Here is a 57,671-nt window from a genome sequence, read left to right as displayed (position 1 = left end):
TCCCGGTGCTCGACCTCGAATCCAACCCCGACACCGAGGCCATCCTCGCCAAGGCCTGCGCGCAGGCACTCGCCGACGACGGCTCCGACGCCCTCGTCCTGGGCTGTGCCGGCATGGCCGATCTGGCGGCGCGGATGTCCTCGCAGATCGGTGCGCCCGTCGTCGACGGGGTCGCCGCGGGGGTCGGCATGCTCTCGGCGATGGCGGCGATGGGGCTGCGGACCGGTACCGCGTCCGGAGAATTCGCCTCGCCACCACCCAAGCGCTACACCGGGGTGCTGCACCACTGGGGTGTTCCGGGGTGAGACATCCCGCAGCGGGCATGCCGGGCGGCGGCCACCGGTGGGCGGCGCACCGATGACCGGTGCACGGGTGGGACGCCGGACACGGTTCGCCGACCCGATAGGGTGTGCGCCATGGATGTCTGCCCCGACGACGAGTTGACGCGTGCCGCGTTGCGCGCGGCAACCGGCGACCGGGCGGCGCTGACGGCATTCATCCGCGCCACGCAGAAGGACGTCTGGCGGTTCATCGCGCACCTCGGGCACGCGAGCACCGCCGACGACCTCACCCAGGAGACCTATCTGCGGGCGATGAAGAGCATCTCCCGCTTCCGGGCCGAGGCCAGCGCCAAGACGTGGCTGTTGTCGATCGCGCGACGGGTCTGCGCCGACGAGGTCCGGCACGACCGGTCGCGCCCGCGGGTCAGTCCAGGCGTCGACTGGGTCTCGGCCGCCGAGGCCCGCACCTCCCGTCCCCGCTGGGAGGACATGGTGGAGGTGAACCTCCTCCTCGAGGATCTGCCCGCCGAACGTCGTGAAGCGCTCGTCCTCACCCAGATCCTCGGCCTGTCCTATCAAGAAGCCGCCGAGGTCACCGGCACCCCGATCGGCACCATCCGCTCCCGCGTCGCCCGGGCTCGCGAATACCTGATCGCCGCGTCGACACCGCACCGTCGATCGGTCTGAGTCCTGACGGCGCACCCTCACCTCGCCATGTGACGCAGACCACTCGACTCGTCGGGAACCAGACGGCGTACGTCACCGACCTATCCTGAGGACGAGTGTGCGTGAGGCTCCGACGGTCCCGAGAGGGCGAGGTGACCCGGGACGCCGGAGGCGAGAGATCGAGGATGATGTGACCACCCTGCACGACGTGAATCCCCACCACGATGCGAACTCCGGTGCCGCTGCGAACCCCGGTGCCACTGGGGCCGACGACCCGGCGATCGACCAGCGGCGTCAGCTCGACGTCACCGGCATGACCTGCGGGGCATGCGCGGCTCGCGTGGAGCGCAAACTCAACAAGGTCGACGGCGTGAAGGCGTCGGTCAACTACGCGACGCGGGTGGCGACCATCGAGGCGCCGGCACAGGTGAGCACCGAGGACCTCTGCGCCGTCGTCGACAAGGCCGGCTACGGCGCGACCCCCCGCCCGCAGGTGCCCACCACGATTCCCGACACCGACGCCGCCGACGCGAAACGCCTGTTCCGGCGACTGGCCGTCGCGGTGGTGCTGTTCGTGCCGCTCGCCGACCTGTCCATCGTGTTCGCAGTGGTGCCCTCGACGCGGTTCACCGGCTGGCAGTGGCTGCTCATCGCGATGGCCGCACCGATCGTCACCTGGTGTGCCTGGCCCTTCTACCGGATCGCGGCGAAGAATCTGCGCACCGGGGCGGCGACCATGGAAACGCTGGTCACCCTCGGCGTGCTGGCCGCGACCGGCTGGTCGTTGTACTCCATGTTCACCACCGACCCCAACGCCACCACCCACGGTGTGTGGGATGCCATCTGGAGCAGCGACTCGATCTACCTCGAGGTCGCCACCGGTGTGACCGTCCTCGTCCTGGCCGGCCGGTACTTCGAGGCGCGCGCCCGCTCACGAGCCGGTGGCGCACTGCGGGCGCTCGCGGCGATCGGCGCGAAGGACGTCGCGGTACTCCTGTCCGACGGCCGCGAGATGCGCATCCCCGCCGAAGAACTCTCCGAAGAGCAACGCTTCGTCGTGCGGCCCGGCGAGACCGTCGGCACCGACGGCCTGGTGATCGAGGGCAGCGCGGCCATCGACATGAGCGCGATGACCGGCGAATCCCGGCCGGTCGAGGTCACCCCCGGCGAGGCCGTCATCGGCGGCACCACCGTCCTCAACGGTCGGCTCATCGTCGAGGCCGCCGCAGTGGGCGCCGACACCGCCTTCGCCGGGATGATGCGGCTGGTCGAGGAGGCCCAGTCCGGCAAGGCCCGGGCCCAACGCCTCGCCGACCGGATCGCCGGGGTGTTCGTCCCAATCGTCGTGGCCCTGTCCCTGGTGACCCTGGCCGTCTGGCTCGGTCTCGGTCAGCCCGCCGACCGCGCGGTGTCGGCGGCCCTGGCCGTGCTGATCATCGCCTGCCCGTGCGCACTGGGATTGGCCACACCGATCGCGGTGATGGTGGCCACCGGACGCGGTGCGCAGCTCGGCATCTTCCTCAAAGGCCACCAGACCCTCGACACCTCACGTCTGATCGACACCGTCGTCTTCGACAAGACCGGCACCGTCACCGAGGGCACACTGTCGGTCGAATCGATCCATCCTGCACCGGGATTCGACGCCGAGGAGGTCCTCGCACGAGCCGCGGCGGTCGAGGCGGCCTCCGAACACGCCGTCGGCGCCGCGATCGCCGCCGCGGTGACCGAAGAACACCGCGCCGAGGTCACCGACTTCACCACCGAACCCGGACGTGGCGTCAGCGGCATCGTCGACGGCCACCGGATCCGCGTCGGCTCGCCCCGATGGGCCTCGCATGCGCTGGTGGTGCCCGCCGAGCTGGCCCGCGCCCGACGCGACGCCGAAGCACAGGGCAAGACCGTGGTCTACGTCGTCGTCGACGATGTGCCCGCCGCGGCCATCGCTGTCGGCGACACCATCAAGACGTCGGCGGCCACCGCGATCGCCGCGCTCAAGGCCGCCGGCCTGCGCACGATCCTGCTGACCGGTGACAACGAGGGCGCCGCCCGTGCCGTCGCCGAGGCGGTGGGCGTCGACGACGTCATCGCCGAGGTACTGCCCGATGAGAAGGTCGAGACCCTGCGCGCGCTGCAGGACGAGGGGCATTCGGTCGCGATGGTCGGCGACGGCATCAACGACGGCCCGGCACTCGCGACCGCCGACCTCGGGCTCGCGATCGGCCGCGGCACCGACGTCGCCATCGGCGCCGCCGACGTCATCCTGGTCCGTGACGACCTCCGGGCCGTACCGGCCGCGCTCAGCCTCGCCGGGGCCACCCAACGCACCATCCGCACCAACCTGGTGTGGGCGTTCGGCTACAACGTCGCCGCGATCCCCATCGCGGCGCTCGGCGTCCTCAACCCGCTGATCGCCGGTGCCGCGATGGCGCTGTCGTCGCTGTTCGTCGTCACCAACAGCCTGCGGCTGCAACACTTCGGCGAATCCCGACGCTGAGCGGCTTCAGCTCCCACGGACGCTGACGGGCGGGCACCCGCTGTTCTTCCGTCAGCGTTTCGTTCTTCCCCGGGAAATTTCCCGCGGAAGAACGGATTTCTTCGGGAAGAACACGGCGCGCCGATGGGGACCAGCCCACGTCACCGCCGGGCGCGCACCGTCAACCCGACGGTCACCAGCATCGCGGCGACGAACAAGCAGATCGTCACCACCGACCCATGGGTCACCACCATCGACACGGCCAGCGCACCGGACGCGAAGGCCGCACCACCGGCCATCAACCACCATGTGCGCGAAGAACTCTCGCTCCCCCGCGCCGGCGGCGCAGCGGTGTCTGCGCGCGCCGCGATCATCATCTCGACGAGATCGGGGCCCTCGTCACCACGCACCACCCGCAGCGGCTCACCGATCTCGGGAATCGTGAAACGCTGCAACGCCTGATACCACTGCGCGCAGTCGGCGCATCCGGCCACGTGTTCGTCCACACGCGCCGACGGAACGGTCTCCCGTTCTCCGTCGACACGCGCCGACAGCGCCTCCCGCGCGACCTCGCACCGCATGAATCCATTGTCCCGTCACGGTCAAGTCAGGCTCCGGCCCGGCACACTCACCGGCTCCGCCTCAGCCACATCACCGGCTCCGCCTCAGCGACGTCACCGGCTCCGCCTCAGCCACATCACCGGCTCCGCCTCAGCGACATCACCGGCTCCGCCTCAGCGACGTGTCCGGGCCAGCTCCTCGAGCATCTTGTTGTAATCGTCGAGCTCGGAGTCCTCGTAGGTTTCGGCATGCCGATCGGCCCGGCGTGCCTCCCGTCGATCCGACTTGGCCCACTGCGTCACGATCGCGATGACGACGAGCACCACCGGGACCTCGCTGGCGCCCCACGCGATCGCCCCGCCGAGCCACTGGTCGTGCAGCAGATCGGTGACCCAGGGCAGACCGAGCTGACTGTAGAACTCGCCACCGGTCACCGACGACATCGTCATCAGCGCGATACCGAAGAACGCGTGAAAAGGCATGACCGCGAACAGCAATCCGATGCGCGCCAGGTACGGGATGCGCCGGGGTCCGGGGTCGATACCGATGATCACCCAGTAGAAGAGGTAGCCGACGATGATGAAGTGGATCGTCAGCAGCACGTGACCCCAGTGGTAGCGGACAAACGTGCCGAAGATGGCGGTGAAGTACACCACGTACAGCGACAACACGAACAACAGCAACGCGACCGCCGGATTCGACAGCACCCTGGTCACCTTGGAGTGCAGCACCCAGAGCAGCCATTCGCGCGGCCCGGGTGGGCGCGAACCGGCCGTCGGCAGAGCGCGCAGGGCCAGGGTCGCCGGCGCACCGAGCACCAGCAGCACCGGCGCGAACATGTTGAGCGCCATGTGTTCTGCCATGTGCACGCTGAACATCGCCGAACCGTAGGCACGCACCCCCGACCCGGTCACGACGACGAGGACCAGACAGCCCAGCATCCACGAGAGGGTGCGACCCCACGGCCACTCGTCACCCCGGCGACGCAGCCGCAACACCCCGATCCCGTACAGCACGGCCGCGGCAATGGCCGCGGTGCCGACGAGGAAGTCGAATCGCCAGAAGGTGGCCAGCCGCCACGCGGTCGGCGGTCCCGGCAACTCGTAGCCGAGGAACACATCCCACGCGGTGAACGGGTGCGCGAGCAGTCCGGGCGCCACCCGGGTGTCCATGATCGCCCAGCACACGTACACCGCCGCCATCACCGCGACGGCCGCCATCTCGATCCGCCACAGCCGTGTCGCGCCCGGCGCCGACCGCAGCGCGACGACGCTCGACGCGGTGGCCGCGATCAACCCCACCACCATCACCACCGAGGTCACCCCGAAGGTCGTGGTGAACAGGTAGCGCACCGGCACCAGGAACGCGATCAGGATCACCCCGGAGATCAGCGCCAGCACATCGGCGACGCCGACGATCCAGGTGTGCCGGCGTTCGAGGATCACGCGGTCGGCCTCGGGCGTCACGGTCGGGGCGGCCACGTACGCGACGCGGTATCCGATGGAGACGGCCATGGCCAGCACCAGGACGATCACCAGGCTGGTGCCGTAATCGTGGTTGGGTCCCTGCGCACCGTTGCCGGCCATCGGCAACGCGGCGACGGCGATTCCGGTGGGGATCAGCAGAACCGCGTGCGCAATCCAGGACAGGAAGAATCGGACGGCGATCGCAACGACGGTGGCGAAGATCGCGACCACCAGCCAGGCCACCGCCTCCTCGCTGATGCCGATCGCCTCGAACAGGGTTCCCGACGACACGAGCTTGCCGAGCGGGAGACCGTACCCGTCGGATGCGGCGACGCCGACCATCAGCCAGGCCACCACCGCCCACACCGGCGTTGCGCGCGAGACGAAAAGGTGCGCGCGATAGACGGTGGCGTCGATGATGCCGTCGGAATCCGGTCGCGACCCGGCGACCACGAACGCCAATGCTCCCAAACACAGCGCGGCAAGGGTGGCGCCGACGAAGTATCCGGCCACATCGAGTACCGCGGTGGTCAGACCCGGGTACGGGTCGCCGCGCTCGATGTGGCGGGTCGGACCCGACACCAGCGCGTAGAGGACCACGACCAGCAATCCGGCGGCGAGTACCGCGCCCACCCAGCGCACCGCGGCGACGTTCGATCGTCGTGCCGTCCCCACAGACACAGCACCGGCGGCCGCCGGATTGTCGGTGGGAACAGCGGTCCCGCCGGGCGGGGTTCCGACAGGCGCCGTGTCGACGGTCGCGGCAGCGTCGGTCGAGGTCGGCGGCACGCCGGGATCGGCGTGGGCATCGTCAGGGGCGGTCACAACAAGGTCTCCTAGCAACGCCGCTGCGAGACGGCATCGTCGTCAGTCTACGACGCGGCGTAGGCGAACCGACCACGCCGCCGAGGCCCGCATCGGCGTCACGTGACGAGAACCACCCGGGACCAACGTCCCACCGGCCCCTACCGCTCAGATGCTCCTCAGATTCCTGCCAGTACCCTGAACACCGGCATGGCGGTCCTCCGGTCCTGCGCAGACCGACCGGAGCCCGACACCGACGCCGGAGAACCCGTGGACCAGGGAGACAAAAAGTGGCAGACAAACGCCGGAAGCCGATCGTCGATCCGCGAGCCGCCGAACGGCGCCGTTCGCTCTTCATGAAGATCGGGGCGGGTGTTGCGATCGTCGTCATCGCCGTCATCGTCGCCGTCGCGGTGATCCTCACCAACAAGTCCTCCACGGGTGACGCGACCGCGCCGTCGGTCGCGACCAACAGCTCGTTCCGCGTCACCGCCGCACCCAAGGGCACCACCCCGCCGGTGACCGTGCAGATCTACGAGGACTTCCAGTGCCCGGTCTGCAAGCAGTTCGAGCAGGTCTACAGCGACGCGCTGACGCAGGTGCGCAGCAATCCCAAGGTCGCCATCGATTATCAGCCGGTGGCCATCCTGGACCGTATGTCGAGTACCAATTACTCCACCCGCGCGGCCAATGCGTCGGCGTGTGTGGCCGAGGCGACCAAGGGCGCCGACAACTTCGCCATCTGGCTCAAGTTCCACAACATCCTGTACGCGAATCAGCCCGAGGAGAACGGGTCCGGTCTGACCGACGATCAGCTCGCTGATTTCGCCAACCAGGCGGGCGCACCCAACGTCAAGGAGTGCATCTCCGACGGCCAGTTCAAGAACTGGGTCGGTCAGGAGACCACGGCCTCCCAGGTCCAAGGAACACCGACGGTGAAGATCAACGGTCAGGATTTCAACATCCAGCTGGGGCCCGATGCCTTCCTCGCCCAGATCAATCAGGCCGCCGGCACCGCACAGTAAATCCACCCCGAGACGAAGCGACCAGCAATGAGCAGCACCACCTCTCCTTCCGGCACCACCCCGGACCCTGAGGCACCGGCGGTCGAACCGCCCGACGACGAGCTGATCGCCGCCGACGTGATCACCGACGACGTGATCACCGATGACCGGCCGTGGTGGCTTCAGCGCCCCGACGTGTCCACCGCGACCGGCATCGTGATCCTGATTCTCGGTGTCCTCGGATTCATCTCGGCGGCGACGCTGACGATCGAGCGCATCGAACTGCTCATCAACCCGGAGTACGTGCCGAGTTGCAGCATCAATCCGGTGCTGTCCTGTGGCTCGGTGATGGTGACCGAGCAGGCTCGTGTCTTCGGGTTTCCCAATCCGCTGATCGGTATCGCCGCCTTCTCGGTGATCATCGTGACCGGCGTGCTCACCATCGCCCGCGTCTGGCTGCCGCGGTGGTATTGGGCGGGTCAAACACTCGGGCTCGCCCTGGGTTTCGTCTTCGTCAACTGGCTCGCCTTCCAGAGCATCTACCGGATCAACGCGTTGTGCCCTTACTGCATGGTGGTGTGGACGCTGACGCCGATCCTGCTGATCCTCAGCGCCGGAAGACTTTTCGGTGACTCACCACGCGCCCGCGACCTTCGCGGCTGGCTGTGGGTCCTGTTGCCGCTGTGGTACGCGATCATCATCGTCGCGATCGGTGTGCACTTCTGGGATTACTGGTCGACGCTGATCTGACTTCCCACTTCCCCCGTGCTCGGCGAGGTCGGGTTCCACTGCCGGAACGCGCACCCCCGCGCGGTGACCTCACCATGCGGGGCCCATCGCAAGGGCACCAACAGACCGGGCGATCACCAGACCGCAAACCCGACGGTGGTGACCTGCGCGTCGGAATCGCTGAACTGCACGGTCAGCGTCAACGTCCACGCACCGGCGACGGGAACCGACGCCGCAACGCTGCGCCAGCGAGCCGCCCCGGGCGAGCCGGTGTCCGTTGTGTCCGATTGGGCCGGAACGAATCTCAGCGCCAACGACGGAATCCCCGCCGACTCCGAGGACAACGTGGCGCGCAGCGACCGGGCCGGGATCGGCGTCCCGTGACCGTCGTCGAGGGCCACGTCCACCACGGTGGGGCCGCGGCGCGTGGTCGACACCGACACCTGCGCCGCGCCGTCGTCGAGAGGGGCCGCCACCTGCATCGGCGGACCGTAGGTCGTGCGCGCGGGCGGTTCGGTGACCAAGACGGAGGTGACGACGAGGACGGCTATGCCGCATGCCATCTCGATCGGCACCGAACGTCGAAGACGGCTGAGGCCGAGACGACGACGCGCATATGCCGCCAGGCCGAGCATCGCCAGTACGAGAGCCGACTTGACGAGCAGCACGACACCGTAGGTGGTGTCCCACAGCGCTTGCACCGGCCAGATCTGCCGCCACGCCTGGAATTCCCCGGAGAGCACCAGGACGACCACCATGGTGAACGCCCACCTCGACCAGCGGTGCAACACGGCAGGTGTCAGCAGCTCAGGTGCCGACGGTTCAGGTGCCGGCGGTTCGGATGCCACTGATTTGGATTTCACTGTGGCCGGAAAGCGGGAGCGGTTGCCGGACAACAGGATCAGCACCATCGAGAGCAGTCCGCCGAGCCAGAGCGTCATCGCCACCACGTGCAGGATGGTGACCGGCACGGCCAGCCATGCCAGATCCCCCACCGACGCATGGCCGTCGGCGGCGATGGTGACGGCGATACCCAGCCCGCAGGCCCCGATCAGCGCTGCGCCCCACGCATGTGAGACTCGCCGGCGCGCGGCCGCGAACAGCACCGGTCCGAGCACCACGACCAGGGCCGCTCTGATGAGCACCACCCTCGTATCGCCACCGTCGAGACCGGAGGAGAGCGCCGAGCCCGAGAATGCCCGGCTCACACCGACATCTGCCTTTTCGGCGGCCCGGACGAGAACCGTGCCCGCACAGGCCAGCACCGCCAGAACCCAACTCGGCGCCACCGTCCATCGGAATCGTTTGAGCGCCAACGTTCTCGGATACAGCATCAGCGACACCACCGCGAGACCCACGCTGCCCACCAGGCCCGCGTAGAGCAGCGCCTGCGATGCGCGATCGAGTGCCGTGACCGAGGCGGCGACCGGCGGTGCCGCCGGGGCGGGCGCCCCGGGGTCGGCCCGCACGCCGAACACGATGGACCCGGTGACCACATGGGTGTCGGCGGAGATGACTCGCCAGGTGGCCGAATAACTTCCGGCAGGCAGATCGGGGCGCACCGGGATGACCAGGGCGTTGCCGGCCGAGATCAGATGTGGTGAGCCGGTGTCGACGCGATCGCCCTGTGCCGAGATGACACGCGCGGGATCGGCTCCCACACTGATGTTCTCGTCGAAGGTCAACACCACCTGTGACGGCGAGATGGCGACTCGCGAGTCGTCGGCGGGCACGCTGGAGACCAGGGTGGCATGTGCGCCGGCCAGGCCGGGAGTGGCCATCACCAACGCACACACCACCCCGGTGAACACCAGGAGCGCTCTGCGCCACCTCAATTCGATGAACGCCCCTTGCGAATCAGCGCGAGGTTGGCCACCCCGACCAGCAGGGCGATGATCGCGATGACCAATCCGGCTATGCCCGGCCATGACGGTGACGAAGTCGAGTCATTCGACATCGACTGATCGCTCGTGTGTCCACCGGATGCGGCGGCGAGGGAGAGCACGGGCGCCGGATGCTCGGGCTCGGCCTGACCGGAGACCGTTTTCTCGTTCCAGTTCACGACGGTGCCGTCACTGTAGGTCTGCTGGGCGGGCAACGAGAGCGTCGCCTTGTCGGGTAGCGGTCCCGCCGACACGCTGAACGTGTCGAAGCTCCCCGGCGCGATGGCGGCCTGCGGGGTCTGCGCCTTCCAGATCACCTGGGAGACATACTGGGTGATCTCGTTGCCGTCGTCGTCCTTCTGCGGCGTGGGCAGGCTCTTCTTGACCACCTGCACCGTCCATCCCGGCTTGGGTTGCGTCGACACCGAGATGATCGGGGTGTCGTCCGGGAAGGTCACCGCCAGTTCGGTGGTCGACGCGGTGTCGGATTCGGTGGGCACCCGGAAGGTCAAGACGCCGTATCCGCCCTCGGTGGCGTCGATTCCCGACACCTTCACGTGCGCCGACGCAGTCCCGGAGAGTCCGATCATCAGCGCCACCGCAGTTCCCGCCACGGCGAGCACCAACGCCGCTCGTCTTCTCACCATCGATATCCTCGTTCTCTCGTAGTTTCACTATTCCGGTGGCGAATGCACCGGGGTCTCACATCAGGACGGCGAATGCCACGCCCATCCCGGTTGCCATCAGCACCTCACCCCACGGGCGCGCGGGTCCACGGATCAACGCGTAAAACCACCACAGTGCGGCGGCGAAATAGGCTGCCGCACAAAGCGCGGCGAGCACCGCGACGCCGGTCGGCTGCGCCCAGCCCGCGGTACCCGGCACGCCCATACCGCTCATCGAGCCCATACCGGGCATCGAACCCTGGGCCGAGTTCGCCTCCGCCGAGCCGGAACTCACCGTCGCCGGCACCGACATCAGCACCGACATCACCACCATCGACGCCATCATGGCCGCGTCATAGGACCCCACCAGCAGGTGACGTCGCGTCGCATCGGCGTCGACGACCACGCGATTGGCAAAGAACAGGGCGCCACCGCTGAACACGAGTACCGACACGATCGGTGCCGCCTGCGCGCTCCACGGCCAGACCATGGCGATCATCGCGACGGCCATCAGGACGTGCAGAATTCCGGCAAATCGGGTCAGTGGGGTCGGCGAGTGCCACGCACGCATGAGGTAGATCACCGCGCACAGCGTGAACACGCCGGTGATCGCCACGGTAGCGGCCAGTTCGCCACCCGCCTCTCGTCCGTCAGATGTAGTCGAGCCGCAAGAGTGGTCGGATGCCGGTGCACAAAGGTTCCCGGGATCGACGAAGTTCTTTCCCGGAATGTGTTCGGGTGCGCAGAGTGTGTTCGGGGCGCAGGGCGTGGTCGGTGCGGTCAGTACCCCGCCGCGAGCGCCGCACCGATCCGGCGCGCGGTCATCATGATCGTGGCGTGCGGTCCGCTGCGGCCCGGACTCGGCAGGATCGAGCCGTCCACCACCCGTAGGCCCCGGACGCCGACCACCCCACCCAGCCAGTCGGTGCGGACGCCCATCGGCAGGCTGCCGAAGGCGTGCTGCGAACTGCGGATCACCGGATCGACCGAGATCGAATCGGGTACCACCACGTCGTCGAACTCGGCGGACGCCAACATGTCCACCACGTCCGACGCCGTGGCCCACAACGGGGCCACCACCGACTCGTCGAGGTCGTCGAACCGTACGCGTACCGAGCCTCCCGACGCCGACGTGAGCCGCGCCGGGCCCGCCTGGAGCATCCCGCAGACCCCCACGGCCTGCGAGCCGCCGGCCGACCCGGTCACATACCGCTCGAAATCATCGGAGTAGCAACGGATCTCGATACCATCGTCGGTGTGCACCACGGTCGGCAGTAGCGGCCGCAGGTCGTCGGGCGAACGCCTACGGTATCCGACGAGCACCTCACGGTGTTCGCCGGCGACGAGTACGCCGGAGGGCCCGATCACCTCCGGGATCGAGCGCAGCAGGATTCCTGCGGTACCGAGTGTTCCGGCGCACAGGATCACCTCGTCGCAGGCGATGTCGGTGCCCCCCGACCCCGTGTCCCCCGAACCCGTGACCCGCAGGCCTGTTGCCCGGCGTCCCGCCATCAGGATCTCATGTACCCGAATGCCGGTTCTCACAAAGAGATTCGGACGTGCGAGAGCCGGGCGGAGAAATGCCTCCGCGGAGGTCGTGCGCAGTCGGTGGGCGCTGTTGCCCAGCACTGCGTTGTTGTCCAGCAGTTCGTTGTTGCCCAGCACTCGGTTGAGACCGATGATGGGCCACCGGTCGGTGACGTCGCGGACCGGTACGCGCGTCGACCAGAATCGCTCGAAGGCGCGGGCGGCCGGCCCGAGATCGTCCTCGCCGAACGGGTGCACCGACATCGGGCCGTCGGTCTCGTCGAGTTCGCGGTAGGCCCTTTCGACGTCGTCGACGCCCCAGCCGGTGGGCCACCCGGCGAAATCGTCGCGATGCCACCGCAAGAAGTATCCACCGTTGATCGCCGAGGACCCGCCGAGCCCGCGCCCGCGGACCACGGTCTGGCCGGGCGGCGCGTCGTGGACGGTCACGAACCCCGACGACGCGCTGATCGGCAGTGTTCGGAGATCGCGAACCGCGGCGTCGGGCCAGCCGCTCCCCTGCTCGAGCAGGAGTACCGATCGGGTGCCGTCGCGGCTCAATGTGTCGGCCAGCACCGACCCGGCGCTGCCGGCGCCGACGATGACGACGTCTGCGCGTCGGGGAAGCTCACCCGCCACCGACGTCTCGTCCACCGGCGTCCCCATCACCTTGGTTCGGCGGTCAGCGCGTGACGACGGGCCGAAGCGCGCCGAGATCGCGTTGACGCACAACACCTTCCCACAGTCCCGCGCCGTAGGCGAGGTCGTCGAGACGACGGCAGATCAGATAGGCGACGGGGCCGATCGCGGGCCCGCGCGTGGTGTCGGCAAGGACGGCGCGCACCCATTCGATGAGGCCCTCGGCGATGGCCACCTCGATGACGAGTATCCGAAATCGCTTGGAGATCAACGCCAACAGGACTGCGACCGGCCAATAATGTCGACAGATCGCACCGGCCGCCTGCAATAGCCCGTATCCGGCCGCGCGGCCGGTCATCTGCGCGGCGGCCACCGGCGCGTCCGGCAGGTCGCCGAGTCGCGCCCGCAATCGATGGGCCACGCGGGCCAGCACGAGAAAAGCGAGAACGAGTCCGAACTTGGTTCGTGACAACAAGGCCGCCACCGCCAGCGCCATCGACGCCGTCATCACCATCGGCGCAGCGAGCGTGCCGTGCCGTTGAGCCAGGAAAGCCGCCCCGGTGCCGTAGTAGCGGCGACGGGACAACACCTGCCGCAGGTTGGTGCGGTGGTCGTGGGCCACCCGGGCCACCGGGTCGTAGCGCATCCGCCAGCCCGCCTCGTGCAGTCGCCAGCACAGGTCGACGTCCTCGGCCACCCGGAGATTCTCGTCGAATCCGCAAAAAGCACTGCGCCGCACGATCATTGCCGCACTGGGCACATATGGTACGGGCGTACCGGGGACAACGGCGGCCTCGGTGGGCCCCATGTCGAGTGAGGAGTGACCGTTCTCGTAGCGTTCGGCCATCGACTGGCGTTCACCGCGTCGGGCCGACAAGCCGACGATCCGGGGAGCGGCCAGCGCCACCAACGGATCGGAAAAGTGCGCCAGCAGCATCACCAGCCAGTCCGGCTCGGGAACGACGTCGGAGTCGAGGAAGGCCACGAAGTCCGTCGTGGCAGCCGCGGCGCCGGCGTTGCGGGCTGCGGCCGGGCCGCGGTTGGACTCGAATCGGATGACCTGCACCAGCGGCCCCTGCGCGACGAGGGGCACGGCCGAGCCGTCGTCGACCACGATGACCCGGGTACCGGCCACCGCGTCGAGGAGGCGGTCGACACCGGATTGGTTGTCGCGCACCGGGATCACCACGGTGACGTCGTCGGGCTTGGGCCCCGACATGGGCCGCGGATGAGCAATGCCCGTCTCGAGCAGCGTCCGCGAGAGCGTGCGCGTCGCGGTGTTGCACACCTCGATGCGTCCGTCGGCGGAGGTGAGACCGAGCGCGGTGTCGCTGAGCCGGAGCATGCGCGTCGGCGACCCACCGACGAGGTAGCGCAGGTCGCCGCGCCGCGCGCACCGCAGATCGATCTGGATCTGGAAGCCGTCCGGCAATCCGGAATCGCTCGGGGCAGGCATCTTCTGCGCGACCCATTCGGTCGTCGTCACCGCAGTCTCCCCCCGTCGTCGACGGCCCACTCGCCGAGCGCCCGCGTCAGATCGTCGACGACACGCGTGAGGAGCTGCGCACCGTGCTCGGCGGTCGCCGTTCGCGGGTCGCCCAGTATCCCGTTCTCGCTGACCGCGGCGACACCGCCGGTACGCATCGGCCCCATCAGCACGCCGATCGGCTCACGGTTACCCGCCTCGATCCGGTCGGTCAGCACCAGCTCCGGCGAAAGATGAAGCAGCACTGAGGTTTCGGTGTGCCCGGCGTGAGCGTCGGCATCGGCGAACACGCATGGATACCAGGCCACCTCGCGCGCCTCATAGCGCAGTCTGGCGACCGCCGCGGCCAGCGTGGGCACGTTGCCGCCATGACCGTTGACGAAGACGATCCGCCGCGCCCAGCGACAGGCACTGCGTCCGAATTCGACGAGGAGGTCGGTCAGCGCCTGCTGTCCCAGCGAGATCGTCCCGGCGAAACCCTCGTGCTCACCGCTGGCTCCGTAGGCGATCTCCGGGGCGACCGTGACCGGCGCGTCGGCGGGCAACTCCGAGCAGGCGGCGGTGGCCACCGCAACGGCGATGCGCGTGTCGGTGTCGAGCGGAAGATGCGGACCGTGCTGTTCGACGGAACCGATCGGAACGAGAAGGGTCAGTTCGGCGGGCGTCACCTGCGGCCATGCGTATTGCCCCAGCCTCGCCGTTCGCACCATTCGGCCAAGTCTAATGTGCGCGGCGCCTCGGGGTAACCGGTCGTCACCAATTACAGGACCAAGATCCCCTGTTCGGACCCGCTTGGACGAGCGCTCGATCGGTTGTGGAATCCTGGACCGCAGTATGTGTCGCAGAACACGGTCGGCACCAGTCGGCACAACAAGGTCGACGCCATTCGAGGGAGGACGTCCATGACATCAGATTCGACACCCACCAGCGGTAAGAACGGACCGCTGAATCGATTGCGCGTGATCGAGTTCGCGGGTATCGGCCCGGGCCCGCACGCAGCGATGATGCTCGCCGACCTCGGCGCCGATGTCATCCGGGTGCAGCGTCCCGGCACACTTCCGGCCGAGGGCCGAAATGCCGACGCGCTGCTGCGCGGGCGTCGCGTCGTCGAGGCCAATCTCAAGGACCCGGCCGACCGCGACACCATCCTCGGGTTGATCGCGAAGGCCGACGTGATTCTCGAGGGATTCCGCCCCGGCGTGATGGAACGACTCGGCTTCGGGCCCGATGATCTCGCCGAGGTCAACCCCGGCCTGGTTTACGGCCGCATGACCGGCTGGGGCCAGGACGGTCCGCGCGCAGAACTCGCCGGCCACGACATCAACTACATCTCGCTGACCGGCCTGTTGCACGCGATCGGCCGTCGCGGTGAGCGTCCGGTACCCCCGCTCAACCTCGCCGGCGACTTCGGTGGCGGCTCGATGTTCCTCGTCATGGGCGTCCTCTCGGCACTCTTCGAGCGCCAGTTCTCCGGTCGCGGCCAGGTGGTCGACGCCGCCATGGTCGACGGGGCTTCGGTTCTGGGACAGATGATGTGGGCCTTCCGCGGTACCGGCCTGTGGTCGGACGAGCGCGGGGTGAACATGCTCGACACCGGCGCTCCGTACTACGAGGTGTACGAGACCTCCGACGGCAAGTACATGGCCGTCGGCGCGATCGAGCCGCAGTTCTACGCCGAACTCCTCAAGGGACTCGGACTCGCCGATGCCGATCTGCCGGACCAGAACGACGTCGCGAAATGGCCGGAGCTCAAGAAGATCTTCACCGAGACCTTCGCCTCGCGCACCCGCGACGAGTGGGCCAAGGTCTTCGACGGCACCGACGCCTGCACCTCACCGGTACTGAGCTTCGCCGAGGCTCCCACCGACCCGCACATGTCGGCCCGCGCCAACCTCCTCGAGATCGACGGCGTCATGCAGGCACAAGTGGCACCACGCTTCTCGCGCACCTCGCCGGAGACGCCGAGCGGGCCGGCCCGCCAGGCCACCGATCCATCCACCGTCTGGACCGACTGAACGGATCGCACCTCCTCCGTCCGACCGCGGGGCGCCGACGACGTCGTCGGCGCCCCGCGTCGTCGCGACAGCGCCCTCCGCATCGCTCACAGCGCTCTCCAGTTCGCCGACAGCGCCTTCGGTTGTGCCGACGGCGCTCTCCGACTCGCCGACGGCGCCCGTCTCAATGTCGACAGCGCTTTCTCCCGGTCGTCCAACCACGTCGAAATAGAACGTGTTACAGTTTTTCCTCATGGGACAGTTCGACGGCAAGGTCGTCTACATCACCGGCATCGCCCGTGGCCAGGGGCGTAATCACGCACTCCGCTTCGCCCGCGAGGGTGCGTCGATCATCGGACTCGACATCGCCGGCGAGGTCGCCGACCACATCACCTACCCGGCGTCGACGCCGGACGATCTTGCCGAGACGATTCGCCTCGTCGAAGAGGCCGGCGGCAAAATCCTTGCCCGTCAGGGGGATACGCGAGATCTGGCATTCCAGGAGGAGCTTGTCGCCGACGGCGTGCGGCAATTCGGCCGCCTCGATCACGTCATCGCCAACGCGGGCATCCTCTCATGGGGACTCACCTGGGAACTCTCCGAACACGAATTCACCGACGTCCTGGACGTCAACGTGGTCGGCACATGGAAGACGTTGCGCGCCACCATTCCCCCGCTTCTGGAGACCGACGCCGAGAACCGCTCGATCGTCATCATCTCCTCGGTCGCCGGGCTCAAGGCGATGCCCGTCCAGGCGGCGTACTCGGCGTCGAAGTACGCACTCACCGGACTGGCCCAGACGACCGCCAAAGAGCTGGCACCGCGCCGGGTCCGCGTCAACTCGATCCACCCCTACGCCGTCAACACACCGATGGGCATCGCCGACACCTCGGCGATGAAGATCTTCGAGATGGGCGAGTACACACGGTATTTCATCTCGATGATGGATCACTTCCCGGTCGCCTCGCTCGACGACATCTCCGACGCGGTGCTCTATCTGACCTCACCGCAGGCGCGCGCGGTCACCGGTTCGCAGTTCCAGATCGACATGGGAAACTCCAAGGTCTGAGCGCCGTCGGCGCGATGCAGGGCGCCGTCGGCGAACAACAGAGCGCCGCCGGCGGGAACCGGCGGCGCTCTGTCTTTCGTAGCCCTGTTTCTGCGGCGTTCTTCCGACTCGGATTCGCTCAGATGCTGCCGAAGGAGCGATCGAAGTCCTCACCGATGATCAGGTCATCGCGCGAGAGTTCGTGAACGCTCTTGTGGCCCAAGCCCATCACCACACCGTCGAGGCCCATGCGGAGCAGGTCGAGGACGTTCTCGACGCCCGCCTGACCGTTGGCCGCCAGGCCCCACAGGTAGGCGCGACCGATCATCACCGCGCGCGCCCCGAGTGCGAGTGCCTTGGCGACGTCGCTGCCGCGGCGGATGCCGCCGTCGAGCAGGACCTCGATCTGATCGCCGACCGCCTCGGCGATGCCCGGCAGGAGACGGATGGTGGCGGGGGTGCCGTCGAGGTTGTTGCCACCGTGGTTGGACACCGACAGCGCGGTCGCGCCGATGTCGACGGCTCGCTTCGCGTCGTCGAGGCGGGTGACGCCCTTGACCATGAACGGTCCGCCCCACTGTTCGCGCAGCCACTGCAAGTCGTCCCAGGTGGGCGGGGCGGTGCTCATCCACTCGCCGTAGGCACCGAAGAAGGTCGGTCCGGGCTGTCCCTTGCCCTTGGAGACGTTGGGCGCGGTCAGGTCGGGAATGATGATCTTGCCGTCGCGAATCCAGTCCATCGCGTAGCGCGGCTTGACCGCGATCTCCGGCGCCAAGCGCAGGAGAGCCTTGAAGTCGACCTTCTCCGGGATCTCCGGGCTGCCCCAGTCGCGACCGATGTTGAACACCCAGTCGGTCGTGACGATCAGACCCTTCGCACCGGCTTCCTTGGCGCGCATGGCACGCGCCAGGATCTCGTCGCGACTACCGAGCCAGTAGATCTGGAAGAAGATCTTGTCGTTGACCGCGGTGACCTCTTCGATCGGATGAGACGCGAAGCTGGACAGGCCCATTGCGGTACCGCGAGCTGCCGCGGCACGCGCCACCGCGACCTCGCCGTCGGGGTCGACGGCCTGTACGCCGGTGGGGCTGATCATCACCGGGAACGACAGGTCCTGGCCCATCACAGTGGTGGAGAGTTCGCGATCGGGCTGCGCGCCGATCACGTGCGGGGCGAACCCGATCTCGGAGTACGCGTCGACGTTGTCGCGCACCGTCACGCCGGCTTGGGTGCCGGCGATCAGCGAGGAGTACACCGATTTCGGCAGTCGCTTCTTGGCGCGGCGCTGCGCTTCGTGAACGGTTTCGAACCAGGGATTGCGGGCCCAGGGATTGGTGACCATTGTGTGTTCCTACCTATTTTCTTTACTTGTTCGTCGCAGCATCGAATCACCCGGGCGCCCGGCCCGGGTGCTCGACGATCCGCCACGCGGGGGTACTACAGGGCGAATCCCGCCAACGGGTTCTCATCACAGTTCTTCGACGGCGGGCCACCGATCGGGGTGATCTCCCCGTCGGGTTGCCGGGTCATCAGTGTCAACGGGGTACCGCGTGAATGGTCTTTGTTCGCAGTCGGTTTGGCGCGCTCACCAGCCAGCAGCTCCTCGCCGTATCCCTGCACGCACTCGGGGTCGGGTCCGGCCAGCGGCAGTCCGGTGAAGAACTTGGCCGCCATGCAGCCGCCGCGGCAGGCGTCGAAATGGGCACAGCGCGTGCAGGCTCCGGCGTTCTGTGGCTCACGGAGCTCGGTGAAGAGGTCCGATTTCTGCCAGATCTGTTGGAAGCCACCGTCGGTGGTGATGTTGCCTGCGAGGAAGTTCTCGTGGATCGCGAACGGGCAGGCGTAGACGTCACCGACCGGATCGATGAGGCACACCACGCGACCCGCGCCGCACAGATTCAGCCCGGGCAGGCCGGACCCACCGGTCCCGCCGAACGCCGACAGGTGGAAGAACGAGTCGCCGGTGAGGACGTTCTCGCCGTGGGCGACGAGCCAGTCGTAGAGTTCGCGCTGCTGTTCGGGCAGCGGGTGCAGGTCGTCCCAGACGTCGGCGCCGCGGCCCGACGGGCGCAGCCGGGTGATGCGCAGGGTGGCGTTGTAGCGGTCGGCGAGCGCCTTGAACTCGTCGAGCTGCGCCACGTTCTGCCGTGTCATCACCACCGAGATCTTCGCGTCGGCGAATCCCGCCTCGTGGAGGTTCTCCAGCGCGCGCACGGCCATGTCGAACGAGCCGGGGCCACGCACGGCGTCGTTGACCTCCGCGGTCGCACCGTCCAGCGAGATCTGCACATCGACGTAATCCGACGCGGCCAGCCGCGCGGCGACCTTCTTGTCGATGCGTAAACCGTTGGTGGAGAACTTGACTCCCACCTGGTGGCTGGTGGCGTAGTCGACGAGTTCCCAGAAGTCCGGGCGCACCGTCGGCTCCCCGCCACCGATGTTGACGTAGAAGACCTGCATGCGCTGCAGTTCGTCGATGATCGCCTTGCACTGTTCGGTCGACAGCTCACGCGGGTCGCGCTTACCCGAGGACGACAGGCAGTGCACACATGCCAGGTTGCAGGCGTAGGTCAGCTCCCACGTCAGGCAGATCGGGGCGTCGAGCCCTTTCTCGAACTGATCGACCAGACGCCCGACCTTGGGGGGCGCACTGGGCTGCAGCGTCGGCATGGCGGCGAGTTCGGTTGCGGTGGGCGGCAACTCGAGTGTGGTCATCTTCGGGTCTCCTTGGGCTCGAGGAGCGGTGGTGGACGGTGGAGGAATGCGTCCGTCAGCGGCGGACGATCATCCCGGAGTCGGCCAGGGCGGTCAGCGCCTGCACATACAGCGCACGCTCGGCGGCTCCGATCCCGGCAGCAGCCAGGGCGGTCTCGGCGTCGTCATGCTCGGCGAGGGAGCGCACGATCCCGACGACGGTCAGGTTCTTGAGGAATGAGAGCTTGCGGGTACCGAAGTGATACAGCAACGCCCCGAAGGGTTCCGGGCGTAGTGCGACCTTGGGGTTGAGCTCCCAGGCGGCGTCGAGATCGAATGCGGACAGGGTGGCGGGGGTGTCGCGCCGGTCACCGGCGACCGCGGAGTCGCGGTCGCCGGCAACCGGAGCAGATGTCGGGGTGGACATCAGTAAACCCCGCACATCCCGTCGATCGAGACCTCTTCGACGAGGGACTCACCCACGAGCTCGGTCTCGACGTCGGCGGGAACCGACACGTCCTGAGCTGCCTTGGCTGTGTGATCGGCCATGATCCAGACCTCCTAATATTCGGGTAGTGATGTGGATCACCGATCACTATAATGGCACCGGGTGCAGAATTGCACCCCCCAGCCGAAAATTGACCAAACGGACAGGTACCGACCTGGTGAGAGAGGTCTGATGACGACCGAGAACGCGACGGCGCCGGGCCGGCGTCCGCGCACCAGCCGCGCACAGATCAGCGCGACCGCCATCGACCTGTTCACCACCGTCGGCTTCGAGGAAACCAGCGTCGACGACATCGCCGAGGCCGTCGGCATCGCGCGGCGCACACTGTTCCGGTACTTCCCGTCGAAGAACGCGATCCCGTGGGGCGAGTTCGACGTCCACCTCGACGACCTGCGCGCACTGCTCGCCGAGATCCCCGACGACCTCCCCATCGCCGAGGCCGTCACCCGGGCGCTGATCGCCTTCAACGAGGTGCCCGCGGAGTTCCTCGACGGCCACCGCCGACGCATGCAGCTACTCCTGGGAGTGCCGAGCCTGCAAGCACATTCGATGTTGATGTACGCCGACTGGCGCCACGTCATCGCCGAGTTCTGCGCCCACCGGCTCGGCCTGGACGAGGGCGATCACCTCCCGCAGACGATCGGCTGGCTGTGCCTGGGCACCGCCCTGGCCGCCTACGAACAATGGCTCGCCCATCCCGACGCCGACCTCGACGCGCTCATCCGGGCGGGGTGCGCGACGCTGGCCGCTGGGCTGCAGGGGTTGTGAGTGCTCATCGCACGCGATAGATCCCGCCACCGACTCGGCGGCGCTCGTGTGGTCCTCGATGCCGAGGTTCGCGATCGACGGGTTCGCCGAGCCAGCCCCGCGACTCGATCGCTGTCGGCGAGAAACCGGGCGCCGTCGAGGAAATACCGGCGACACCGCCGCCACAGACCGCCCTCTACCCTGGAACCGATCGCCTTGCCGGTGTCGACAGCCCGACATCTAGGCTAGGCTCAAAGTAGAACGTGTTCTAGTTTTCGCACCTTCGACTCTTACACCTTCGACGACGCCAGGAGACCTGAGCCATGACCGGATCGGACACGACCGAACTGACGCCCCACGGCTCGCGCAGCGTGATCCTCACCGTGGCCGAGGTCATCGACGAGACCCACGACGCACGGTCGATCGTCTTCGAACTCCCCGACACGGCCAAAGAGGCGTTCACCCAGTACAAGTCGGGCCAGTTCCTCACCCTGCGCATCCCGAGTGATCAGACCGGGTCGGTGGCCCGCTGTTACTCGCTGGCCTCCTCCCCCGCCCGCGACGAATTGCCCAAGGTGACGGTCAAGCGCACCGTCGACGGCTACGGGTCGAACTGGGTGTGCGACAACCTCTCCGCGGGCTCGCAGATCGAGGTGCTGCCGCCGTCGGGGGTGTTCACCCCGCGGTCGGTCGACGAACCGCTCCTGCTGATCGCCGCGGGCAGCGGGGTGACCCCGGTGATGTCGATCCTCAAGACCGCGCTGGCGTCGGGGAGCGGCACCATCGTGTTCTTCTACGCCAACCGCAGCGCCGAGGACGTCATCTTCGCCGACGAACTGCGCGAGCTGCAGACCGCACACGCCGACCGGCTGGTCCTGATCCACTGGCTCGAGACGCTGCAGGGCCTGCCCCGCGCTCAGTCCCTGGCGACGATCTTCGGCGCCTTCCGCGGCCACGCCGCCTACATGTGCGGCCCCGGCCCCTTCATGGACGCCGTGCACCAGGCGCTGCACACCGCGGGCTTCGCCCACCACGACGTGCACGCCGAGGTCTACAACTCACTCTCCGGTGATCCCTTCGCCGACGTCGTCCTCGACGAGGTGAGCGCCGAGGAGCAGGCCGACGCCGCCACGGTGGAGGTCGAACTCGACGGCGAAACCCACGAACTGACCTGGCCCCGCAAACGCACCCTGATCGACATCATGCTCGAGGCCGGACTCGATGCGCCGTACTCGTGCCAGGAGGGTGAATGCGGTTCGTGCGCATGCACTCTCACCGACGGAACCGTCGAGATGGACAACGCGGGTGCGCTCGATCCCGAGGACATCGCCGACGGCTATATCCTCGGGTGTCAGGCCCATCCGACTTCCGACCGACTGCGAATCGAGTTCTGACGTGCTCTCACGCCTGTCCCCCATCCAGCTCGCCCGCACCCTTGCCGGGATGCTGCTGACCATCGGCACCCTGCACTTCGTGGCGCCGAAGCCGTTCGACGAGATCATCCCCGAGGAGATTCCCGCCGACCCGCGGATGCTGACCTATGCGTCCGGTGTCGCCGAGGTCGCCCTCGGCGTGGGACTTCTCGTCCCGGCCACCCGCAAGCCGTCCGCGGCTGCGGCCGCGGCACTGTTCGTCGCGGTGTACCCGGCCAACATCAACATGGTCCGGCTGTGGTGGCACAAGCCGGCGATCTACAAGGCGATCGCCCTCGGCCGGCTGCCACTGCAGTTCCCGATGATCGCCGCGGCGATCAAGGTGTTCCGCGCGTCCTGACGATCGAGAACGCCGTCGGCCACCCCTGGTCGCGACCGCCGACTCGGCCGAGATCTACCGTGGATCGGTGTCCGCGACCCGAAATCCCCAGCCCGGTGATCACCAACGGCCCGGTGACGACGCGTGACGGCGCCGGACTCCCCTGATCTCACACCGGAAACGCCCGAAGAGGACACCGGTGCACGGGTTCTCGTCTGGTTGACCATCGTCGCCGCGATCGCCGGTGCGATCACCGGCCTGGTCGGCGGGGCATTCCGGTGGCTGCTGATCCGCGCCGATCACCTGCGGGCCGACCTGATCGACTGGACCCACCATCACGGCCCGGCCGCCTGGCTGATACCCGTGGTGATCTCGGCCGCCGCGGCGCTCATCGCAGCGCTGATCACCCGGTGGGAACCGCGCGCGTCCGGCAGCGGCATCCAACATGTGGAGGCCGTCGAACGCGGCGAGGCCGCACCACCGCCGCCCGCGGTCATCCCGGCCCGCTTCGTCGGCGGTTTGCTGGCGATCGGCGTCGGCGGGATGGTCCTCGGTCGAGAGGGCCCGACGGTGCACATGGGCGCCGCCATCGGCGCGCTCACCGGACGCGTGTGCCGCGCCACCATGCGCGAGATCCGGGTTCTGCAGACCACGTTGTCGGGCGCCGGGCTCGCCGTCGCATTCAACGCACCGATCAGCGGCACCCTGTTCTGCATCGAGGAGATCGCCAAGACCGTCAAGGTGCGCTACGTCCTCTGGACGATGGCCGCGGTCGCCGCAGGCACCGTGTGCAGCCGCCTGATCGTCGGCAACCATCCCGACTTCGTCGTCCCGCAGGTCAATTCCGTTGCGTTGTCCTCACTTCCGGTGTTCGTCGTCTTCGGCGTCGTGGTCGGGCTGCTCGGCGTCGTCTACAACTGGCTGATCCGTGCGTGTCTGAGTGGCTTCGCGGCCATTGGGCGGGTGCCCGGCCCGGTGAAGGCCGCGATCATCGGAGCGGTCATCGGGGCGGTGCTGACCGTCGACCCCGATCTCGGTGGCGGCGGTGACGATCTGACGCAGAACATCCTGTCCGGTCAGCATCTGGCCTTCTGGGCGATCGTGATGCTGCTGGCGATCCGCTTCGTCGCCGGTCCGGTGTCGTATTCGGCGGGCACGCCGGGTGGCATCTTCGCCCCCATGCTGGCGCTCGGCGCGATGACCGGTCTCATCGCCTCCCGGCTGATCGATCTGGTCTCGCCGGGCTACGGGCACGAGTTGTTGTTGCCACTGATGATCGTGGGCATGTCGTCGTTTTTCACCGCCGTGGTCCGGGCGCCGTTCACCGGTGCGGTGCTGGTGATGGAGATGACCTCGACGACCTCGGTCGCGGTGTCGGTGCTCGCCGCGGGGGCCGCGACGATGATCGTCGCCGAATTATTGCGTTCGCCGCCGATTTACGACGATCTGCGCGAACGGATGTTGCGGCAGTGGAAGGGCCACGAAGCCGAGGGCGTCTGAGGGATCGGTGCCGGACGGCCCGCGCGACTCACCGCAACGCGCGGTAGCGGGCGCGCATCGCGGGATCGAGATGCTCGATCGCATACCGCAGTGCGGTGCGTCCCATCGACGCCGCATGCTCGTCGAGATAGTCGGTGAGCGTTGACCTCTCGACGCGCTTGCCCATCTCGCGCAACATCCAACCCAGCGCTTTCTGGATGAGGTCACGCCGGTCGTCGACGACGAGCGGCGCCACCGCCAGCGTGGGGCGGGCATCGCCCTCGCGCAGGTGGGCGTGGGTGCCGACGATACCGACCCGCCGGTGCCACAGCCGTTCGTCGGCGGCGAGGTCGACGAGCGCGGAGTGGTCACCGATCCGTACACACCAGCGTCCGAGAACCGGTGCGGCCGAGGTGTCGACGAGATCCCAGTTGTTCACATACCCGTCGTCGACGGCCCGGCGGTAGTCGCCGACCCACGCGCGAGCATCGGCGTCGTCGGCATACGCGGTCTCCTGCGCCATGAGAAGTAGTGCGAGAAACCGGATCTCGTGGACCGGTGAGCTCAGCAGCTCGCCCACCGCACCGCGATCGATGCCGCGCCGGCGACGGGCGAGCGCGCACAACTGCGGCACCGCTACCCCGACGAACTCGTCGCCCTCACCGTAACCACCGGGCCGAGCCTGCAGATAACGCGCGATACCCGCCGCCCGCTCTGGGTCGCCGAGCTCGCGGACCGCGGCGATCACCTGCGCGGCAACGGAATCCACGGCGACCGCGCGGTCAGAGAAGGTCAGCGACCGGTGTCGGGGTCTGCAACTTGGGGCGCGTCTTCATCACCGGACCCGCCTTGCCCGCGCCGACCACCCCGGTGAGGATTCCGTCGCGGCTGTAGTAGGCCAGGAACTTCGTGCCGTCGTCGGTGACGATGTGCACGTCGTCGTCGGCGCGCGGATGCCCGAGTGCCTGGATCTTCACCGCGAACTGGTCGCTCCAGAAGTAGGGCACCGCGGCGGTGATCGGCGCGCCCGCACTGCCGGCGATCTGATGGGCGACGACCGCAGCCTGTTCGACGGTGTGATTCCAGTGCTCGACACGACGCGCGGTGGGCGTCCCGTCGGCCCAGTTGGCGACGTCCCCGATCGCGTATACGTGCGGTGCGCTGGTCTTTCCGACGGCATCGCAGGCTATCCCACCACCGGTCTCACGCGGGGCGAACCCGATACCCGAGCCCTCGAGGTAGTCGGTGACCGGGATCGAGCCGATGCCGACGACGACGATGTCGGCGGGCAGTTCGGTGCCATCGGCCAGACGCACCGCCCGCACCGCACCCGAGTCGTCGCCGACGATCTCCGAAACCCCAATACCCGCACGAACATCGACCCCATTGGCGGTGTGCATCCGGGCCACCAGTGTCCCGATCGGTTCACCGAGCGCCTGCGCCAGCGGGGTCGGCGCCGGCTCGACGAGCGAGACCCGCACGCCGCGCTCGGTCAGGCTCGACGCGACTTCGCAGCCGATGAAGCCGGCACCGATGACGACGGCGGTCTGCGCACCGTCGATCTCCGAGCGCAGGGCGACCGCGTCGTCGAAGGTCCGCAGGGTGTGCACGCCCGCAAGGTGTTCGGCGCCGGGGAAGACCCGCGGGGCGAGTCCGGTGGCGAGCACCAGGACGTCGTAGGGGACGCTCTCGGTGTCACCGCTATCGGAGCCATGCACGGTGACGGTTGCGGCCTGCGGGTCGACGGCGGTGACCCGTTGACCGAGTCGCAGGGTGATCGACGACTCGGTGTAGAACTCGGCCGGCTTGAGCTCGACGCGGTCGTCCTTGCCGAGCAGCACCGTCTTCGACAGCGGCGGCCGATCATAGGGGGCGTAGGGCTCGGCGCCGATCAGTGTGATCGGCTCCTCGTATCCGTTGGTGCGCAGGTTCTCTGCGAGGCGGATGGCCCCGAGTCCCGCACCGACCACCACGACACCTGCTGCACTCATCCTCGGTTCTCGCCCTCTCGTCGACGGTGCTGCCCGCGTCAGCGGATCGAATGTCGCTGCCCGCGTCAGCGGGTGACGTCCCCCACCGGTCGGACGTCGGCGAGCAGCCAGGTTCCGTTCACCTTACGCATGACCAACCACTTTTCGGTAGATGTATGTTCGCCGCCCACACCGGCTCCGGCTCCCGGCGCACTCGCGTCGGGCACCGTCACCGTCTGGTTGAGAAAGGCGAGCAGACGTGCGTCGTCGGCGTGGAATTCCCCGACCGCCATGCCGACCACATTCACCGTCATCTGCGCCGACGCGGCGACCGCATCCGGAAGGACGACATCGGCACGCTCGGCGTCGTATCGCGTGAGCAGCGGGTCGCTCAGATGGGCGCGCACCGCGTCGGGGGCCGGGGGTGCTCCCCGCCGAAGGTCATCAGTGCGGTGACCGCGCTCGTCGCGGCCCGTTCGACGTCTGCACGGTCGGCGTCGGTGGGACGCGGGGTCTGCCGATACGCCTGGGTCCAGGCGACGGCGGCGACCACCAGCGCGGTCAGGGTCAGCGTCGCGATCGCCACCAGCAGTCGGCGTGCGCGCCGCGACATCCGCGGCGGCGCGGCGAGCGGACGGATGCGGTGGTGCTGGGTCCAGGTGAGCCGCCAGCTCGGGGGGACTCGGGACGCGATCATGCCGGCACCGCCGAGTCGACGAGCCAGCCGGCGTCGGTGCGGGTCATCCCGACGGTGAGGGTGAGGCGGTCGGCCTGCGGATCCCCGCCGAGCAGAACGGGATTGGACGCCTGCACGACCACCAGTACCTCGGCGCGGGAACCGGGATCGTCGGACCCGGGATCGGTGACGAGCCCGGCCGAGAGCACCCGTCCGGCACTGGGCGCGGTCTGGGCGGCGACGGCGGCGGACAGGGCCGCACCGGCCTGTTCGAGACGCGTTTTCTGCGCGCCGGTGCTCAGGGCGAGGACCCGCTCGACGTAGGCCTCGGCGTGTGCCGGGTCCGACGTCAGCATGCTCGTGGTGGCCGATCGGGCCGCCGCGAGGACCTCGTCGTCGAGGTCGGTGCGCTCGGTCGCCCGGTGATCGAGCACCGCGAGCGTGCTCGCGACGATGATCAGCACCACCGCCACGAGCGCGGCCACCACAAGCGCGCGACGCACCCAGCGCGAGCGTGCCACCGCGCGTGCCCGCAGGTCGTCGGCGGCGGCGATCCGCGCGAGGCGGGCGGCGCGCAGGGCGTGTGTCACCCGCTCCTGCGCGAGTCGTTCCCGAGCGGTGGGGTCGGTCGGCGGAGTCACGACACCACCTCCGCGTCACGCAACAGCCACCGTCCGTCGCGGAGCACGAATCCCATGCGGAGCGTGAGCTTTTCGGTACTCTGCTGTCCCGTTCCGGTGCGGGTCAGCACGGTCGCGCGGATCAGGGCGTCACCGTCCTCGCGACCGGTGTCGATGATCGCGACCGTGTCGGGATGCCACCGGACCGACGACGTGCCCGCGGGCGGGGCGCGATGCAGTTGCGCGGCGAACGATCCGGCGAAGTCCCCGGCCACCAGGGTGCGGGCGCGAGCCCGATCGGTCTGCCAGGTGGCGGTGTCGACGGAGAACACCTGCGCGACGATCGCACCGGCATGAGCACGCAGCGAGTCCCGGTTGTCGGCGGTCCGTCGCTGATCGGACAACGACGTCGCGGTGGCGATCACCGCGGTCACCAGTGCGGCGATCACCACGACCGCCACCGTCGCGGCGATCCGCGCAGCGCCGGGTGCGACGATGCGGTCACGGGTGGCAGGGGTGCGCAGCGGAATTCTCATGGGAGGTATTGCACCGCCGCGACCTTGAGCCGTCCGGAATCGTCGGTGACGGCCAGCCGCAACCGGAAGGTGCGGTCGGCCACGGCCTGCCCGGTCTGCTGATAGCCCACCGTCGCCGCGACGAGCACCACGGCGGAATCGGTGGTGCGCGTGACGATTCCGGTGCCGTCGATGGTGGCACTCGCCGCGGTTCCACTGCGCCGGACGAATGCGGTGTAGGAGTCCGCCGATTGTGCGAATTCGTCGTAGAAGGCACCGGTCGCATCATCGAGTACCGACCGAACCCGTTGCGGTGCAGTCGGATCAGGGCTCAACAGCTCCGCGACGACGTCGGTGGCTACGTCGGTGAAATCGGCATCGGTCCAGGAATTCGCGGCGCGCACCCACGCCGCCACACCGAATCCCGCGACCACCAGTGCAGCGGTCACGACCAGCGCGGAGGCCGTCCACCACCATCGCGACAGCGGAGCGATCCGACCGTTCGCCCGGCGCACCTCGTCGAGATCGTCGACCGCGCGCCGCAACTCGCGGCGGGCCGCCCGGTCCGCCCGGATCGACGGGGATGCCGATGTCGGCGGTGTCGGCCACGGCATCGTCAACGCCTCCTTGCCAGCACCGCACGATCATAACGCGGGGCCGTGACGCTCAGGATGTCGCGCGCCCCCGCATGCGGGCGTCGTAGTCGGCGCGGCCGGCCGAGTCGTAGTCGAGGAAGATCCGGTCGAGTCCGGTGCGTCGGCGCGTCAGACGTTTGAACGCCTGCGGGAAGACCGGATTGGCGTCCACCCACCGCATCGCCCGCGGGGCGGCCACACGGGTGCGTGGCTCGGCGATGACCCCGACGACGGCGGCGGCCACGACCTCGGGTTCGACGGTCTGGATGTAGCGATTGGTCGCCAGGCCCGAGATCAGGCCGGTGCGGGTGAAGGTCGGCATCACGGTGCTCACCCGCACGCCGTGGTCGGACAGTTCGGCATCGAGAGCCTCGGAGAACTCGATGACCCCCGATTTCGCGGCGTTGTAGACGGCCAAACCCGGCATCGGAAGCCGACCGGCAACCGAGGCGATGTTGACGATCTGCCCAGACCGTCGGGCCGTCATTCGTTGCGCGGCAAGCTGACTGCCGGTGATGACACCGATCAGGTCGATGTCGAAGGTCCGGCGGATCAACGCGTCGTCGAACTCGAGGAAGGACCCGACGGGCATGATCCCGGCGTTGTTGATCAGCACATCCACCGGCCCCAGACGCTGCTCGACCTCGTCGAGGAAGGCGGCAAAGCTCGCCCGGTCGGTGACGTCGACCTCGACCCCCTCCACCCCGAGGTCGGCGGCGGCCTTGGCCAGGACCTCGTTGTCGACGTCGCCGATCGCCACCCGCGCCCCGGCGTCGAGGAGTTGACGGGCGGTCTCCAGGCCGATACCGCGTGCGCCGCCGGTGATCACCACGACCTTGTCGGCCAGCCGGGCCCGCACCTCGTCATGCCCGATGCGACCGAATCGGTTGCTGCGCATACTCATCGACTACTCCCCCTTGGTGAGATCACGTACTGACTTCGGTTGTGCCGCCCGGGGCGGTCACCAAATCATCGGTGCGAGGAACTTCTCCGCGAACGCTCGCACCCGGTCCGGCTCCTGCCGCGCCTCGTCGGAGGCCGGTGTCTCCAGGAACGAGATGACCAGGCGCACATGGATTTCGACGGCCTCGAGCAGATCCTCGTCGGGCATCTGCGCACCGGCGGTGCGCAGAGTCGCGGCGACGCGTCCGGTGGCGACGTCGATGAACAGGGCGGTCACCGAGGCGGTGATCGGCGCCATGTCGTGGTCGGTCAGCACGAGCCGGCGCATCAGGGGTTCGTCGGAGATCATCGCCGCGCCCGCGGCGAAGGCCTCGATGACCGCCTCACGCGGGCCGAGGCCGCGGACCGCGTCGACCAGCCGGGCCATGCCGCGTTCGTAGAGTTCCTCGGCGACGCCGAGCAGCAGCGCCTCCTTGTTGGGGAACCGCCGATACAGCGTGGACCGGGAGACCCCGGCGCGTTTGGCGACCTCGTCGACGTTCGCGCGGCGCACCCCGACCTCGGTGAACTCCGCCTCGGCGGCGGCGATGATCGCGCTGTTCTGATCGGCGGGGCTGTCGGTGTTGCGGACCTTGCGGCGACGGCCCTGCTCGGCGTGGGTGCCCGGCGCGCCCGGGGTCATCGCAACCCCCGAACGGTGACCGGCAGCCCGTCCTTGGGTACCGGAAGTGCGCTGTAGTCCATCGGGAGCGTGTATCCCGCGGGGACCGACCACTCGTACCCGCGCAGCAGGTGATGCATGATCGTCTTGATTTCCATTTGTCCAAAATACAGACCGATGCATTTGTGGACCCCCGCACCGAAGGGAATCCAGGCCATCCGATGCGACTTGTCCTCGGCGCGTTCGGGGCCGAAACGATCAGGGTCGAAGACTCCCGGGTGGTTGTAGAGCTCGGGGTCACGATGATTGGTCAGCTGCGGAACACTGACCATCGTCCCCTCTGGTACGAAGAACCCCTGAATCGAGGTGTCCTTGACCGCGATTCGCGGTTGGGCGGGTACCGGCGGGCACATCCGCAACGACTCCTTCATCACCCGGTCGAGCACGTCGAGACGGCCGAGATCGTCATAGCCCACCTCGGGGCCGAGTGCGTCGGACTCGGCGCGCGCCCGCTCCTGCCAGTGTGGGTCGGTGGCCATCCGGTAGGCCATCTGGGTCATCGTGATCGTCGAGGTGTCGTGCGCGGCCATCAGGACGAAGATCATGTGATTCACGACGTCCTCGTCGGTGAATCGGTGCCCCTCGTCGCTGCGCGCATGACAGAGCACCGAGAACAAATCGGGGGTCTCACGCGCCCGCTTGGCGGGCAGGGTGGCGTAAAAGAACTCCTCGAGCACCTTGCGGCTGCGCAAGCCCTTCCACCACCGGCCGCCGGGAACCGGCTTGCGCACGTAGGCAACTCCGGCACGCACGGTCTCGACGAAGGCCTTGTTGAGCGTGGCGGCCTCGTCGGCGGACAGGTCGACGCCGAGGAAGACCTCGAGCGCGACGTCGAGGGTCAACGACTTGAACCGATCGAACAGGTGGACACGCCCCGTCGGGAAGCGGGTCATCGCCTCGGCGATCATCGGCGACATCTCCTGCAGGTAGCCCTTGAGCATCGTCGGCGCGAAGGCCTGCTGCATGATGCGCCGGTGGTGGCGGTGCTCCTCGAAGTCGAGGAGCATCACCCCGCGGTTGAAGAAGGGGCCGATGAAGTAGCTCCAGGCGGGACCGTTGGCGAACGCCCGATCGGAGTTCATCAGGATCTCCGCGGCCGCATCGGGGCCTGCGGCGGTGACCATCCGAATCCCCAGCGCGCTCATGCCGGAGATGAGACCCAACTCGGCGCGACGACGTTCGGCGAATCCGAAGGGATCGCGACGCATCGACATGATCTCGAGGATGCCGTTGCGATGTGCGCACGGAATCGCCTGTAGATCGCTGCCGGGTGGCGGTGGCGCGAGGATTGGTGACTTCCCGGCCGAGCGCACCCGAGACACCGACGAGGGCGCCGTCATGGCAGCATCCTGCGCCGGCGCGAGTCCACCCCGCTCCTGTGAGCCACACAACACCATGGAACAAACTCTACGATATGTCTCTATCGACTGTCACCCTCCGGCCAGGAAACTCCCTCAGCCGAGTCGGTGCCCGCGCGCGGTCAGGACCGCGTGAGCGCGCCGCAACCGCTCGTGCCACCACCGCCGGCGGTCCTCGGCGGCGCACAGCGTCGACGGAACGTCGAGGTCACCGGGCCCGAACCACCGTGGCCGCAGATGACCGTCGTCCGGGGTGCCGCCGTCGGCGACGTCCCCGGTGAACAACGAGCCGGTGCCGAGACCGCAGGCGAACGGTAGCTCGGGCAGCGCCGCGGCCGCCGCGACGCCCGCGGCGATGCCGACCGCGGAGTCCAGCGCACTCGAGATCACCACGGGCAGACCGATTTCCTCGGCCAGGGTGAGCACGGCCCGCATGCCGCCCAGCGGCGCCACCTTGAGCACCGCGATGTCGGCGGCCTCGGCGGCGACCACCCGCATCGGGTCGGTGGCCTTGCGGATCGACTCGTCGGCGGCGATCGGCACGTCGACCGCTCGACGCACCGCAGCCAACTCCTCGACGGTGGCACACGGTTGCTCGGCGTACTCGAGGTCGCCGATCGCGCGCAATGCCGTGATCGCCTGCGCCACATCCCATTTCCCGTTTGCATCGACGCGGACCCGGCCGATGAGCTCGCGCGTGGCAGCAACCCGCGCGACGTCGTCGTCGAGGGTCTGCCCCGGTTCGGCGACCTTCACCTTGGCGGTGCGCGCTCCGGGGAAACGGGCGAGCATGCCCGCGACCTCCGATGCGGGTACCGCCGGCACAGTGGCGTTGATCGGGACCCGATCACGACGTGTGGGGGGTGCTCCGAGATACGCCGCCTCGATACCCGCCGCGAGCCACGCCGCGGACTCCTCGTCGTCGTACTCGACGAACGGCCCGAATTCACCCCAGCCCGCCGGCCCCTCGACGATCATCACCTCGCGCGTGGTGATGCCCCGGAAACGGGTGCGCATCGGCAGGCTGAGCACCACCGCATGCTCGAGCAACTCCTCCGGCGTCGGCAACCTCTGACCGGTCACGATCCTCCTCCCTGGCCAGACTGATGAAACAAATCTGGAAACTCGTTCCTTCGTGCGATAAGGTCTCGCCATGACAGTGAATCAGGATTTCGACTCGGCGATCCGTGAGGCGCAGCCTGTCCTGGTCGAGGCCTCTCCCGAGCATCCCGCTCCGGAGAACGACGCATTGCCGACTCCGCGGCTCGGCGCCGACTCGCTCATCTGGAAGTTCTACGGCGACGTCCGCGGAATCCTCGGATTCCAGCGCCTCGCCGGCACCGAGAACTGTATCGAACAACTCGGTCAGGGCGTGCTCGATCACTCGGTGATCTTCGACGACTTCCTCGGCCGCGCCCGCCGCACCGGCCCGCCCGTGATGCGCACCGTCTACAGCGCCGAGCCCGCCAGGTGGGGGCGCACCGTGCGCGATTTCCATCGCGACATCAAGGGCACCATCAGTGACGGTTCGCGCTATCACGCGCTCAACCCCGAGCTGTTCTACTGGGCGCACGCCACTTTCGTCGATCAGGTGCTCTACATCACGGACACCTTCATCCGCAGGTTGTCCGAGGCGGAGAAGGAGCAGATCTTCGCCGAGAGCAAGATCTGGTACGAGCTCTACGGCGTCAGCGCGCGCAGTCAGCCGCAGACCTACGCCGAGTTCCGCGAGTACTGGGACTCCATGCTCGAGCGTTTCGTGCCGCACAAGACCGTCGTCTACGCCACCGGATACATCCGCAAGGGTCTGCCACGGCCGCGCCGCATCCCGGCGCCGGTGTGGCGAGTCGTCTCCGCCCCGCTCAACGCGTTCATCCGCACCGTGGTCGTGGGCACCCTTCCGCAGCAGATGCGTGATGTCTGTGATCTGGAATGGGATGCCAAGCGCGAAAAGAACTTCCAGAGGTTTGCCACGTTCATGCGGGCACTCAACCCGGTGTTCAACCGGCTGCCGGTGCGGTGGCTGTACGTGCCGTGGGCCGCCGAGGCGTGGGAGAAGGTCGGCGTCGACCCGCGGCCGCTGCACAACAAGCCGGCCGCGTAGGGGGCTGCCGGCGTCACTGCGCCAGGAAAGCGCCTGCCTTCGCGGTGAATTCGCGACGACGGTCCCGATGGACCGAGTGGCCCGCGTCGATGACGTCGAAGCGGCCGTCGGGCAAGGCCTGCGCCACGGACTGCAGATGCTGCGGGGGCAGAAAGCTACGCGGACCACCGGAGATGACCTGGGTCCGCGCCGACACCGCGGCCAGACGCCCCCACCACTGCGGGTCGGCGCGCTCGAACTCGGCGCCGACCTGCGTTCCCACGGCGCGATCGAATCGGACCACCGGCATCGGGTTGCGCATCAGGGCGCCGATACCGCGTACGCGTTCACCGAAGCCCGACGACATGACGATCTCCTCGTCGAGATCGGCCTGGTCGCGTGGCATCGGTGGCACTTCCTCGAGCACCAGCGACCGGACCCGGCCGGGATCGTTCATCGCCACGCGCAGTGCCGCGTGCGCACCGAGCGAGTGACCGACCACGTCGGCCCGCTCCACATCGAGCTCGTCGAGCACGAATCCCAGGTCGGCGGCGAAGGCTTCCAGCGCGTAGTCCCCCGGACGGCCGCTGCGGCCGTGTCCACGCAGGTCGACCGCGATGACCGCGCGGCCGGCGCGGCGCAGGATCGACGCGAAGGGCCGCCAGGTGCTGTGGTCGCTGCCCATCCCGTGGACCAGCAGGACCGGCGGAGTGCGGCTGTCGGCGAGATCGCCGTCGACGGCGACCGCGAGGGTGAGCTCGCCGTGCCCGATGGGGCGCTGCAACAACCGCATTGGGCCCAAGTTACCAGCGTCGATACCTACCCCGGACGGGCCCCCACGGCCGCGATCACCGGCGGCACGGAGGCTGATAGCCCATGCCGTGGACGTAGGTGGCCCATTCCTCCTCGGTGATCTGATCGCCGGTCTGCGCACACTGGGCGTCGATGATCGCACCGGTATCGAGCTCCCACGACTCGATCACCCCTGCCTCACCGGCGGCGAGGATCCGATCACCGGGCGCGAATCGCACGTCATAAACCCGTCCGGGGAACGAGCGCAACACGACCTCCGCCGACCCTCCGTCGGCCAGATTCCACACCCACACCTCCGAATTCCCGCCACCGGCGATCACGTGGGAACCGTCGGCGGAGAAACCGGCGCTGTAGAGCTGGCCCGCCGGGCCGGTCAATGTCGCAATGGTATGCGGCGCTTGCGGATTCGAGACGTCGGCGACGACGACCGCACGTTCCTCCGAGGTCGCCACGATCCGGTCGCCGTGGGCGGAGAAGCGCACCGCGAGCGCCGCGCCCTCGAAGTCGATCGGATGCGGATATGCCCGTGGTGCCGCCGGATCGGTGAGATCCACCAGTTGCACGACACCGGTGGAGGTCGCCACCGCGACCCGGCGACCGTCGGGGCTCAGCGTCGTCCACCACACCCCGCCGCCGGCGTCGAAGGTCGAAACCACCTTGGGCCCAGCTAGATCCGAGGCATCGATGACGGTGACGATGTTGCTGTCGGTGGCCCCGGTCACGGCCAGATGCGACCGTTCGCTGTAGTCCACGGTCTCGTTGAGGGTGTGCTGCGCGTCGACCGAGCCCACCAGGTGCGGGTCGGCGGGATCGGACATGTCGGCGAACTGCACCGCTCCGGTGACCGTCCCCATGGTCGCGATCCGGCCCGACGGCGACAGCGTCACCGCTCCCGAATACACCATGCCCGGCGGCGGAACGAGATCCGGTCCGGCGCGACTCAGCCCGTCGGACTCGATGTCCCACTGGGTGATCCGCCCATCGGTGCCGCTGTCGGCGGCGAGCAGCCGGGTCGTCGAGCCGTTCGCCGGGATCTGGTAGACGCTGTTGGTCCCGATCACCGTCCGATTCGACGTCGGCGGCCAATCCTGTACCCGCCCATCATCACTGGATGCGATCACATGGTCTCCGGCGAACACCACCGAGACCGCGTTCGATGCAGCCGTGAGGATCCGGGGAGCGGCCGAGGGGTTGGTCAGGTCGAAGATCCGCAGTGTGTTGTCGGCGCCCGCGCCCGCGATCTCGGTGCCGGCGGCGTTGACGGCCACCGCCGTCACGTAGCTGTCGAAACCGCCGAACCCCGCGACCTTACGCGGAGCGGCCGGATCGGAGACGTCGACGACGTCGATCACGCGGCTGCGCAGTGCCGCCACCAGCCGCGTACCGTCCGGCGTGTAGGTCAGGCCCTGCGCGAGTTCGTTGTCGCGCCACGCATCGAGCGGGATCTCGCCCGTCGCGACGATGTCGTCGCCGTCGATGCGCCACAGATCGATGCGACGGTTGGCGCTGCTGGTGGCCAGCGAACGGCCGTCGGGACTGAACGCGGCCGCGCCGGCGACGCCGGCGACCTTGCCCGGCAACGGCACCGGACGCCACGTCCCGTCCGAGTTCACCCACACCTGCACCCCGACCTCGGGCACGCTGGCGACGACGAACCGGCCGTCGGGACTCACCGAGAGCGCGTTGACGTCGCCGCCGACGGCCGGGAAATCAAAGGCGCGCACCGGGTGTGCGGGGTCGGCGACATTCCAGGCGGTGAGGGTGCCGCGACCGCCGAGAAGCACCGTCGACGTCCCCGGCAGGATCGCGACCCCACCCAATCGACCGCCGCCGCCGGGCGCGCGGAAGGTGGTGACCTGCCGGTTGATCCCGCGGTCGGACACGTCGAACAGCCGCACCTGCCCGCCGCCTCCGGCGGCGACGAGCAATGACCCCGAGCGGGCCAGCAGCACCGATCCGCCCTCACCGACAAAGCGATTCGGGACACCGTGACCGGTCGCGTCGATCAACCGCGACCGCGCCTCGAGGGTCGGCGAGGTCTGATAGGCGACCATGGCCAGCTGCGCGGCGAGAAACGGGTCACGATCCTCCAACTCGCTCGACTGGATGGCCAGCTGTCGGCTCAGCGCCTGATTCCGGGCGGCCTCGGCCTGCTCGCGCTGACCCACCGCATGCACGCCGGTGATCACCGCGATGACCGCTGCGGTGACCGCCACGATGCCGAAGACCCCGGCGGTCAAAGCGATTCGGCGCAGCTGCCGACTGCGGCGTCGTTCCTGGGCGTCCTGGGCGCGTACCCGCGCCTCACCGGCCTCCAGGAAGCCACGGCTGGCCTGATCCAGCGAGGAGCCGTCGTCGGCGAGCGGCCGGAACATCTCCAGCCGAGCCCGCATCGGCAGCAGGTCGTCGGGCCGTCCGTTGGACTCCCACGTGTCCCGCAGGGTCTGTAGTCGACGCCGCAGCAACAGCCGTTCGCGGTCGGCGTCGATCCATTCGCCCAGCCGCGGCCAGGCCGTCAGCAGCGCCTCGTGCGCGACCTGGGCGTGCGAGGTCGTCACCGTGACCAGACGTGCCGCGGCGAACGTCTCGAGCACATGACGGTTGTCCCCGGCCGGGTCGTCGGCGTCGAGATCGGCGAGCCGGACGGTGCGCCGGGTGACGGTCTCCTCGTCGACGTTGACCATTTCCAACAGGATTCGGCGCGCCACGGCCCGCTGCGCGTCGTCGAGTGAGTCATACACCGACTCCGCGGTCTGTTCGACGGCTCCCGAGATGCGGCCGGTCGAGACGTAGTCACGCACCGTGAGTCGTCGGCGATCAGACTTCTCCCACGTGGCGCGCAGGGCATGGGACAGCAGTGGGAGTACACCCGCGCCGACCGGCCGCACGCTCGTCGACGGCGCCACGTCGTCGAGCAGCATGGTCACCAGATCGTCGTCCACGGTGAGCCCGGCGACCTCGGCGGGCCGCACGATCACCTCCCGCAGTTGTGCGGGCAACATCGGGGTGACGAGTAGCTGCGAGTTGGCCAGCACCGAGGCGATGATCGGACCGGCGGCGGCACGTTCGTAGAAGTCGGCGCGCAACACCCCGATCACCACGGTGCGCCGGCGCGCGGCGAACTCGGCCAGCCGGGTGGTCAGCCGCGCCCGCCCGGCGGAATCACCCTGGGTCCACAGCTCCTCGAGCTGATCGATCACGAGCAGCGCCGGGCCGTCGCCGGGCGTCTCGTCGAGAGTTGCCGCGGCCTGCTCGAGCGCGGTGACAGGGTCGTCGCCGGGCACCATGACCGCCGCGCGCCAATCGAGGAACGGCTCCTCGGTACCGATGCGCGGCAACAGGCCGGCCCGGACGAGCGAGGACTTACCCACCCCCGACGCCCCGACCACCGCGACGCCGTGCAGCCAGTCGGGCCCACCCTCTCCGACCGACTGGTCCGGCTCCGGGCCGGGCCCGGGCACCGTCTCGGGAAGCCGGGAGCGGACCATCTCGGCGAGCCGGTCGATCAGTTCGTCGCGACCGAAGAACCAGGCCCCGTCGTCGGCCGAGAACGGAGCAAAGCCCCGGTACGGTGACACCGACGACGCCGACTTGCGGGTGCGCCGCGACGACCGCTCGGCCGCGGCCCACCACTGCTGGACGTCGGCGTCCTCGACGACGCCACACGCGGCGAGGACACGCTCGAACATCTCCCGGCTCGCCCGTGTCGGGGCGTGCTGTCCGGCGAACCATCCGGCGACCGTGCCCAGGAGCGCGTCGGCGTCGGACGCGACGTCGCGCACACTCATCCCGGACCGCTCGCGGAGTCCGGTGAGGGCGCGGCCGAGCTCGTCGCGGGTGTGCACGGCATCGGGTCCCATGGCGAGAGGAGTCCTGTCGTCGGACCAGATTCGCGCTGGTCAGCGTATCGAGAAATGTATCGACTTCCGATTCTCAGCCACTGCGGCGCGCTTCGTCATCCCCTCCGCACCAAGATTGGTCCGCGCGGACTACACCGCGATCCATTGCGCGTCGGCGAGTCGGGCTGCGGCGCGAATCCATCAGGAGGTCACCATCATCCCCGGTACCGAGGAGCCGCCGTTGCATCGGCGACCCCAGCACGATTCCCGACCCCACCCCCATCTCGATCCCCGCCACCGCCACCTCTATGCGGTGAACCGTCCCGCGAGCCGACGTCCCGACCTCTCACGCCGCGAGGTCGAGGTGCTCGTCGCCTGGTTGCGCGCCGAGTCCAAACAGGAGGCCGCCAAGGCGCTGTTCATCAGTGTGTCGACGGTGAGCACCCACGTGGCACGCATCCGGGCCAAGTACGAGGCGGTGGGCCGGGCGGCGAACACCAAGTCGGCGTTGTTCGCCCGCGCGATCCAGGACGGTTACGTCTCACTCGACGAGTGGTGAGTTCGAACTCCTGACGGCACCGTCGACGACGCGGTACCCGACCCCGAGGAGGGTCCGATGCCACGTCGTCGACGGTTCCGCCACGCACCCGCCGATCACCCCAGGCAAGGCGCCGCATCCCCTGTCGGCGCCTGTCCGGTGAATCAGCGGTCCCGGAACCAGCCGGAGTTCTTGGCGCGCCAGACCATGTCCTGCCAGTAACCCCAGGTGTGTGTCCCCACGGTGGGGAAGTCGGTGGTGATCCGGATGCCCTGCAGTGCGGCGCCCACCTCGAATGACCGGGTCTGCGCCAGTGCGACCGCCTCGAGCGGGGTGCCCTTCACGGAGTTGACGGCGTCGGTGTTGTAGCGGCCCCAGGCGGCTGATCCTGCGGCGACCCGGATCTTCATCCCGCGCATCCGCGGCAACTGGACGAGTGCGTCGTTGCGCTGCCAGCGATCGCTCCACGGCGGGCCCCACATCGCATCCGCGCTGAACGGACCCATCCCGGCTTCGACGCCTGCGTCGATCAACGCCAGGCGCACGGCCTCGCGCATCGTCGGGGCCGACAGGTTCACGTAACCCGACATCGAGAACACATGCGAGATCCGGTTGCGGTGATACGCACCGTAGATCATCGCCGAGCCGCCGCCCATCGAGATGCCCATGATGGCGTACTTGCCCCACGGCCCGACGGCGAGCCCGCGCGCGTCCAGGGCGGCGACGATCCGGTCCAACCGGCAGGTCCACATGTAGCGGTACTTGATCTTGTTGCCCGGGCTGGCGGTGTCCCAGTTGGTGTAGAAACTCGCGAGTCCACCGACGGGTTCGACGACGTTGACGCCCGAGTCGGCCAGGCGGGCGATGTTGGTCTCATGACGCCAGCCGCTCATGTCGCTGGTGGCTCGTAGTCCATCGAGGGCGATCACCGTCTTGTAGTTGCCCGGCCGGGCCCAGATGTCGACCGGGCTCGCGGGCATCCCGCACCCCCCGACCGAGATCCGGTTCAGCGATGCCGCATCGGCGTCACCGACACCACTGGACAGGGAGATCACCAACGCCGACGCCACGATGGTCGCGGCGACGATTCGCCGGCCCAGGCGCTTGTGGACCGACCGTCTCAGACTTGAACGCACGCCCAGGACATTAGGGCGGTGCGGACCGCTGTCACCAGGCTCGTGACCACAGGGCACCGACATTGAGACCAGTCGGTTACCCAAGTGGCAATTGTGACGTAATGTTACTAGTGTGACTTATGAGGTCTAAGTAGCTCGGAATTCGCTGAGCGAAACATGTGGAAAACCTGAATCGATTTCGGCGTTCGAGTAACCGGGGCCTTCGCCGACTGGCACACTCATGGCTCAGACGGAGCAACCGGCCGACCAGCCGGGCTCATCGGTGAGAGGGCCGGCCATGGACAGCGACTCCACCCCCTTGCCGGGCGCATCCACTCCGAGCCGCGGGTTGAGTCGGCGCACCTTCCTCACCACGACGGCCGCCCTCGGCGTCGGCGCGGTCGCCGGAACGGGCGTCGCCGGCATCGCGTGGGGTGCTCCCCCACCCGACTGCGGCAGCCCGTCGGACTCGGGCAAGACGAACGCCCGTTTCTGGCTGTGGGATCAGGTCAAAGGGTGCACGCCCGCCCAGCCCGGGTCCAACCTCTACGTCAAGCAGATCTCGGCGAGTCCCAACCGCTACTACGCGATCCGACGAGGCGGCGACAACCCGCACGGCAACAACGACATCCTGCTCATGCCGACCAATCGCATCTCGGGTATCGAATGCAGCTACCTGCGCCACGATCCGCCCAACTGGTGGGCCGGTGCGTGGCGCGAGGCCGTCGCGAACATCCCGGCCAAGCCGTCCTCCCCACTCGCGCTGGGCGTCAACTCCAAGGACCGACGAGGCCAGGACCAACTCCACATCCACCTGTCCCAGGTCTTCTATCCGACGTTCAGTGATCTCCGGCAGATCCAACCGGTCACCAAGATCAGCGACTGGATGTCGCCGCAGGCCAACGTCGAACTGCGCATCAACGATCGCCACAAGACCCCGCTGCGCAAGACCGCCTGGTTCCGGGTGGTGAAGTACACCGGGGCGCTGCCGAATCTGTTCGCCGAACTCGCGAAGGTCCTCCCGGCGACCGAGAGCATGGAACACCAGGTCGTCGGAGCCGTGTGGACCGGCATCGGGAGCACCTACTACCTGATCAACAGCACGGCACTGAAGACCCCCAAGGGGCCGGGGACGGGTCTGCTGGACTTCATCTACAACTGGCCGGCCAACAAACCCTGACACATCGCCCCAGCTCACCGGATCGATATCTGTGAGCATCCGATGGAATCGGTCACGAATCGGCCACGGCAGGCCTTCACCACTGGCGCATTCGCACGCCGCGTAGATACTGAGATCACCTGACACGCAGTGACTCTCGGGCCGAGAAGTAGTAACCGAACGGCCGCCGCCGCAACGAGTGTCGGGCCTGCGCAACGTCGCGCCGGCCGACGATGCCTTTCCCCGCGCCTCGTAATCGCGGGTTCACCTCCGCGCATGCCTCGTGGCGAGGCGTGCGCACCGGGAGAAAGCCGGTGACACCATGAACAGTACCGACACCTGGGGTATCCCCAGCACGACCTTCCTCGCCCTCTATGCCGTCATCTCGGTGGCGGCTCTCGCCGTCGTCATCGTGCGGCGACGTCCCGCCCATCAGCGGGTCGATGATCTCCCCGACCTCACTCCCACACAGATCGGAGCACTGGTCTCCGAGGAGAATGCGGTCCTCGCAGCGGTCGCCCAACTCCGGGCAGCCGGCTATATCAACTCGAGCGGACGTGTGACCAATCGACTGAAAGCTGCACCCGCACAGAATGATCGGTTTGTCCGGGCGGTCGGTGACCGTTATGCGCGACGCGGCACGAGTGCCTTGCGTGACGTGTCGGTGCCGTTGCGGCAGGTGCACTCGGAGCTCATTGACGTGGGCCTGCGCCACGCACGCCGACGCGCGGTCGGGGTGGCCGTCCTGATCCCGGTACTCGTCCTCGGGCTCGCACGGATCGTGGCCGGCCTCGCGCACCGCAAGCCGGTCGGCTATCTCGTCGTCATCGTGATATGCCTTGCCGCGGTGTGTATCTGGTGCGCAGTCCATCCTCGTGAGCGGACCGCGCGCGGCGAGGCGGTACTCGCCGAACTGCGCCGGCGGCACAGGTTGCTCGCGCCGCAGTACCGGCCCGCGCTCGCCACCCTCGGAGCACACCACGCCGCCGTCGCCGCAGCCCTGCACGGCATCGAAGCACTTGCACTCCTCGATCCGCGCCTGGCCGCCGACCCGCTGCTCCGCCCGACGACGACGGCCCCCGATCCGGGGATCGCCACCCCCACAACACCTGTCGTGAGAAAGGCCCGTTCACGACGTGCCACGGGCAGCGGCGGAGCATCGTGGTTCGGGTCCGCCTTCTACGGCGGCAGCGACGGCGGCTCGCATCACGGGGGTTCGTCACACAGTTGCGGTGGGGGCTGGAGTGGCTGCAGCAGTGGCGGATCCAGCTGTGGAGGCGGTGGCGGCGGATGCGGCGGGTGATCACCGCGTACGACCACCCGGGACAACGAGATCACCACGAGGCGGGGCGCATCAGAGAAAGGGTTCCTCATGAGCAGATCACGTAGTGCGTCACAGGTCGCCGGTATCGGGATCGGCTGGCGCCCGGAGATCGCGGCCGTCGTCGACGACCTTCCCGGCCTCGGATTCTGTGAGGTCATCGCCGAGTCGGTGCCGCACATCGACGTCGAACCGCTTACGGCGCTGGGGGTGCCGGTGATCCCGCACGGCGTCGGCCTGTCTCTGGGTGGTGCCGAGCCGGTGACCGACGACCGGATCGACGTTCTGGCACGCGCGGTTCGCCGCCTGCGGTCGCCGCTGGTCAGTGAACACATCGCGTTCGTCCGGGCGGGCGGCGTCGAGGCCGGGCATCTGTTGCCCGTCCCCCGGACGCGTGAAGCGCTGGCAGTGTTGTGCGACAACATCACTCGCACCCAGGACCGGTTGTCGGTGCCGCTGGCGGTGGAGAACATCGCAGCATTGTTCTCCTGGCCCGACGACGAGTACACCGAGGGTGAGTTCCTCGCCGAGATCGTCGAGCGCACCGGGGTCCGGCTGCTGCTGGACGTCGCGAATGTGTATGCGTGTGCCCGCAACTCGGGTATCGATCCGGCCGTCGAACTCTCCCGGATGCCGCTCGAGGCGATCGCCTACTGTCACGTCGCCGGCGGCGAATCCGACGGGGTGCTCTATCACGACACCCACACCGCGCCCGTTCCCGACGCGGTGCTCGACCTCGTCACCCGGCTCGCCGCCACCGGGCGCGCGCCGGCATTCATGCTCGAGCGCGACGGCCGGTATCCGCCGGTGACCGAGCTCCTCGGTGAACTCGACGCGATCGCCGACGCCGCGCGGATGGACCGGATCACCGTCGGCAGCCGCTGGTGGGCGGCGTCGTGACCGGCCTAGCGCAACGGCAAGAAGACCTCGTGCGCGCGCTCGTCACCGGTGCGCCGACGCCTGCGGGCTTCGACCCGACGCGGCTGCGCGCCGTCGAAGATACCCTGTTGCGCAAGCGATCCGGTGAGGCGGCCCGACATCTGCCGCTGCTGTGTGCAGAACTCGGGGAGCGCAGGTTCACCGAGTTGTTCTGCGCGTGGGCACGCGGGCGGGAACGGGGCGGATCGTGTGCCGATGCCGCGGCGTTCGCCGCTCAGCTGGGCGCAGACGTAGCAGAAGGTCACGCGTAGGGCGAACCTTCTGCTACGTCTGCGGCAGCATCGCCTGACACAACGAGAAGGCGCCCCAACCGCGAAAGCGGTTGGGGCGCCTTTGATAACTCAGTGAGTCAGAGTGTCACTTGACGATCCGTGACGCAGGCCCGTGCCCACATGACAACGCTCTCACGCCACCACAGAGGGCACGGGAAATCATCACTTGACGATCCGTGACGCAGGCCCGTGCCCACATGACAACGCTCTCACGCCACCACAGAGGGCACGGGAAATCGTCACTTGACGATCTTCGTGACTCGACCCGCACCAACGGTGCGGCCACCCTCGCGGATGGCGAAGCGCAGGCCCTCGTCCATGGCGACCGGCTGGATGAGCTTGACGCTCATCTCGGTGTTGTCGCCCGGCATGACCATTTCGGTGCCCTCGGGGAGGGTCACGACGCCGGTCACGTCGGTGGTACGGAAGTAGAACTGCGGACGGTAGTTGTTGAAGAACGGGGTGTGACGGCCGCCCTCGTCCTTGGACAGGATGTAGGCCTGGCCCTCGAACTCGGTGTGCGGGGTCGTGGTGCCCGGCTTCACGATGACCTGGCCACGCTCGACGTCCTCACGCTTGAGGCCGCGGAGCAGCAGACCGGCGTTGTCGCCCGCCTGCGCCGAATCGAGGAGCTTGTGGAACATCTCGATACCGGTGACGGTGGTCTTGGTGGACTTCTCGCGGATGCCGACGATCTCGACTTCCTCGTTCACGTTGACCTCGCCGCGCTCCACACGACCGGTGACCACGGTGCCGCGGCCGGTGATGGTGAAGACGTCCTCGACGGGCATCAGGAACGGCTTGTCGGTCTCGCGAACCGGATCCGGGATCGACTCGTCGACCGCGTCCATGAGCTCCTCGACGGACTTGACCCACTCCGGGTCACCCTCGAGGGCCTTGAGCGCCGACACCTTGACGACGGGGGCTTCCTCGTCGAACTCCTGGGCGGCCAGCAGTTCGCGGACCTCCATCTCGACGAGTTCGATGATCTCTTCGTCGTCGACCATGTCGGCCTTGTTCAGGGCGACCAGGATGTAGGGCACACCGACCTGGCGGGCCAGCAGCACGTGCTCACGGGTCTGCGGCATCGGACCGTCGGTGGCGGCAACCACGAGGATCGCGCCGTCCATCTGAGCCGCACCGGTGATCATGTTCTTGATGTAGTCGGCGTGACCGGGGGCGTCCACGTGGGCGTAGTGACGCTTCTCGGTCTCGTACTCGACATGCGAGATGTTGATCGTGATACCACGAGCCTTCTCTTCAGGAGCCTTGTCGATCTGATCGAACGCGAAGCTCTTGTTGAGGGTCGGGTACTTGTCGTGCAGGACCTTGGTGATGGCCGCGGTCAGGGTGGTCTTGCCGTGGTCGACGTGACCGATGGTGCCGATGTTCACGTGCGGCTTGGTCCGCTCGAACTTCGCCTTCGCCACTTGATTGTCCTCCTGGACTTGTTGCTCTACTGGGCGGATCCCAGCAGGGGTTTTCTCTTACGTTGTTCGCGCCGTGTCACCACGGCGTCGGTCGCCGTGAGCGCTTCGCGACAGACCGCGCAGCGAGTGAATTACTCGCCGGTGGCCTTCGCGATGATTTCCTTCGACACGTTCGCCGGAACCTCGGCGTACGAGTCGAACACCATGGAGTAGTTAGCCCGGCCCTGGGTCCGCGACCGCAGGTCGCCGATGTAGCCGAACATCTCCGACAGCGGAACCTGCGCCTTGACGACACGGGCACCGCTGCGCTCCTCCATGGCCTGGATCTGGCCACGGCGGGAGTTCAGGTCGCCGATCACGTCACCCATGTAATCCTCCGGAGTCGTGACCTCGACGGCCATGATCGGCTCCAGGATGACCGGGCTCGCCATCCGCGCAGACTCCTTGAGAGCCTGTGCACCGGCGATCTTGAAGGCCATTTCCGAGGAGTCGACGTCGTGGTACTGACCGTCGAGCAGGGTGACCTTCAAGTTGACCAACGGATAACCGGCGAGCACGCCGTACTGCATCGCGTCCTGCGCACCGGCATCCACCGACGGGATGTACTCGCGCGGCACACGACCACCGGTCACGGCGTTCTCGAATTCGTAGGTCGCACCATCCTCGGCGTCCACCAGGGGCTCGAGCTTGATGATGACCTTCGCGAACTGGCCGGAACCACCGGTCTGCTTCTTGTGCGTGTACTCGTGCTTCTCGACGGTCTTGCGAATCGTCTCGCGGTAGGCCACCTGCGGCTTACCGACGTTCGCCTCGACCTTGAACTCGCGACGCATGCGGTCGACGAGGATGTCGAGGTGGAGCTCGCCCATACCGCCGATGACGGTCTGACCGGTCTCCTCGTCGAGGTGGACCGAGAACGTCGGATCCTCTTCGGCGAGCTTCTGGATCGCGGTGCCGAGCTTCTCCTGGTCGGACTTGGTCTTCGGCTCGATGGAGACGTTGATGACCGGATCCGGGAAGCTCATCGACTCGAGCACGATGGGTGCGTTCGGGTCGCACAGGGTGTCACCGGTGGTGGTGTCCTTGAGCCCGATCATCGCGTAGATGTGTCCGGCCCAGGCCTCGTCGACCGGGTTCTCCTTGTTGGCGTGCATCTGGAAGAGCTTGCCGATGCGCTCTTTCTTGCCCTTGGTGGCATTGAGCACCTGGGTACCCGCACTGATGTGACCGGAGTACACCCGCACGAAGGTCAGCTTGCCGAAGAACGGGTGCGCGGCGATCTTGAACGCCAGAGCCGAGAACGGCTCGTCGGCACTGGGCTTGCGAGAGAGGATCTCCTCCTCGTTGCCCACCGCGTGGCCCTCGACGCTCGGCACGTCCAGCGGGGACGGCAGGTACGCGATGACGGCGTCGAGCATCGGCTGGATGCCCTTGTTCTTGAACGCCGAACCACAGATCACCGGGTAGTACTCGCGGGCGATCGTGAGCTTGCGGATCGCGCCCTTGATCTCGTCCTCGGAGAGCTCTTCACCACCGAAGTACTTCTCCAGCAACGCCTCGTCGCTCTCGGCGACGGTCTCGAGCAGCTTCTCGCGGTACTCGGCGGCCTGATCGACGAGATCGGCGGGGATCTCCTCGAAGGTCGGCTCCGCACCGATCTCGACGGTGCCGCGCCAGGTGATCGCCTTCTGGGTGATCAGGTCGACGACGCCGTCGAAGTTGTCCTCGGCACCGATCGGCAGCTGCAGGACGAGCGGCTTGGCACCGAGACGCTCCTCGATGGTGCGCACGGTGAAGAAGAAGTCCGCACCGAGCTTGTCCATCTTGTTGACGAAGCAGATACGCGGCACGTCGTATTTCTCGGCCTGTCGCCAGACCTGCTCGGACTGCGGCTCGACGCCTTCCTTGCCGTCGAACACCGCGACCGCACCGTCGAGCACGCGCAGGCTGCGCTCCACCTCGACGGTGAAGTCGACGTGGCCCGGGGTGTCGATGATGTTGATCTGGTTCTTGTTCCAGAAACAGGTCACCGCAGCGGAGGTGATGGTGATCCCCCGCTCCTTCTCCTGCTCCATCCAGTCCGTCGTCGAGGCGCCGTCGTGGGTCTCACCGATCTTGTAGTTCACACCGGTGTAGAAAAGGATTCGCTCGGTCGCGGTGGTCTTGCCGGCATCGATGTGGGCCATGATGCCGATGTTGCGAACCTTGTTGAGGTCGCTGAGCACTTCCTGTGCCATCAAGTTCCCTTCGGGAAGATTTCGGACTAAAGGCTGTCTTCATTTGTCAGCCCGGGCTCGCTGCGCTCGCCCCCACCCTCGCAGGCTCGGGTGGACTGGCCGGTCGTCGCTGCGCTCCGAGCGGCCAGTGCCCGGTGTTGAGTTCTTCTACCAGCGGTAGTGCGCGAACGCCCGGTTGGCCTCGGCCATCTTGTGGGTGTCCTCGCGACGCTTCACCGACGCGCCCAGACCGTTGGAGGCGTCGAGCAGCTCGTTGGCCAGACGCTCGACCATGGTCTTCTCGCGACGCTGCCGGCTGAAGGTCACCAGCCAACGCAGGGCGAGGGTGTTGGCACGGTTCGGCTTGACCTCGATCGGCACCTGGTAGGTGGCACCGCCGACGCGGCGGCTCTTGACCTCGAGGGTCGGCTTGACGTTGTCGAGGGCGCGCTTGAGGGTGACCACCGGGTCGGTGCCGGTCTTCTCGCGGGCCTGCTCGAGTGCGCCGTAAACGATGCGCTCGGCGGTCGACTTCTTGCCGTCCAGCAGGATCTTGTTGACCAGCTGGGTGACCAGCGGCGAACCGTAGACGGGATCGTTGATCAGCGGGCGCTTGGGTGCGGGTCCTTTACGTGGCATCGCTTATCAGCTCCCCTTCTTCGCGCCGTAACGGCTGCGGGCCTGCTTGCGGTCCTTGACACCCTGGGTGTCGAGCGAGCCGCGGATGATCCGGTAACGCACACCGGGGAGGTCCTTCACACGACCACCACGCACGAGCACCATCGAGTGCTCCTGCAGGTTGTGGCCCTCACCCGGGATGTAAGCGGTGACCTCGACGGCACTGGTCAGGCGCACACGGGCAACCTTGCGCAGCGCGGAGTTCGGCTTCTTGGGGGTGGTGGTGTAGACGCGGGTGCACACGCCGCGACGCTGCGGGCTTCCCTTGAGCGCTGCGGTCTTCTTCTTCGCAGCCTTGTCATGACGGCCCTTGCGGACCAGCTGATTGATCGTTGGCACTGAGTATTTCTTCCTTTGTCGGCACGTTCGCCCGCACGCGAGGTGGAGCGCTCGATGGTGTTGTCGTCGTGGTTTGTGCTCCGGGCAGGTCGTCGGAATCGGTCGGGACCGGACTTCCGGCGACCTCCACAACTCGCCCCACCAGGGCGTAGACCCTGGTCAGTACAGTTATTGCTACCCCGAGGTCGGGCGTGTCAAACACCCGACAGCGGAATCGCTTGTCAGTCCGGCCACCCCTCGCACGGGCGGGAGTTCCCATGCGAGCTGTCTACCTCCGTCGCCGTCGGCGTAAACCTCGGGCGGCGTGGGCAGGGCACGCGGACTGGCCCGGCTGTTGCCAGGCACCGACGGTCCACTCTACCGATGGGGTTCACACAGGTCAAAAATCGGATCCAGACGGCCAACGCGACCGCAACCCGGGGTGATCGGCAGATGACCGGACGTGGTTGGTGAACCACCTGACCTGCCTGAACATTCCCGCACCAGGAAATCGGACACGCACACCGGAGGTGCTCGATGGCCAGCACCGGAGGTGCTCGATGGCCAGCACCGGAGGTGCTCAATGGCCCAGCACCGGAGGTGCTCAATGGCCCAGAAAGGTCTTGAGCATCACGATGACCGCGGCGAGCCCGGCGGCGATCAGTCCGGCGATCAGCATGCGCATGTCGAGTCGATTGCCGCGGACACGCTCGGTGACGATCGGGACCGAGGCGATCCGGATCACGATGACGCAGCCGGACACCAGCTGGGCGACCTGCGTCGGGATGAGGTCGTGGTACCCGAGGGCCAAGATGATGGCGGGCCAGATCGCCGACGACATGATGGGCACGGCGTCGCGCAGCTCGTCGAGGATTTCGCGGCGCAGGTCGGGGCGTTCGACTTCGCCGTCGTTCACCTCGGCGCCCTCATCCACCCCGTCGGCGGCGCGATTACCGCTCGTGCTCTCGTGCGCCTCCGGGATGTTGGCCCACGCGAGCAGATCCGCGAAGATGTGCGCGATGTAGGTGGTCAGCCCGGTGCCGAGCACGATCAGCACCGCATGTCCCTCGTAGATGTCGCCGGCCGAGGCGAGGACGATCGCCGCCAACACCAGCAGGTTGCCGTAAACGTACGCCGAGAGCCGTGAGGCCGCCCGAGCGGGCGGCAGCGGTCCGCCGCGGCGCGCGGTGAGGACGCCGTACCACTGTGGGTGCCGACGGGCATCGTTGGCGGCGGCGCCCGTCCCGGCGTCGTTCACGAGGAGGCCCGGCCCGGGCCGACGTCCTTGGCCTGCGGCAACGACACCTTCGACGATCCGCGGCGCGCCGGATTGGACGGCGGCGGAACCATCGGTCCGATGTCGCCGTCGGGGGCGTCGTCGAGGTCGACGATGACCGGTGCGTGATCGCTCGGCTTGGACCCCTTGCGCGCGGCGCGGTCCACCCACGTCGCGGCCACCCGGGGTGCGGTGTCGGCGCCGGCGAGGATCAGGTCGATCCGCATGCCGAGATCCTTGTGGAACATTCCGGCACGGTAGTCCCAATAACTGAAGACGCGTTCGGACGGCCACCGGGTGCGCACCACGTCGGTCAGGCCGAGATCCTCCAGACCTGCGAGCGCCGCGCGCTCGGGTTCGGTGACGTGGGTGTGGCCCTCATAGGCCTTGGGGTCGAACACATCGGCGTCGGCGGGCGCGATGTTGATGTCGCCGCACAGCATCGTCGTGGCCGCCTCGGGCGCGACCACTTCCCGGAGCCGGTCGAGCCACGCGAGCTTGTAGCGGTAGTGATCGGAGTCGGGCTCGCGGCCGTTGGGTACATAGAGGGAGTACACGCGCACTCCCCCGCAGATCGCCGACACCGCACGCGCCTCGGGCGCCGACTCGGGGTCGGGATAGCCTGGCGCACCGGCGAATCCGCGGCGCACCTCGGACAGACCGACCCGGGACAGGATCGCGACCCCGTTCCACTGCCCCTGCCCGACGTGCACGAACTCGTAACCGCGGTCGGTGAATTCGGGCCCGAGGACGGTGTCGAAGACGTCGTCGGAGAGTTTGGTCTCCTGCAGGCACACCACATCGGGGCGCCGCTCATCCAGCCAGGGCAACAGCCGGGGAATCCGCTGTTTCACCGAGTTCACGTTCCAGGTCGCCACACGCATGCGACCACGGTATCGCCGGTGCACGTCGCGCTCGCGGCATCCCACCCCGCAGATCCGATCCGCCGAATGGAGGACCGAGCACGTGACCACCACAGGTCGGGTGTGACATCGTCGATCACAGACCCGGTCGATCACCGACCCGCCATCCGAGCAAGGGCACGAGACCATGACATTACGAGTCGGCTCGACCTTCGCCGGATACACCGTGCTCGCCCCGCTCGGCGCCGGCGGCATGGGCGAGGTCTACCTGGTGGAGCATCCACACCTGCTGCGGCGGCAGGCGTTGAAGGTCATCTCGCGTCTCGGGGCGGGTAACGACGAGTTCGCGCGTCGCTTCCTCCATGAGGCCCGCACCGCCGCGGCCCTGGACCATCCGGGCATCATCACGGTGCACGACTTCGGGATCGTCGACGAGACACCGTGGTTCACGATGAGTTACATCGACGGCGCCGACCTGAGCGCCGCGGACCTCACACCCGACGAGGTCGTGCACATCGTGGGCCGCGTCGCCGACGCCCTCGACCACGCCCACCACCAAGGAGTGGTGCACCGCGACATCAAGCCCGCGAACATCGTCGTCACCCGCGCGGCATCGACCCAGGAGATCGACCGGGTGATCGTCCTGGACTTCGGGATCGCCAAGCTCGCCGGCGGCGACGCCACACCACTGACCGCAACCAACGCCATCATCGGCACCCTGGCCTACTGCGCGCCCGAGATCATCGAGGGCGGCGCGGCGACCGCACTCTCGGATCAGTACTCCCTGGCGTGCACGGCCTATCAGCTCCTCACCGGCACCACACCGTTCCACGCGGCCGAGCCCGCCGCTCTGATCCGCGACCATCTCGCCCGACCCGCCCCCGCTCTCGGCCTCGCCCATCCCGACCTCGCAGGGCTCGATGCGGCCTTCGCCACCGCCCTGGCCAAACACCCCGAGGATCGCCACCGCGACTGCCGATCGTTCGCCGCCGCGCTCGTCGCGTCGAGCACCGCCGCAAGAAGTACTGCCACAACGAGCACTGCCACAACGAGCACCATCGCGACTCCGGACCCGACGACGACGGCGCTGCCCCGAGTGCCCCACACCCAGTGGCGCACTCGACCGCCGCGAACCCCACCACCGCGAACCCCACCACATCGAACCCCGCCACCCGGGACCCCACCCCCGCGCACCCGGCCCGCCACCGACGAGCGCACCGTCACCCGGGCCCGACCGCCCGCTCCGATCCCACAGGCACCACCTCCGCCGACTCCGATCCCGCCGCCGGCTCCCGCACGACGCACCCGCGGAACCACCGCCACGCTCTGCGCCGCGATCCTCGCCCTTGCCGGCGCCGCGATGATCGCCGGAAGTCTGCTCGGCTGGGCGACGATCTCGTTCACCGACACCACCGGCCGGCAACGGAGTTACACCATCAGTGGACTCGGCACCGTCAGCCACGGTGGTGCCGCGGGCGACTTCGATCCGCTCTCCGTCGCGCACTACACCGCAGCGGGCATGCCGACGGTCATCTGCGGGGCGGTACTCGTACTCGCCGCGGCTGCGCTCTGCATACGCCACCTGGTGTTCATGGGCGCGATGCAACGATTCAGCCCGCTCGCTTCGCTCCCGGCGCTGCATCGATTCAGCCCGCTCGCTTCGCTCCCGGCGCTGGTCGGCGTCGCCGCAGGCGGGGCCGGTGCATTCTTCGCCGCACGCGCCATCCGCGACCCGTGGCGCGCGGTCGCCTCGACCGATCCCTCACTCACCCCGTTTCGGCAGTGGCTCGACGCGGCCACCGTCGGTCCGGGCCTGTGGATGGTGGCCGCGAGCGCCGCGGTCGGCGTCGTCGCGTCGATCCTGGCCGCGATCGTCGGCTCGCCAACCACCTCGCGTCGAGGAGCATGACAGGAACGACGACCATGACAGGATTGCGTCATGTCGGAATTCCCCGTCCTGTCCCGGATCGACGAACGCCTCTGGTGGATTCGACTCGTGCGGTTGGGCTTTGCGGCCCTGGGTGCGGCGGCGTTGATCCTGTTGCCCATCCGGCAGGCCGACGTCGCCGGTTTCACCCTCGGCAACTACCTGAGCTACTTCACCGTGCTGTCGAACATCGCCGCCGTCTGCGTGCTGACGATCGGCGCCGTATTCGCACCGGAATCCGTTGTGTGGCAATGGATCAGGGGAGCAGCGACCACATGCATGGCGATCACCGGGATCGTCTACGCACTGCTGCTCTCGGGTATCGACGTGAACCTGAACATCGAGTGGATCAACTCGGTGCTGCACCGTGTGCTGCCGCTGGTCCTGCTCGTCGACTGGATCGTGGTGCGACCGCGCCGCCTGCCCGCGTGGAGTTGGTGGAGTTGGTTGGCGATCCCCCTGGTCTACGGCGTGTACACGCTCACCCGGGGCACGGTCGTCGACTGGTATCCGTATCCGTTCATCGACCCGCGCGCACAGGGCTACCTGTCGATGACGATGTCGATGATCGTCATCGTCATCGGGATGGCCGGGCTCGCGTTCGCGGTGTCCTGGCTCGGGACGCGGCTGCCGTGGCGAACGGCCGAATCCACCGGGTGACGGACACCCCACCAGCACCGGACCTCCCGAGGGCGGACCGGCGCCTTTCGCGTGCACCCCGACATGTGCCATCGTTGTGACCATCGACACAACAGCGGCAGCGCACCCCGATCCCCGCCATCGGACTCCCGGCCGACAGGTCATCGCAGCGTCCTGGCGGCGATCAGCGATGTCCGGAATCCGCCCCGACAGCGACGTACTGCCCGCGCCGGTCGACATCTCGTCAGCCGACCCGCTCCTCGACGCCGCCCGGCCCGTCCTCGACGACGCCGCCTCGCGGATCGTCGGCAGCGAGATGTCGCTACTGCTCGTCGACCACGAATGCCGCATGGTCTCCCGCGTCACCGGCGGCACCACCATCGAGCGCGCACTCGACGGCGCCGGCGCGGCCAGCGGGGTGCCCTTCGGCGAAGCCGCGGTCGGCACCACCGCGCTCGGCACGCCCGCCGAGATCCGTCGCGGCGTGATGGTCAACGGCTCCGAGCACTACCTCGAGAAGTTCAAGCGACTCAGCTGCTTCGGTCAGCCGATCATCCACCCGGCCACCCGACGCCTCGTGGGCAGTCTGTGCATGACCGAGGTCGCCGACAACACCAACCCGTTGGCGGTGCCGTTCGTCAACGGGATCGTCGCCGACATCGCCGATCGGCTCCTCGATCGCTCCCGCTCACATCAACGACGGGTGCTCGACGCGTTCCAGCGCGCCGCCCCGCGCCGCGATGTCGCGGTCGCCGCCATCGGTGACGACATCCAGCTCACCAATACCCTTGCCGCCGAACTACTCTGCGCATCCGACTTCGGCGCGCTGCGGGCCGTGGTGGCCGACCCGGCGCTGCACCCGACCACCCTGTCGCTGACCCTGGCCGGCGGGACCGCCGTGGAGATCCTCGTCGAGCCGGTGGCGGGGACCCATGGTGCGGCACTGTTCCATCTGCGGCCGCTGACCGTCGGAGCCACCTCGCCCCCCACACCCGCACGCCCGGCATCGGTGGCCGCGGGCATCGCGATCACCGGTGAGCCGGGTACCGGACGCAGCACGACGGCCCGCTCGCTGGCCGCCGACCTCGGCGGTGATCACCGACCCCCGATCGTCGTCGACGTCGCCGACGCCCTCATCGACGGCGCCGCGCCGGACATCGCGGCGGTGCTCGCGCGGAGTCGCGCGGAGTCGGTGGCGCTGGTCGTCGACGGCGCCGAACTCCTCGACGACCGGTCGCTGACGCTGCTCCGCCATGCCGCGGGCCGGGCCACATCGGCCGCGCCGGTGATCGTGGTGACCGGTCCGCCGGCGCAACTCGGCGCCGGGGCGGCGGCTCTCATCGGGCATTGCCCGCGACGGGTGGACCTGCCGCCGCTGCGCCAACGCAGCACCGAGCTCGCCGCGATCGCCAGCGGCATCGTCGCCGACCTCGCGCCGGACACCGCACTGTCGAGCGGGGCCACCGACTGCCTTCTCAGTCAGGAGTGGCTGGGCAATCTCACCGAGTTGGTGGCGGTGCTCGACGAGGCGGTGGCCACCTGCCGGTCCCGGTCGGCGCGCACGGTCGAGGTCGCCGACCTCCCCGAGCGGTACCGCACCACGAGCCGCGCCGCGCACCTCGCCGGCCGCGAACAGGCCGAGCGACAGGCGATCATCGACGCGCTGGAACACTGCTCGCACAACAAGGTTCAGGCCGCCCGGGAACTCGGGATCTCCCGGACCACGCTGTACGCGCGGATGCGAGCGCTCGGGATCTGAGCCAGAGCACCGCATACTCCGGGAACGTCGGCCTACCCGGTGACCGCGTTCCCGCCGTTGCGCAGGGCGTGACGAGCGAGGACCGTGATGAGATCGGTCTGGGTCACGATGCCGACGATGGCCGGCCCGTCGAGCACCGGCACCGCGTCACAGCCACGTTCGGCGAGCTGGGGTAGCAACGCGGCGATCGGCGTATCCCGATGTACCACCGGCAGATCCGTGGTCATGATGTCGGTGGCACACACCTCCGGAGCGGCGAACACCTCCGGAGCGGCAAACTCCTCCGGGGTGCCGCGCACCTCCGGAACTGTCGGGGACAGTCCGGACTCGATGAGATCGATCTGGAACACCACTCCCACGTACGCACCGTCGGCACCGACGACCGGCAGCGAGGTGAATCCGTGCTCACCGAAGAGATGCGCGAGTTCCGCCCGACCGGTCCGGGGAGCGACCGTCACGAGATCCCGGGACATCACCGACGCCACCTCCACCGGGCCGGTGACGTGCCCGGCCGCCTGCAGTTCGGCGGCTCCGACCAGTCGCGCGAGATCGGCGACCCCGAGGTTCAGTGACTGCTGATAGCGCGCCAGGATGTCGGCGAGTTCGTCCTCACGGAGTCCCACCCGTTCGGCGGGGTCGGCAACCGGATCGAACTGCCGGAACGGGTAGCGACGCCCGGTGAGCCGACCGAATGCCACGGCGGTCACCACCAGCAGCACGGCGCCGACGGCGACCGGCGCCAGGGCGAAACGGAATCCGAGCTCACGCACGGTGTCGGGTGCCAGAGCCGCACTCATCGCCACCGCACCCGCAGGCGGATGCACTGCCCGACACAGGATCATCGCCGCGACGGCCGCCCCGACCGCCAACGCCACCCGCACCGTGGGCTCGTCGACGACGAGCGTGATCCCGACGCCGACCACCGCCGAGACGACGCTGCCGACGACGACTGCCCACGGCTGGGCGAGTGGGCTGTTGGGCGCGGCGAACACGAGCACCGTCGTCGCACCGAACGGCGCGATGAGATACATCCCGAGGTGCAGATCCACCCCGGAGGACAGCATCACGACGCCGAGCACCCCGAGACCGAGACACGATCCGAGCCCGGCGCGCAGGGCCTCACGCGGCGAACCGGCGCCGGTCGCCGGCCCGAGCCCGTGCGCGGCCCGACCGAGGGCACCGGTGATCCTCGGCAGCATCGCCGACCTCCCGGGTTGAGGTGAGTGTGACCTCATCACGCTAGGTCAGCGGCTCTCCGGCGCCGAGGTCGGCACCTGTACAGCACGGTGTTCAGTTTCTGTACATCTCGACCGACCCATGCGGTGGCAGAAATAGAAGCAGGACCGAATATGACCCCCGTCACAACTGATCCGTCATTGACGACACCGCCATGTTCGCCCCGTGTCCCTCATCCGCCATTCCTTCATCCCCCATTCCTTCATCCCCCAATTCCTTCATCACTGAGTCGAGCAGGAGCCCACATGACCGCCGTCGCAACCGAACTCCTCCCCCGGGTACGGGATTTCATCTCGTCGGAGAAGAAGATGCTGATCGGGGGTGAGTGGGTGTCGGCGGAGTCCGGGCGGACGTTCGAGACCATCGATCCCGCCACCGCCCGCCCCATCACCAGCGTCGCCCACGGCGGTGCCGCCGACATCGACCGTGCGGTGCGCGCGGCCCGTGCCGCGTTCGACGAGGGCGCGTGGGTCCGGATGAAGCCCAACGAGCGGGAACGTCTGCTGTGGCGGGTCGGTGACATCCTCACCGAACGCGCCGAGGAGTTCGGCCAGCTCGAGGCCCTCGACAACGGCAAGGCCGCGACCATCGCGACCGCCGTCGACACCAACTGGTCGGCCGACATCTTCCGCTACAACGCGGGTCTGGCCACCAAGATCACCGGCTCGACCGTGAACGTGTCGATGCCGTTCGTCCCGGGCGGCGAGTTCCACGCGTACACCCTGCGCGAGCCGGTCGGTGTCTGCGGACTCATCGTGCCGTGGAATTTCCCGCTGCTCATGGCGGCGTTCAAACTGGCACCCGCACTCGCCGCCGGCAACACCGTGATCCTCAAGCCGGCCGAGCAGACCCCGCTCACCGCCCTGCTGCTCGGTGAGGTCTTCCAGGAGGCGGGCTTCCCGCCCGGTGTGGTCAACATCGTCACCGGTTTCGGCGATGCGGGCGCTGCACTCTCGGCACACGACGACGTCGACAAGATCGCCTTCACCGGTTCGACCGAGGTCGGCAAGAAGATCGTCGACGCCGCCAAGGGCAACCTGAAGAAGGTCTCGTTGGAACTCGGCGGCAAGAGCCCCAACATCGTGTTCGCCGACGCCGACTTCGAGAAGGCCGTCGCCGGGTCGGTGGCCGCGTGGATGTTCAATCACGGCCAGTGCTGCGTCGCCGGTACCCGCCTGTTCGTCGAGCGCCCCATCTTCGACGACTTCACCGCCGCCGTCGCCGAGGCCGCATCGCAGGCCAAGATCGGGCCGGGTCTGGACCCCACCACCGAGCTCGGACCGCTGGTCAGCCAGGAGCAGTTCGATCGCGTCTCGGGGTATCTCGCGGCCGGCCTCGCCGACGGAGCTCGCGCATTGACCGGCGGAAAGCGTTGGGGCAATGAGGGGTTCTTCATCGAGCCGACCGTCTTCGTCGACGTCGAACCGGACTTCTCGATCGTGCGCG

54 protein-coding genes (2 of these 54 only partly in view) are annotated in these 57,671 nt (G+C 68.1%); 21 read left to right on the top strand and 33 right to left on the bottom strand.

The genetic code is table 11. The annotated features are described in order from the left end of the window. The 3 genes from GOPIP_RS02245 to GOPIP_RS02235 all read left to right on the top strand — a co-directional run. On the top strand, window positions 1-305 hold the final stretch of the coding sequence (locus GOPIP_RS02245) for an aspartate/glutamate racemase family protein (RefSeq protein WP_006367889.1). The gene continues 427 nt to the left of window position 1, outside the view; the window shows 305 of its 732 coding nt (coding positions 428-732); its start codon lies off the left edge, out of view; it ends in the stop codon at window positions 303-305. A 111-nt stretch (window positions 306-416) separates the two neighbouring features. Further along, the gene (locus GOPIP_RS02240) at window positions 417-968 is read left to right on the top strand and encodes a sigma-70 family RNA polymerase sigma factor (protein ID WP_006367888.1); all 552 of its coding nucleotides are present in this window, start codon (window positions 417-419) and stop codon (window positions 966-968) included. Window positions 969-1,137: 169 nt separating this feature from the next. After that, complete coding sequence (locus tag GOPIP_RS02235; RefSeq protein ID WP_006367887.1) at window positions 1,138-3,441, top strand: heavy metal translocating P-type ATPase; 2,304 nt, start codon at window positions 1,138-1,140, stop codon at window positions 3,439-3,441. Between the two features lie 140 nt (window positions 3,442-3,581). Here the strand turns inward: GOPIP_RS02235 and GOPIP_RS29840 are convergent, their stop codons facing one another. Together GOPIP_RS29840 and GOPIP_RS02225 are read right to left on the bottom strand one after the other, a co-directional pair. Further along, the gene (locus GOPIP_RS29840; RefSeq protein ID WP_006367886.1) at window positions 3,582-4,001 is read right to left on the bottom strand and encodes a zf-HC2 domain-containing protein; all 420 of its coding nucleotides are present in this window, start codon (window positions 3,999-4,001) and stop codon (window positions 3,582-3,584) included. 153 nt (window positions 4,002-4,154) lie between these two features. Beyond that, complete coding sequence (locus tag GOPIP_RS02225) at window positions 4,155-6,272, bottom strand: cytochrome c oxidase assembly protein (protein WP_006367885.1); 2,118 nt, start codon at window positions 6,270-6,272, stop codon at window positions 4,155-4,157. A gap of 269 nt (window positions 6,273-6,541) precedes the next feature. Between GOPIP_RS02225 and GOPIP_RS02220 the strand changes: the two genes are divergently transcribed. Next, window positions 6,542-7,276 (top strand): DsbA family protein, encoded by a 735-nt coding sequence (locus GOPIP_RS02220; RefSeq protein WP_006367884.1) that lies wholly within the window; start codon window positions 6,542-6,544, stop codon window positions 7,274-7,276. A 27-nt stretch (window positions 7,277-7,303) separates the two neighbouring features. Further along, window positions 7,304-8,005 carry a vitamin K epoxide reductase family protein gene (locus tag GOPIP_RS02215; RefSeq protein ID WP_006367883.1) on the top strand — a complete coding sequence of 234 codons (702 nt, stop codon included), beginning with the start codon at window positions 7,304-7,306 and terminating at the stop codon, window positions 8,003-8,005. A 113-nt stretch (window positions 8,006-8,118) separates the two neighbouring features. Here GOPIP_RS02215 and GOPIP_RS02210 read toward each other — a convergent pair whose 3' ends face one another. The 6 genes from GOPIP_RS02210 to mftE form a co-directional block, all read right to left on the bottom strand. Beyond that, window positions 8,119-9,819: a copper resistance CopC/CopD family protein gene (locus GOPIP_RS02210; RefSeq protein WP_244421098.1), complete on the bottom strand. Its 1,701-nt coding sequence runs from the start codon at window positions 9,817-9,819 to the stop codon at window positions 8,119-8,121. Continuing rightward, on the bottom strand, window positions 9,816-10,514 hold the full coding sequence (locus tag GOPIP_RS02205) for a YcnI family copper-binding membrane protein (protein WP_035726910.1): 699 nt from the start codon (window positions 10,512-10,514) through the stop codon (window positions 9,816-9,818). The genes GOPIP_RS02210 and GOPIP_RS02205 overlap by 4 nt, the downstream gene beginning before the upstream one ends. Before the next feature lie 55 nt (window positions 10,515-10,569). After that, window positions 10,570-11,148 (bottom strand): DUF5134 domain-containing protein, encoded by a 579-nt coding sequence (locus GOPIP_RS02200; protein ID WP_006367880.1) that lies wholly within the window; start codon window positions 11,146-11,148, stop codon window positions 10,570-10,572. Between the two features lie 164 nt (window positions 11,149-11,312). Next, window positions 11,313-12,713 (bottom strand): mycofactocin system GMC family oxidoreductase MftG, encoded by a 1,401-nt coding sequence (gene mftG, locus GOPIP_RS02195; RefSeq protein WP_244421097.1) that lies wholly within the window; start codon window positions 12,711-12,713, stop codon window positions 11,313-11,315. Window positions 12,714-12,741: 28 nt separating this feature from the next. After that, a complete protein-coding gene (gene mftF, locus GOPIP_RS02190; RefSeq protein WP_035726925.1) occupies window positions 12,742-14,154 on the bottom strand; it encodes a mycofactocin biosynthesis glycosyltransferase MftF in 1,413 nt (470 codons plus the stop codon). 26 nt (window positions 14,155-14,180) lie between these two features. After that, on the bottom strand, window positions 14,181-14,894 hold the full coding sequence (mftE, locus tag GOPIP_RS02185; RefSeq protein WP_035726909.1) for a mycofactocin biosynthesis peptidyl-dipeptidase MftE: 714 nt from the start codon (window positions 14,892-14,894) through the stop codon (window positions 14,181-14,183). Window positions 14,895-15,086: 192 nt separating this feature from the next. On the opposite strand from mftE, the gene GOPIP_RS02180 reads away from it, so the two are divergent. Together GOPIP_RS02180 and GOPIP_RS02175 are read left to right on the top strand one after the other, a co-directional pair. Beyond that, window positions 15,087-16,199: a CaiB/BaiF CoA transferase family protein gene (locus GOPIP_RS02180; RefSeq protein WP_006367876.1), complete on the top strand. Its 1,113-nt coding sequence runs from the start codon at window positions 15,087-15,089 to the stop codon at window positions 16,197-16,199. 232 nt (window positions 16,200-16,431) lie between these two features. After that, window positions 16,432-17,247 (top strand): mycofactocin-coupled SDR family oxidoreductase, encoded by an 816-nt coding sequence (locus GOPIP_RS02175; RefSeq protein ID WP_020170415.1) that lies wholly within the window; start codon window positions 16,432-16,434, stop codon window positions 17,245-17,247. A gap of 118 nt (window positions 17,248-17,365) precedes the next feature. Here GOPIP_RS02175 and mftD read toward each other — a convergent pair whose 3' ends face one another. From mftD to mftA, 4 genes are all read right to left on the bottom strand, one after another. Then, window positions 17,366-18,568 (bottom strand): pre-mycofactocin synthase MftD, encoded by a 1,203-nt coding sequence (mftD, locus tag GOPIP_RS02170; RefSeq protein ID WP_006367874.1) that lies wholly within the window; start codon window positions 18,566-18,568, stop codon window positions 17,366-17,368. A gap of 95 nt (window positions 18,569-18,663) precedes the next feature. Then, complete coding sequence (gene mftC / locus GOPIP_RS02165) at window positions 18,664-19,941, bottom strand: mycofactocin radical SAM maturase (RefSeq protein ID WP_006367873.1); 1,278 nt, start codon at window positions 19,939-19,941, stop codon at window positions 18,664-18,666. A 55-nt stretch (window positions 19,942-19,996) separates the two neighbouring features. Continuing rightward, entirely contained in the window at window positions 19,997-20,347 is a 351-nt protein-coding gene (mftB, locus tag GOPIP_RS02160) for a mycofactocin biosynthesis chaperone MftB (protein WP_006367872.1), read from the bottom strand. Continuing rightward, window positions 20,347-20,469 carry a mycofactocin precursor MftA gene (mftA, locus tag GOPIP_RS28135; RefSeq protein WP_006367871.1) on the bottom strand — a complete coding sequence of 41 codons (123 nt, stop codon included), beginning with the start codon at window positions 20,467-20,469 and terminating at the stop codon, window positions 20,347-20,349. Before mftA ends, mftB begins: the two co-directional genes overlap by 1 nt. 130 nt (window positions 20,470-20,599) lie before the next feature. Between mftA and mftR the strand changes: the two genes are divergently transcribed. The 4 genes from mftR (at window position 20,600) to GOPIP_RS02140 (ending at window position 24,427) form a co-directional block, all read left to right on the top strand. Continuing rightward, window positions 20,600-21,196 carry a mycofactocin system transcriptional regulator MftR gene (mftR, locus tag GOPIP_RS02155; protein ID WP_006367870.1) on the top strand — a complete coding sequence of 199 codons (597 nt, stop codon included), beginning with the start codon at window positions 20,600-20,602 and terminating at the stop codon, window positions 21,194-21,196. Between the two features lie 302 nt (window positions 21,197-21,498). Next, window positions 21,499-22,569 carry a ferredoxin--NADP reductase gene (locus tag GOPIP_RS02150; RefSeq protein ID WP_006367869.1) on the top strand — a complete coding sequence of 357 codons (1,071 nt, stop codon included), beginning with the start codon at window positions 21,499-21,501 and terminating at the stop codon, window positions 22,567-22,569. Window position 22,570: 1 nt separating this feature from the next. Then, window positions 22,571-22,948, top strand: coding sequence for a DoxX family protein (locus tag GOPIP_RS02145; RefSeq protein ID WP_006367868.1), 378 nt, complete (start codon window positions 22,571-22,573; stop codon window positions 22,946-22,948). 123 nt (window positions 22,949-23,071) lie between these two features. Further along, window positions 23,072-24,427, top strand: a complete 1,356-nt coding sequence (locus GOPIP_RS02140; RefSeq protein ID WP_006367867.1) for a ClC family H(+)/Cl(-) exchange transporter — start codon at window positions 23,072-23,074, stop codon at window positions 24,425-24,427. A gap of 28 nt (window positions 24,428-24,455) precedes the next feature. Here GOPIP_RS02140 and GOPIP_RS02135 read toward each other — a convergent pair whose 3' ends face one another. The 11 genes from GOPIP_RS02135 to GOPIP_RS02090 all read right to left on the bottom strand — a co-directional run bounded on the left by GOPIP_RS02135 (window position 24,456) and on the right by GOPIP_RS02090 (window position 32,887). Continuing rightward, window positions 24,456-25,175, bottom strand: coding sequence for a DNA alkylation repair protein (locus GOPIP_RS02135; protein WP_006367866.1), 720 nt, complete (start codon window positions 25,173-25,175; stop codon window positions 24,456-24,458). A gap of 13 nt (window positions 25,176-25,188) precedes the next feature. After that, entirely contained in the window at window positions 25,189-26,397 is a 1,209-nt protein-coding gene (locus tag GOPIP_RS02130) for an NAD(P)/FAD-dependent oxidoreductase (RefSeq protein ID WP_006367865.1), read from the bottom strand. Between the two features lie 65 nt (window positions 26,398-26,462). Further along, window positions 26,463-26,783 carry a hypothetical protein gene (locus GOPIP_RS29320; RefSeq protein WP_006367864.1) on the bottom strand — a complete coding sequence of 107 codons (321 nt, stop codon included), beginning with the start codon at window positions 26,781-26,783 and terminating at the stop codon, window positions 26,463-26,465. Then, the gene (locus GOPIP_RS29315; protein WP_006367863.1) at window positions 26,768-27,073 is read right to left on the bottom strand and encodes a hypothetical protein; all 306 of its coding nucleotides are present in this window, start codon (window positions 27,071-27,073) and stop codon (window positions 26,768-26,770) included. The genes GOPIP_RS29320 and GOPIP_RS29315 overlap by 16 nt, the downstream gene beginning before the upstream one ends. Continuing rightward, on the bottom strand, window positions 27,070-27,693 hold the full coding sequence (locus GOPIP_RS02120; protein WP_006367862.1) for an Rv1363c family protein: 624 nt from the start codon (window positions 27,691-27,693) through the stop codon (window positions 27,070-27,072). Before GOPIP_RS02120 ends, GOPIP_RS29315 begins: the two co-directional genes overlap by 4 nt. Beyond that, entirely contained in the window at window positions 27,690-28,208 is a 519-nt protein-coding gene (locus GOPIP_RS02115; protein ID WP_006367861.1) for a hypothetical protein, read from the bottom strand. Before GOPIP_RS02115 ends, GOPIP_RS02120 begins: the two co-directional genes overlap by 4 nt. Beyond that, window positions 28,205-28,801 carry an Rv1363c family protein gene (locus GOPIP_RS02110; RefSeq protein WP_006367860.1) on the bottom strand — a complete coding sequence of 199 codons (597 nt, stop codon included), beginning with the start codon at window positions 28,799-28,801 and terminating at the stop codon, window positions 28,205-28,207. Before GOPIP_RS02110 ends, GOPIP_RS02115 begins: the two co-directional genes overlap by 4 nt. 52 nt (window positions 28,802-28,853) lie before the next feature. Continuing rightward, entirely contained in the window at window positions 28,854-29,726 is an 873-nt protein-coding gene (locus tag GOPIP_RS02105) for an SDR family oxidoreductase (RefSeq protein ID WP_006367859.1), read from the bottom strand. Between the two features lie 57 nt (window positions 29,727-29,783). Continuing rightward, entirely contained in the window at window positions 29,784-30,407 is a 624-nt protein-coding gene (locus GOPIP_RS02100; RefSeq protein WP_006367858.1) for a TetR/AcrR family transcriptional regulator, read from the bottom strand. Then, a complete protein-coding gene (locus GOPIP_RS02095) occupies window positions 30,404-31,786 on the bottom strand; it encodes a cytochrome P450 (protein WP_170320163.1) in 1,383 nt (460 codons plus the stop codon). The genes GOPIP_RS02100 and GOPIP_RS02095 overlap by 4 nt, the downstream gene beginning before the upstream one ends. A gap of 114 nt (window positions 31,787-31,900) precedes the next feature. Next, a complete protein-coding gene (locus GOPIP_RS02090) occupies window positions 31,901-32,887 on the bottom strand; it encodes an o-succinylbenzoate synthase (protein ID WP_006367856.1) in 987 nt (328 codons plus the stop codon). A gap of 70 nt (window positions 32,888-32,957) precedes the next feature. On the opposite strand from GOPIP_RS02090, the gene GOPIP_RS02085 reads away from it, so the two are divergent. Beyond that, the gene (locus GOPIP_RS02085; RefSeq protein ID WP_006367855.1) at window positions 32,958-33,908 is read left to right on the top strand and encodes an oxygenase MpaB family protein; all 951 of its coding nucleotides are present in this window, start codon (window positions 32,958-32,960) and stop codon (window positions 33,906-33,908) included. Between the two features lie 13 nt (window positions 33,909-33,921). Here GOPIP_RS02085 and GOPIP_RS02080 read toward each other — a convergent pair whose 3' ends face one another. Further along, window positions 33,922-34,680: an alpha/beta fold hydrolase gene (locus GOPIP_RS02080; protein ID WP_006367854.1), complete on the bottom strand. Its 759-nt coding sequence runs from the start codon at window positions 34,678-34,680 to the stop codon at window positions 33,922-33,924. A 55-nt stretch (window positions 34,681-34,735) separates the two neighbouring features. Further along, window positions 34,736-38,560: an nSTAND1 domain-containing NTPase gene (locus GOPIP_RS02075; RefSeq protein WP_006367853.1), complete on the bottom strand. Its 3,825-nt coding sequence runs from the start codon at window positions 38,558-38,560 to the stop codon at window positions 34,736-34,738. A gap of 115 nt (window positions 38,561-38,675) precedes the next feature. Here GOPIP_RS02075 and GOPIP_RS29835 point away from each other — a divergent pair, with 115 nt between their 5' ends. Beyond that, window positions 38,676-39,098 (top strand): helix-turn-helix transcriptional regulator, encoded by a 423-nt coding sequence (locus GOPIP_RS29835; RefSeq protein ID WP_006367852.1) that lies wholly within the window; start codon window positions 38,676-38,678, stop codon window positions 39,096-39,098. A 143-nt stretch (window positions 39,099-39,241) separates the two neighbouring features. Here GOPIP_RS29835 and GOPIP_RS02065 read toward each other — a convergent pair whose 3' ends face one another. Continuing rightward, window positions 39,242-40,213, bottom strand: coding sequence for an alpha/beta hydrolase (locus GOPIP_RS02065; protein ID WP_035726908.1), 972 nt, complete (start codon window positions 40,211-40,213; stop codon window positions 39,242-39,244). A gap of 277 nt (window positions 40,214-40,490) precedes the next feature. Between GOPIP_RS02065 and GOPIP_RS02060 the strand changes: the two genes are divergently transcribed. From GOPIP_RS02060 to GOPIP_RS28125, 4 genes are all read left to right on the top strand, one after another. Further along, window positions 40,491-41,372 carry a CDP-diacylglycerol diphosphatase gene (locus GOPIP_RS02060; protein WP_035726907.1) on the top strand — a complete coding sequence of 294 codons (882 nt, stop codon included), beginning with the start codon at window positions 40,491-40,493 and terminating at the stop codon, window positions 41,370-41,372. Between the two features lie 301 nt (window positions 41,373-41,673). Beyond that, complete coding sequence (locus GOPIP_RS02055; protein ID WP_006367849.1) at window positions 41,674-42,654, top strand: TIGR04222 domain-containing membrane protein; 981 nt, start codon at window positions 41,674-41,676, stop codon at window positions 42,652-42,654. A gap of 69 nt (window positions 42,655-42,723) precedes the next feature. Next, window positions 42,724-43,572 carry an MbnB/TglH/ChrH family RiPP precursor modification enzyme gene (locus tag GOPIP_RS02050; RefSeq protein ID WP_006367848.1) on the top strand — a complete coding sequence of 283 codons (849 nt, stop codon included), beginning with the start codon at window positions 42,724-42,726 and terminating at the stop codon, window positions 43,570-43,572. Next, complete coding sequence (locus GOPIP_RS28125; RefSeq protein ID WP_081482470.1) at window positions 43,569-43,862, top strand: SCO6045 C-terminal-like domain-containing protein; 294 nt, start codon at window positions 43,569-43,571, stop codon at window positions 43,860-43,862. Before GOPIP_RS02050 ends, GOPIP_RS28125 begins: the two co-directional genes overlap by 4 nt. A gap of 260 nt (window positions 43,863-44,122) precedes the next feature. On the opposite strand, the gene tuf is transcribed toward GOPIP_RS28125, so the two are convergent. From tuf to GOPIP_RS02015, 6 genes are all read right to left on the bottom strand, one after another. After that, complete coding sequence (gene tuf / locus GOPIP_RS02040; RefSeq protein ID WP_006367846.1) at window positions 44,123-45,313, bottom strand: elongation factor Tu; 1,191 nt, start codon at window positions 45,311-45,313, stop codon at window positions 44,123-44,125. A gap of 131 nt (window positions 45,314-45,444) precedes the next feature. Further along, window positions 45,445-47,550 (bottom strand): elongation factor G, encoded by a 2,106-nt coding sequence (fusA, locus tag GOPIP_RS02035; RefSeq protein ID WP_006367845.1) that lies wholly within the window; start codon window positions 47,548-47,550, stop codon window positions 45,445-45,447. Between the two features lie 147 nt (window positions 47,551-47,697). Continuing rightward, window positions 47,698-48,168, bottom strand: coding sequence for a 30S ribosomal protein S7 (rpsG, locus tag GOPIP_RS02030; protein ID WP_005199940.1), 471 nt, complete (start codon window positions 48,166-48,168; stop codon window positions 47,698-47,700). Between the two features lie 6 nt (window positions 48,169-48,174). Beyond that, window positions 48,175-48,546 (bottom strand): 30S ribosomal protein S12, encoded by a 372-nt coding sequence (gene rpsL, locus GOPIP_RS02025; protein WP_006367844.1) that lies wholly within the window; start codon window positions 48,544-48,546, stop codon window positions 48,175-48,177. 583 nt (window positions 48,547-49,129) lie between these two features. Further along, window positions 49,130-49,783 (bottom strand): hypothetical protein, encoded by a 654-nt coding sequence (locus GOPIP_RS02020; protein ID WP_006367843.1) that lies wholly within the window; start codon window positions 49,781-49,783, stop codon window positions 49,130-49,132. Next, window positions 49,780-50,685 (bottom strand): exodeoxyribonuclease III, encoded by a 906-nt coding sequence (locus GOPIP_RS02015; RefSeq protein WP_006367842.1) that lies wholly within the window; start codon window positions 50,683-50,685, stop codon window positions 49,780-49,782. Before GOPIP_RS02015 ends, GOPIP_RS02020 begins: the two co-directional genes overlap by 4 nt. Before the next feature lie 166 nt (window positions 50,686-50,851). On the opposite strand from GOPIP_RS02015, the gene GOPIP_RS02010 reads away from it, so the two are divergent. The 3 genes from GOPIP_RS02010 to GOPIP_RS02000 all read left to right on the top strand — a co-directional run bounded on the left by GOPIP_RS02010 (window position 50,852) and on the right by GOPIP_RS02000 (window position 54,989). Continuing rightward, on the top strand, window positions 50,852-52,573 hold the full coding sequence (locus GOPIP_RS02010; protein ID WP_006367841.1) for a serine/threonine-protein kinase: 1,722 nt from the start codon (window positions 50,852-50,854) through the stop codon (window positions 52,571-52,573). Window positions 52,574-52,603: 30 nt separating this feature from the next. After that, complete coding sequence (locus GOPIP_RS02005) at window positions 52,604-53,251, top strand: Pr6Pr family membrane protein (RefSeq protein WP_006367840.1); 648 nt, start codon at window positions 52,604-52,606, stop codon at window positions 53,249-53,251. Between the two features lie 76 nt (window positions 53,252-53,327). After that, a complete protein-coding gene (locus GOPIP_RS02000) occupies window positions 53,328-54,989 on the top strand; it encodes a sigma-54-dependent Fis family transcriptional regulator (RefSeq protein ID WP_014361048.1) in 1,662 nt (553 codons plus the stop codon). A 32-nt stretch (window positions 54,990-55,021) separates the two neighbouring features. Here GOPIP_RS02000 and GOPIP_RS01995 read toward each other — a convergent pair whose 3' ends face one another. Then, a complete protein-coding gene (locus GOPIP_RS01995) occupies window positions 55,022-56,188 on the bottom strand; it encodes an HPP family protein (RefSeq protein ID WP_006367838.1) in 1,167 nt (388 codons plus the stop codon). 282 nt (window positions 56,189-56,470) lie between these two features. Between GOPIP_RS01995 and GOPIP_RS01990 the strand changes: the two genes are divergently transcribed. Then, window positions 56,471-57,671 carry the 5' portion of an aldehyde dehydrogenase family protein gene (locus GOPIP_RS01990; protein ID WP_006367837.1) on the top strand. It continues 296 nt past the right edge of the window, so 1,201 of the gene's 1,497 nt are visible here — the first part of the coding sequence; its start codon is at window positions 56,471-56,473; its stop codon lies beyond the right edge, outside the window.

Origin of the sequence: Gordonia polyisoprenivorans NBRC 16320 = JCM 10675, from assembly GCF_000241325.1 — a bacterium.
Lineage (GTDB): Bacteria > Actinomycetota > Actinomycetes > Mycobacteriales > Mycobacteriaceae > Gordonia > Gordonia polyisoprenivorans.
Note: the sequence above shows the minus strand (reverse complement) of the source record. Positions and strands in the feature narration are given on the sequence as shown.

Bases quoted from the DNA above. Each gene is read 5' to 3' on its own strand.
- GOPIP_RS02240 (WP_006367888.1), top strand. From the start codon at position 417: ATGGATGTCTGCCCCGACGACGAGTTGACGCGTGCCGCGTTGCGCGCG.
- GOPIP_RS29840 (WP_006367886.1), bottom strand. From the start codon at position 4,001: ATGCGGTGCGAGGTCGCGCGGGAGGCGCTGTCGGCGCGTGTCGACGGA.
- GOPIP_RS02215 (WP_006367883.1), top strand. From the start codon at position 7,304: ATGAGCAGCACCACCTCTCCTTCCGGCACCACCCCGGACCCTGAGGCA.
- GOPIP_RS02205 (WP_035726910.1), bottom strand. From the start codon at position 10,514: ATGGTGAGAAGACGAGCGGCGTTGGTGCTCGCCGTGGCGGGAACTGCG.
- mftF (WP_035726925.1), bottom strand. From the start codon at position 14,154: ATGCCTGCCCCGAGCGATTCCGGATTGCCGGACGGCTTCCAGATCCAG.
- mftE (WP_035726909.1), bottom strand. From the start codon at position 14,894: ATGGTGCGAACGGCGAGGCTGGGGCAATACGCATGGCCGCAGGTGACG.
- GOPIP_RS02180 (WP_006367876.1), top strand. From the start codon at position 15,087: ATGACATCAGATTCGACACCCACCAGCGGTAAGAACGGACCGCTGAAT.
- GOPIP_RS02175 (WP_020170415.1), top strand. From the start codon at position 16,432: ATGGGACAGTTCGACGGCAAGGTCGTCTACATCACCGGCATCGCCCGT.
- mftD (WP_006367874.1), bottom strand. From the start codon at position 18,568: ATGGTCACCAATCCCTGGGCCCGCAATCCCTGGTTCGAAACCGTTCAC.
- mftC (WP_006367873.1), bottom strand. From the start codon at position 19,941: ATGACCACACTCGAGTTGCCGCCCACCGCAACCGAACTCGCCGCCATG.
- mftB (WP_006367872.1), bottom strand. From the start codon at position 20,347: ATGTCCACCCCGACATCTGCTCCGGTTGCCGGCGACCGCGACTCCGCG.
- mftA (WP_006367871.1), bottom strand. From the start codon at position 20,469: ATGGCCGATCACACAGCCAAGGCAGCTCAGGACGTGTCGGTTCCCGCC.
- mftR (WP_006367870.1), top strand. From the start codon at position 20,600: ATGACGACCGAGAACGCGACGGCGCCGGGCCGGCGTCCGCGCACCAGC.
- GOPIP_RS02150 (WP_006367869.1), top strand. From the start codon at position 21,499: ATGACCGGATCGGACACGACCGAACTGACGCCCCACGGCTCGCGCAGC.
- GOPIP_RS02130 (WP_006367865.1), bottom strand. From the start codon at position 26,397: ATGAGTGCAGCAGGTGTCGTGGTGGTCGGTGCGGGACTCGGGGCCATC.
- GOPIP_RS29315 (WP_006367863.1), bottom strand. From the start codon at position 27,073: ATGATCGCGTCCCGAGTCCCCCCGAGCTGGCGGCTCACCTGGACCCAG.
- GOPIP_RS02115 (WP_006367861.1), bottom strand. From the start codon at position 28,208: ATGAGAATTCCGCTGCGCACCCCTGCCACCCGTGACCGCATCGTCGCA.
- GOPIP_RS02110 (WP_006367860.1), bottom strand. From the start codon at position 28,801: ATGCCGTGGCCGACACCGCCGACATCGGCATCCCCGTCGATCCGGGCG.
- GOPIP_RS02105 (WP_006367859.1), bottom strand. From the start codon at position 29,726: ATGAGTATGCGCAGCAACCGATTCGGTCGCATCGGGCATGACGAGGTG.
- GOPIP_RS02100 (WP_006367858.1), bottom strand. From the start codon at position 30,407: ATGACCCCGGGCGCGCCGGGCACCCACGCCGAGCAGGGCCGTCGCCGC.
- GOPIP_RS02095 (WP_170320163.1), bottom strand. From the start codon at position 31,786: ATGACGGCGCCCTCGTCGGTGTCTCGGGTGCGCTCGGCCGGGAAGTCA.
- GOPIP_RS02085 (WP_006367855.1), top strand. From the start codon at position 32,958: ATGACAGTGAATCAGGATTTCGACTCGGCGATCCGTGAGGCGCAGCCT.
- GOPIP_RS02080 (WP_006367854.1), bottom strand. From the start codon at position 34,680: ATGCGGTTGTTGCAGCGCCCCATCGGGCACGGCGAGCTCACCCTCGCG.
- GOPIP_RS02075 (WP_006367853.1), bottom strand. From the start codon at position 38,560: ATGGGACCCGATGCCGTGCACACCCGCGACGAGCTCGGCCGCGCCCTC.
- GOPIP_RS02060 (WP_035726907.1), top strand. From the start codon at position 40,491: ATGGACAGCGACTCCACCCCCTTGCCGGGCGCATCCACTCCGAGCCGC.
- GOPIP_RS02055 (WP_006367849.1), top strand. From the start codon at position 41,674: ATGAACAGTACCGACACCTGGGGTATCCCCAGCACGACCTTCCTCGCC.
- GOPIP_RS02050 (WP_006367848.1), top strand. From the start codon at position 42,724: ATGAGCAGATCACGTAGTGCGTCACAGGTCGCCGGTATCGGGATCGGC.
- fusA (WP_006367845.1), bottom strand. From the start codon at position 47,550: ATGGCACAGGAAGTGCTCAGCGACCTCAACAAGGTTCGCAACATCGGC.
- rpsG (WP_005199940.1), bottom strand. From the start codon at position 48,168: ATGCCACGTAAAGGACCCGCACCCAAGCGCCCGCTGATCAACGATCCC.
- GOPIP_RS02015 (WP_006367842.1), bottom strand. From the start codon at position 50,685: ATGCGTGTGGCGACCTGGAACGTGAACTCGGTGAAACAGCGGATTCCC.
- GOPIP_RS02010 (WP_006367841.1), top strand. From the start codon at position 50,852: ATGACATTACGAGTCGGCTCGACCTTCGCCGGATACACCGTGCTCGCC.
- GOPIP_RS02005 (WP_006367840.1), top strand. From the start codon at position 52,604: ATGTCGGAATTCCCCGTCCTGTCCCGGATCGACGAACGCCTCTGGTGG.
- GOPIP_RS01995 (WP_006367838.1), bottom strand. From the start codon at position 56,188: ATGCTGCCGAGGATCACCGGTGCCCTCGGTCGGGCCGCGCACGGGCTC.